The organism is Telluria sp. AZSoR62 (genome assembly GCF_058111565.1).
This window is the reverse complement of the sequence record NZ_JBYTST010000016.1, coordinates 57,672-98,097: the sequence shown is the minus strand read 5'-3', so window position 1 is coordinate 98,097 and position 40,426 is coordinate 57,672. Positions and strand designations below refer to the sequence as shown.

General features: G+C 60.1%; 37 protein-coding genes and 1 rRNA gene (1 of these 38 running past the window's edge). 21 read left to right on the top strand and 17 right to left on the bottom strand.

The genetic code is table 11. The features are described 5' to 3' along the window. Window positions 1–67 (bottom strand): 16S ribosomal RNA (locus AC3XQU_RS20805); the annotation flags it as partial. A 705-nt stretch (window positions 68–772) separates the two neighbouring features. On the opposite strand from AC3XQU_RS20805, the gene AC3XQU_RS20800 reads away from it, so the two are divergent. From AC3XQU_RS20800 to AC3XQU_RS20745, 12 genes are all read left to right on the top strand, one after another. After that, entirely contained in the window at window positions 773–1,936 is a 1,164-nt protein-coding gene (locus tag AC3XQU_RS20800; protein ID WP_489876068.1) for an OmpA family protein, read from the top strand. A 117-nt stretch (window positions 1,937–2,053) separates the two neighbouring features. Next, window positions 2,054–3,550: a B12-binding domain-containing radical SAM protein gene (locus AC3XQU_RS20795; protein ID WP_489876067.1), complete on the top strand. Its 1,497-nt coding sequence runs from the start codon at window positions 2,054–2,056 to the stop codon at window positions 3,548–3,550. A 51-nt stretch (window positions 3,551–3,601) separates the two neighbouring features. After that, window positions 3,602–4,735 carry an MlaE family ABC transporter permease gene (locus AC3XQU_RS20790; RefSeq protein WP_489876066.1) on the top strand — a complete coding sequence of 378 codons (1,134 nt, stop codon included), beginning with the start codon at window positions 3,602–3,604 and terminating at the stop codon, window positions 4,733–4,735. Beyond that, window positions 4,735–5,592 (top strand): ABC transporter ATP-binding protein, encoded by an 858-nt coding sequence (locus tag AC3XQU_RS20785; protein WP_489876065.1) that lies wholly within the window; start codon window positions 4,735–4,737, stop codon window positions 5,590–5,592. The genes AC3XQU_RS20790 and AC3XQU_RS20785 overlap by 1 nt, the downstream gene beginning before the upstream one ends. 2 nt (window positions 5,593–5,594) lie before the next feature. Further along, window positions 5,595–6,542, top strand: a complete 948-nt coding sequence (locus AC3XQU_RS20780) for an MlaD family protein (RefSeq protein WP_489876064.1) — start codon at window positions 5,595–5,597, stop codon at window positions 6,540–6,542. A gap of 8 nt (window positions 6,543–6,550) precedes the next feature. Beyond that, complete coding sequence (locus AC3XQU_RS20775; protein ID WP_489876063.1) at window positions 6,551–7,189, top strand: ABC-type transport auxiliary lipoprotein family protein; 639 nt, start codon at window positions 6,551–6,553, stop codon at window positions 7,187–7,189. Further along, window positions 7,186–8,358 carry a VanZ family protein gene (locus AC3XQU_RS20770; protein WP_489876062.1) on the top strand — a complete coding sequence of 391 codons (1,173 nt, stop codon included), beginning with the start codon at window positions 7,186–7,188 and terminating at the stop codon, window positions 8,356–8,358. Before AC3XQU_RS20775 ends, AC3XQU_RS20770 begins: the two co-directional genes overlap by 4 nt. A 66-nt stretch (window positions 8,359–8,424) precedes the next feature. After that, window positions 8,425–8,751, top strand: a complete 327-nt coding sequence (locus AC3XQU_RS20765) for a (2Fe-2S) ferredoxin domain-containing protein (protein WP_489876061.1) — start codon at window positions 8,425–8,427, stop codon at window positions 8,749–8,751. Between the two features lie 25 nt (window positions 8,752–8,776). After that, on the top strand, window positions 8,777–9,406 hold the full coding sequence (locus AC3XQU_RS20760; RefSeq protein ID WP_489876060.1) for an alpha/beta hydrolase: 630 nt from the start codon (window positions 8,777–8,779) through the stop codon (window positions 9,404–9,406). A 101-nt stretch (window positions 9,407–9,507) separates the two neighbouring features. Further along, window positions 9,508–10,653 (top strand): D-alanyl-D-alanine carboxypeptidase family protein, encoded by a 1,146-nt coding sequence (locus AC3XQU_RS20755; protein WP_489876059.1) that lies wholly within the window; start codon window positions 9,508–9,510, stop codon window positions 10,651–10,653. A gap of 103 nt (window positions 10,654–10,756) precedes the next feature. Beyond that, complete coding sequence (locus AC3XQU_RS20750) at window positions 10,757–11,683, top strand: aldo/keto reductase (RefSeq protein ID WP_489876058.1); 927 nt, start codon at window positions 10,757–10,759, stop codon at window positions 11,681–11,683. Between the two features lie 2 nt (window positions 11,684–11,685). After that, entirely contained in the window at window positions 11,686–11,997 is a 312-nt protein-coding gene (locus AC3XQU_RS20745; protein ID WP_489876069.1) for a metal-sensitive transcriptional regulator, read from the top strand. 14 nt (window positions 11,998–12,011) lie between these two features. Here the strand turns inward: AC3XQU_RS20745 and pssA are convergent, their stop codons facing one another. Further along, window positions 12,012–12,791 (bottom strand): CDP-diacylglycerol--serine O-phosphatidyltransferase, encoded by a 780-nt coding sequence (pssA, locus tag AC3XQU_RS20740; RefSeq protein ID WP_489876057.1) that lies wholly within the window; start codon window positions 12,789–12,791, stop codon window positions 12,012–12,014. Between the two features lie 141 nt (window positions 12,792–12,932). Here pssA and AC3XQU_RS20735 point away from each other — a divergent pair, with 141 nt between their 5' ends. After that, entirely contained in the window at window positions 12,933–13,925 is a 993-nt protein-coding gene (locus tag AC3XQU_RS20735) for a CAP domain-containing protein (protein WP_489876056.1), read from the top strand. Further along, on the top strand, window positions 13,922–14,554 hold the full coding sequence (locus AC3XQU_RS20730; protein ID WP_489876055.1) for an Hpt domain-containing protein: 633 nt from the start codon (window positions 13,922–13,924) through the stop codon (window positions 14,552–14,554). The genes AC3XQU_RS20735 and AC3XQU_RS20730 overlap by 4 nt, the downstream gene beginning before the upstream one ends. Before the next feature lie 15 nt (window positions 14,555–14,569). On the opposite strand, the gene AC3XQU_RS20725 is transcribed toward AC3XQU_RS20730, so the two are convergent. The 3 genes from AC3XQU_RS20725 to AC3XQU_RS20715 form a co-directional block, all read right to left on the bottom strand. Next, window positions 14,570–14,776, bottom strand: coding sequence for a hypothetical protein (locus AC3XQU_RS20725; protein WP_489876054.1), 207 nt, complete (start codon window positions 14,774–14,776; stop codon window positions 14,570–14,572). Window positions 14,777–15,058: 282 nt separating this feature from the next. Next, on the bottom strand, window positions 15,059–15,628 hold the full coding sequence (locus tag AC3XQU_RS20720) for a DUF1439 domain-containing protein (RefSeq protein WP_489876053.1): 570 nt from the start codon (window positions 15,626–15,628) through the stop codon (window positions 15,059–15,061). A gap of 88 nt (window positions 15,629–15,716) precedes the next feature. Further along, on the bottom strand, window positions 15,717–16,475 hold the full coding sequence (locus AC3XQU_RS20715) for an SDR family NAD(P)-dependent oxidoreductase (RefSeq protein WP_489876052.1): 759 nt from the start codon (window positions 16,473–16,475) through the stop codon (window positions 15,717–15,719). A 104-nt stretch (window positions 16,476–16,579) separates the two neighbouring features. Here AC3XQU_RS20715 and AC3XQU_RS20710 point away from each other — a divergent pair, with 104 nt between their 5' ends. Continuing rightward, on the top strand, window positions 16,580–17,476 hold the full coding sequence (locus AC3XQU_RS20710; protein WP_489876051.1) for a LysR family transcriptional regulator: 897 nt from the start codon (window positions 16,580–16,582) through the stop codon (window positions 17,474–17,476). Window positions 17,477–17,605: 129 nt separating this feature from the next. Here AC3XQU_RS20710 and AC3XQU_RS20705 read toward each other — a convergent pair whose 3' ends face one another. The 3 genes from AC3XQU_RS20705 to AC3XQU_RS20695 are packed head-to-tail and all read right to left on the bottom strand — an operon-like array spanning window position 17,606 to window position 22,910. Continuing rightward, entirely contained in the window at window positions 17,606–18,511 is a 906-nt protein-coding gene (locus AC3XQU_RS20705) for a restriction endonuclease (RefSeq protein WP_489876050.1), read from the bottom strand. A gap of 24 nt (window positions 18,512–18,535) precedes the next feature. Continuing rightward, on the bottom strand, window positions 18,536–20,908 hold the full coding sequence (locus tag AC3XQU_RS20700; RefSeq protein ID WP_489876049.1) for a DEAD/DEAH box helicase: 2,373 nt from the start codon (window positions 20,906–20,908) through the stop codon (window positions 18,536–18,538). Then, window positions 20,901–22,910 carry a site-specific DNA-methyltransferase gene (locus tag AC3XQU_RS20695; RefSeq protein ID WP_489876048.1) on the bottom strand — a complete coding sequence of 670 codons (2,010 nt, stop codon included), beginning with the start codon at window positions 22,908–22,910 and terminating at the stop codon, window positions 20,901–20,903. The genes AC3XQU_RS20700 and AC3XQU_RS20695 overlap by 8 nt, the downstream gene beginning before the upstream one ends. A gap of 539 nt (window positions 22,911–23,449) precedes the next feature. Between AC3XQU_RS20695 and AC3XQU_RS20690 the strand changes: the two genes are divergently transcribed. Both AC3XQU_RS20690 and AC3XQU_RS20685 read left to right on the top strand, forming a co-directional pair. Next, complete coding sequence (locus AC3XQU_RS20690; protein WP_489876047.1) at window positions 23,450–24,394, top strand: DUF932 domain-containing protein; 945 nt, start codon at window positions 23,450–23,452, stop codon at window positions 24,392–24,394. A gap of 561 nt (window positions 24,395–24,955) precedes the next feature. Next, window positions 24,956–25,561, top strand: a complete 606-nt coding sequence (locus AC3XQU_RS20685) for a recombinase family protein (RefSeq protein WP_489876046.1) — start codon at window positions 24,956–24,958, stop codon at window positions 25,559–25,561. Here the strand turns inward: AC3XQU_RS20685 and AC3XQU_RS20680 are convergent. Further along, window positions 25,519–25,764, bottom strand: a complete 246-nt coding sequence (locus AC3XQU_RS20680) for a helix-turn-helix domain-containing protein (protein ID WP_489876045.1) — start codon at window positions 25,762–25,764, stop codon at window positions 25,519–25,521. The genes AC3XQU_RS20685 and AC3XQU_RS20680 overlap by 43 nt on opposite strands. Before the next feature lie 182 nt (window positions 25,765–25,946). Here AC3XQU_RS20680 and AC3XQU_RS20675 point away from each other — a divergent pair, with 182 nt between their 5' ends. Continuing rightward, window positions 25,947–26,603 carry a hypothetical protein gene (locus AC3XQU_RS20675; protein WP_489876044.1) on the top strand — a complete coding sequence of 219 codons (657 nt, stop codon included), beginning with the start codon at window positions 25,947–25,949 and terminating at the stop codon, window positions 26,601–26,603. 465 nt (window positions 26,604–27,068) lie between these two features. Here AC3XQU_RS20675 and AC3XQU_RS20670 read toward each other — a convergent pair whose 3' ends face one another. The 8 genes from AC3XQU_RS20670 to rpmH form a co-directional block, all read right to left on the bottom strand. Then, window positions 27,069–28,523 (bottom strand): YfjI family protein, encoded by a 1,455-nt coding sequence (locus AC3XQU_RS20670; RefSeq protein ID WP_489876043.1) that lies wholly within the window; start codon window positions 28,521–28,523, stop codon window positions 27,069–27,071. A 1-nt stretch (window position 28,524) separates the two neighbouring features. Further along, window positions 28,525–28,749 carry an AlpA family phage regulatory protein gene (locus tag AC3XQU_RS20665; protein WP_489876042.1) on the bottom strand — a complete coding sequence of 75 codons (225 nt, stop codon included), beginning with the start codon at window positions 28,747–28,749 and terminating at the stop codon, window positions 28,525–28,527. Window positions 28,750–29,725: 976 nt separating this feature from the next. Next, the gene (locus tag AC3XQU_RS20660) at window positions 29,726–30,943 is read right to left on the bottom strand and encodes a tyrosine-type recombinase/integrase (RefSeq protein ID WP_489876041.1); all 1,218 of its coding nucleotides are present in this window, start codon (window positions 30,941–30,943) and stop codon (window positions 29,726–29,728) included. Between the two features lie 178 nt (window positions 30,944–31,121). Then, window positions 31,122–32,498, bottom strand: coding sequence for a tRNA uridine-5-carboxymethylaminomethyl(34) synthesis GTPase MnmE (mnmE, locus tag AC3XQU_RS20655; protein WP_489876040.1), 1,377 nt, complete (start codon window positions 32,496–32,498; stop codon window positions 31,122–31,124). Window positions 32,499–32,568: 70 nt separating this feature from the next. Next, the gene (yidC, locus tag AC3XQU_RS20650; protein WP_489876039.1) at window positions 32,569–34,248 is read right to left on the bottom strand and encodes a membrane protein insertase YidC; all 1,680 of its coding nucleotides are present in this window, start codon (window positions 34,246–34,248) and stop codon (window positions 32,569–32,571) included. A gap of 10 nt (window positions 34,249–34,258) precedes the next feature. Then, window positions 34,259–34,525: a membrane protein insertion efficiency factor YidD gene (yidD, locus tag AC3XQU_RS20645; RefSeq protein ID WP_489876038.1), complete on the bottom strand. Its 267-nt coding sequence runs from the start codon at window positions 34,523–34,525 to the stop codon at window positions 34,259–34,261. Further along, entirely contained in the window at window positions 34,522–34,932 is a 411-nt protein-coding gene (gene rnpA / locus AC3XQU_RS20640) for a ribonuclease P protein component (protein WP_489876037.1), read from the bottom strand. The genes yidD and rnpA overlap by 4 nt, the downstream gene beginning before the upstream one ends. A gap of 31 nt (window positions 34,933–34,963) precedes the next feature. After that, the gene (gene rpmH, locus AC3XQU_RS20635; protein WP_057289000.1) at window positions 34,964–35,098 is read right to left on the bottom strand and encodes a 50S ribosomal protein L34; all 135 of its coding nucleotides are present in this window, start codon (window positions 35,096–35,098) and stop codon (window positions 34,964–34,966) included. 367 nt (window positions 35,099–35,465) lie between these two features. On the opposite strand from rpmH, the gene dnaA reads away from it, so the two are divergent. The 3 genes from dnaA to gyrB form a co-directional block, all read left to right on the top strand. Next, window positions 35,466–36,884: a chromosomal replication initiator protein DnaA gene (gene dnaA / locus AC3XQU_RS20630; protein WP_489876036.1), complete on the top strand. Its 1,419-nt coding sequence runs from the start codon at window positions 35,466–35,468 to the stop codon at window positions 36,882–36,884. Between the two features lie 254 nt (window positions 36,885–37,138). After that, window positions 37,139–38,245, top strand: coding sequence for a DNA polymerase III subunit beta (gene dnaN, locus AC3XQU_RS20625; protein ID WP_489876035.1), 1,107 nt, complete (start codon window positions 37,139–37,141; stop codon window positions 38,243–38,245). 91 nt (window positions 38,246–38,336) lie between these two features. Beyond that, window positions 38,337–40,426, top strand: the 5' portion of a protein-coding gene (gyrB, locus tag AC3XQU_RS20620) for a DNA topoisomerase (ATP-hydrolyzing) subunit B (protein ID WP_489876034.1). 412 nt of this gene lie beyond the right edge of the window; 2,090 of the gene's 2,502 nt are visible here — the first part of the coding sequence; its start codon is at window positions 38,337–38,339; its stop codon lies off the right edge, out of view.

Below are 40,426 nucleotides of genomic sequence, written 5' to 3'. Positions count from 1 at the left end.
GTTCGACTTGCATGTGTAAAGCATGCCGCCAGCGTTCAATCTGAGCCAGGATCAAACTCTTCAGTTTAATCTCTGTTGCTGACATTTCTGTCACCCTTATTGCTAAGGGGTCGCTCACTCAAAATACTGACCGTTACTCATTGCTGAGCAACGTATTTCTTTTTTGTGAACATTTGAAAATTTAAGTATTCAATGACCGAAGTCACTGGCACCTTCATCAAACGCCCACACTTATCGACTGTTGATTGTTAAAGAACGGTATTCGGTACTGCCTTGCTGTATTCGACGAAGCGTTGTGTTCGTCAGCAGCAGAGAAGCGAGAGTATGCGGTGTTTCGTGCAACTCGTCAACCCCTTCGTTTCCTCCGCTGTCGCTGCCATCAAGGCTGCTTCTGCGTCGGAGGCGAGATCATAACAAAACGCTGCGCGAGCCACAAGTGGCTCCGAAAAATTCGACCGGTCTCTCGAATATCTCGCGTGCGCGCATCGCCCAAAAATCATGTGTTGCGAATTTGAGAATATTTCTCGTTATGAGCGGTAGCGAACAGTACGCCACATGCCGAAAGGTAATAATTCTTCCTGAGGTCGCCTGAACCAGAACCTCTTGGCCGAACAAGCAACATTGGCTTTTCGATTATCATGCTGGGTTCCGCGCCCCTGATGATCGATATCTGCCTCGGCTGCGGATGGTGTTGGAAACGGTTGGCTGCTGCTGTCGCCTTGAGCAACGAACAGACCACCATATAACTTATTTACCTACTGAAGATAGAACAATGAAAAACTCGAGCAAACTCGCCGCACTGATCGCACTGGCCTGCGCAACCATGATGAGCACCGCTTCGGCCCAGGACATGGCGCCTCAGGCACCGATGCAAACCCAGGCAACCGTGAACCCTGACTGGGCGAACACCGCCTGGTACATGGGTGCAGGCGTCGGCCGTACCCGCGCCGACATCTATAACAACGACCTGGCAAACCGCATGTCGGCCGCCGGCCTGCCGCTGACTTCGTTCAACGCGGACAACCGCGACACCGGCTACAAGCTCTTCGTCGGCAAGAAGTTCAACCGCTACATCGGCGTTGAACTGGGCTACTTCGATCTGGGCGATTTCTCGTTCGACGCTGGCAGCACCGCCGGCCGTACCCTGCGCAGCGAAACCGACTTCCGTGGCGTGAACCTGGATCTGGTCGGCACCCTGCCACTGACCGAGCGCCTGTCGCTGCTGGCCCGCGCCGGCGTCCAGTACGCTAAAGCACGCACCAGCTACAGCGGCAACTTCCTGAACGCGGTCAGCAACCCTAACCCGCCAAACGAAGGCCGTCGTCACGCCAAGATCGGCGTCGGCGCCGAGTTCAAGCTGAGCGAAGCCCTGGCACTGCGCGCTGAAGTCGAGCGTTACCGCGTGACCGACGCCGTCTACAACAACGGCGACGTCGACATGGCGTCGGTGAGCCTGGTCTACAAGTTCGGCCGTCCAGCCAAGGTCGCTTACGTCGCTCCGGCAGCAGCTCCGATCGTCGAAGCACCAGCACCAGTCGCCGCTCCAGTGGCGCCGGCAGCCGAGCCAGTCCCAACCTCGGAAAAAGTCTCGATCGCCGCTGAAGCGCTGTTCGACTTCGACAAGGCCATCGTCAAGCCAGAAGGCAAAGCCGCTCTGGACGAGTTCATGACCAAGCTGCAGGGCATGAACACCGAAGTCATGATCGCCGTCGGCCACACCGACTCGGTCGGCACCAACGCCTATAACGACAAGCTGTCGATGCGCCGCGCCGATGCAGTCAAGGCCTACATGGTCTCGAAAGGCCTGGACCCAGCGCGCCTGTACACCGAAGGCAAGGGCGAAACCCAGCCGGTGGCTGACAACGCAACCGCCGAAGGCCGCGCCAAGAACCGTCGCGTGACCATCGAAGTGGTCGGCACCCGCACCACCAAGTAATCGACTGCTTGTTGCGACAAAAAACCGCCCGGCGCAAGCCGCGGCGGTTTTTTGCTTTTATGCGACGCTACGTCCACGCCCCATGAACCTGCCGGCGCTTTCGGTACAATGCGCCGGATGACGATCCTGCTTTCCACGCTCAACGCGCGCTACACCCACGCTTCCCTCGGGCTGCGCTACCTGCTGGCCAACATGGGGGCGCTCGCTGCCCAGACCTCGATCCACGAATTCGTGATCGGCGCCAAGACCGCCGACCTGGTCGAGCGCCTGCTGGCGCAGCAGCCGCGCATCGTCGGTTTCGGCGTCTATATCTGGAACGTGGAAGAAACCACACGCGTCGTGGCCATGCTCAAGCGCGTGGCGCCCGGGGTCGTGGTGGTCCTGGGCGGCCCCGAGGTATCGCACGAGACCGGCGAGCAGGAAATCGTGAAACTGGCCGATTATGTGGTGACCGGCTGGGGCGACGTCACCTTTCCCAAGCTGTGCGGCGAGATCCTCGACGGCCCCAAGCCCCTGATGAGGGTACATGCGGGCGTGCAGCCGCCGATGGACCAGATCGCCCTGCCCTACGATTTATATAGCGAAGATGACATCGCCCACCGCACCTTGTACGTGGAAGCTTCGCGCGGCTGCCCGTTCAAGTGCGAGTTCTGCCTGTCCTCGCTCGACAAGACCGCCTGGCCGTTCCCGCTCGACGCCTTCCTGGAGCAGATGGAGTCGCTGCATGCGCGCGGCGCGCGCCTGTTCAAGTTCGTCGACCGCACCTTCAACCTGAACGTCAAGACCAGCCTGCGCATCATGCAGTTCTTCCTCGATAAGCTCGAGGCCGCGCCGAACGACCCGGTGTATGCCCACTTCGAGCTGGTGCCCGACCACCTGCCGGACGCGCTGAAGGAATCGATCGCGAAATTCCCGCCCGGTGCGCTGCAGTTCGAGATCGGCATCCAGAGCTTCAACCCCGAGGTGCAGGCCTTGGTGAGCCGCCGGCAGGACAATGCCAAGGCGGCCGACAACATCCGCTGGCTGTGCGAGCACTCGCAGACCCACCTGCACGTGGACCTGATCGCCGGCCTGCCGGGCGAGGACGTGGCCAGCTTCGCGCGCGGATTCGACCAGCTGGTGGGCCTGGGGGCGCAGGAGATCCAGTTCGGCATCCTCAAGCGCCTGCGCGGCACGCCCATCATCCGCCACACCGGGCCTTTCGGCATGGTCTACGATCCCTACCCGCCCTATACCGTGCTGGCCACCGACCGGATCGACTTCGCCACCATGCAGCGCCTGGTGCGTTTTGCCCGCTACTGGGACCTGGTGGCCAATTCGGGACGCTTTGCCCACACCACGCGCGTGCTGCTGGCGGACAGCCCCTTCGAGAACTTCATGGCTTTCTCGGACTGGATCTACACGAAGACGGATGCCACCCACCGCATCGCGCTCGAGAAACTGGCCAAGCTGGTGCAGGAATGGCTGGAGCTGCGCGGCATGCCGCGCCCTGATGCCGCAGCCCTGGTGGCGAGCGATTACGCCGGCAAAGTCGATACCCACGCACACAAGCCGGTGGCCGTGCAAGGCGTCCCGGCAGCCCCGGCACGACAGGTCCGCCACCTCGCAGCGTGAAGCGCTTGCTAACGTGTAGCAACGATAACGATTCTCTTTTACACTGGCGCAATGCAGATTGAAAATGCGCCAATATTAACCATCCAGCATTCCGAGCAAAGCGCGGCCCAATCTGTCGTGGCGAGCGGGGTATGGCAAGTCCATACGCTGTCGCGGCGCGGTGTCCTGAAGGGCATCACGCGCACACTGGCCGCGCTCAAGCACAAGGACAGCATCGCCTGGGACTTGTCGAACATCGATCGCCTGGATCACATCGGCGCCCAGATGTTCTGGAATGCCTGGGGCAAGCACCGCCCCGGACAGCTCACGCTCGATCCGCGCCAGGAAGAACTGTTCAACCGCATCGAGAAGGCCGGCGCCATCAAGCTGGCGCGCCATCGCGTCAGCCCGCTGAACTGGCTGATCGTGCTGGGCGCGGGCATCCTGTCCTTTTTCGAACACGTGAAGGCCTTCGTCACCCTGATCGGCCAGCTGACCCAGGACATCGGCCGTTTCATCCGCCGCCCGTCCACCGGGCCCTGGCGCGAAATCTCGGCCAATATCTACCATTCCGGGTTCCAGGCGCTGGGCATCACGGCGCTGGTCGGCTTCCTGATCGGCGTCGTGCTGTCCTTCCTGTCGGCCCAGCAGCTGCGCGCCTTTGGCGGCGACATCTACCTGGTCGACATCCTGGGCATGAGCGTGATCCGCGAGCTGGGGCCGCTGCTGGCGGCGATCCTGGTGGCCGGCCGCTCGGGATCGTCGATCACCGCGCAACTGGGCGTGATGCGCGTGACCGAGGAACTCGACGCGATGCTGGTCATGGGCATCTCGCATGGCTACCGCCTGATCATGCCGAAAGTGCTGGCACTGGCCATCTCGATGCCGCTGCTGGTGGTGTGGACCGACGCCATGGCCCTGATCGGCGGCATGGTCTCGGCCAAGATCGAGCTGGGCATGTCGTTCCGCTACTTCCTGCAGAAGCTGCCGGACGCGGTGCCGGTGGTGAACTACACGATCGGCCTGCTCAAGGGCTGCGTGTTCGGCATGCTGATCGCGCTGATCTCCTGCCACTTCGGCCTGCGCATCGAACCGAATACCGAAAGCCTGGGCCGCGGCACCACCACGGCGGTGGTCACCGCGATCACCCTCGTGATCCTGGCCGACGCGGTGTTCGCGATCGTCTTCAACGGCGTGGGGTTCTGATGGCCGACGATAAAAACCAGCGCCAGCCGCAGCGCCTGAACAAGCGGCCAGAGGAAGACGTCGGCCCGCCGGTGGTCGAGATCCGCAACCTGTGGACACGCTTCGGCCGCACGGTGGTGCACCAGGACCTGAACCTGGACATCTATGCCGGCGAAATCCTGACCATCGTCGGCGGTTCCGGCACCGGCAAGACCGTGCTGCTGCGCCAGATGCTGGGACTGGAGCAGCCCTCGGCCGGCTGCGTGAAGGTGTTCGGCGAGGACATCAGCGCGGCCGAGCCGGAACAGCTGCAGCACATGCGCAACCATTGGGGTATGCTGTTCCAGCAGGGCGCGCTGTATTCGGCGCTGACGGTGTTCGACAACATCGCCCTGCCGATGCGCGAGCTGCGCGCGCTGCCCGAGGACGTGATCCGCGACGCCGTGCTGCTCAAGATGGACATGGTGGGCCTGGGCCCGGAGCACGCCAACAAGATGCCGTCCGACCTGTCGGGCGGGATGGTCAAGCGGGCCGCCCTGGCGCGCGCGCTGGCGCTCGAACCCCAGCTGCTGTTCCTGGACGAGCCCACCGCGGGCCTGGATCCCGACCTGTCGGACGCGTTCGTCGCGCTGATCCAGACCCTGCACCGCGAACTCAAGCTCACGGTCGTCATGGTCACCCACGACCTGGACACGCTGTTCGCCCTGTCGTCGCGTATCGCGGTGCTGGCCGAGAAGCATGTGCTGGCCGTGGGCCCCTCGTGCGACGTGCTGCGGGTCGAGCATCCGTTCATCAAACACTTTTTCCTGGGCCCACGCGGCCAGCGGGCCCTGGAAGTGCTCGAAGAGCGCCAGGCCCAGAACGAATCGGAGGACTGAATATGGAAAACAGGTCGTATGCCCTGATGACGGGCGTCTTCACGATCGCCCTGCTGGTTGCCGCGATCCTCGCCGGCATGTGGTTCAACCGCGACCGCACCGAACTGCTGCCCTACGAGATCGTGACGACCCAGTCGATCCCGGGCCTGAACCCGCAGGCCACGGTGCGCTACCGGGGCCTGGAGGTCGGCCGCGTCGAAGAGATCGTGTTCGATCCGCGCGTGACCGGCCAGATCCTGATCCGCCTGGCCATCGAAAAGGACTCGCCGATCACCACCACCACCTTCGCGACGCTGGGCTACCAGGGCGTGACCGGCATCGCCTTCATCCAGCTCGACGACGACCGCACCGGCTCGCCGCGCCTGGCGCAGCGCGAAGACCAGGCCGTGCGCATCCCGCTGCGACCCGGCCTGCTCGACCAGCTGGAAAAACGCGGCCTGGCGATCCTGGAAAAAACCGAGCAGATCACCGACAGCCTGAGCAAGATGGTCACGCCGGAAAACCAGCAAACCATCATCGGCGCGTTCGACAGCATCGGCAAGGCGGCCGACGCCTATGCCGCGATTCCGCAAAAGCTCGAGCCGACCTTCGACCGCTTGCCGGCGCTGACCGCGAAACTGGACCGCAGCTTGACCTCGTTCGACTCGGCCGCCGCCAGCGTCGACAAGACGGCCGACAGCTACACCCAGCTGGCCGTCAGCCTGCAGGCCAAGGACGGCCCGATCGAACGCCTGAACGGCGCGATCGGCTCGCTGCAGGGTGCGACCAGCGAACTCGAACTCGAGACCCTGCCGCACGTCGTACAAATGACCGACGAGGCGCGCGGCGCCCTGCGGGCCGTCAAGCGCACCGCGACCTCGCTGTCCGACCGCCCGCAAAGCATCCTGTTCGGCGCCCCGAGCGCCCAGCCGGGCCCCGGCGAACCCGGCTTCGTGCCCCCGACCAAATGAGGACCACCGTGACCGCAACTTCGCTCCGCTCCTTGACTGCCCTCGCCGCCGCTGCCGTCCTGCTGGCAGGCTGCGCCAGCACCAGCAAGACCGAGGAAAGCACCACCTACGACTTCGGCCCCGCGTCGATCAACCAGCAAGCCCCAGGCGCGGCGCCGGCCAACATGCCGGCCCTGGTCGTGATGGACGCCACCGGCCCGGCCGCGCTGGAGAACGAGCGCATGTACTACCGCCTGAATTACGCCGATGCGCTGCAGGCCCGTACCTATGCCAACAGCCGCTGGAGCAGCAATCCACTGCAGATGGTGACCCAGCGCTTCAAGACGCGCCTGGCGCAATCGGGCCTGAAGGTGCTGTCGGCCACCGACGCCACCACCAACGTGCCGATCCTGCGCGTGGAAGTGGACGACTTCGTGCACGGCTTTTCCGGCGTGAGCCAGAGCGAAGGCCAGCTGGTGCTGCGCGCCTCGCTGTTCAACGACCACCGACTGGTCGACCAGCGCAGCTTCAGCCGCAGCACCCCGGCGCCGAGCGCCGACGCACCGGGCGGCGCGCGCGCCCTCGCCGCCAGCACCGATGCGGTGGCGGCGGACATCCTGGCCTGGCTGAAGACAGTCGAGACCCGGGTCGAACCTTCCAAGCGATGAGCAGGCCGGACGCCGCCACCGATCTACGCGAACGCCCGCGCGAAGGGCGCGGCTCGCCGATCGCACGCGCGGCGCTGCTGGCCTACCTGCTCCTGATCATCTACGCCAGCTGGTACCCGTTCACCGGCTGGCGCAACAGCGGCGTGCCGCTGCTGACCTTCCTGAACCTGGTGCGGCCGCGCTACTGGACCGGCTTCGATGTCTCGGTCAACATCATCGGCTACATCCCCTTCGGCGTGCTGCTGGTGCTGTCGGTCTACCCGCGCATCCGCGGCCTGTGGGCGGTGCTGCTGGCCAGCCTGGCCGGCATCCTGGTTTCGGGCTCGATGGAAGTGGTGCAGAACTTCCTGCCCAGCCGCGTGCCCTCGAACCTCGACCTCGTCACCAATGCGGGCGGCTGCATGGTAGGCGCGATCCTGGGCGCCTGGTGGGCGCGCAGCCTGCTCGACCAGAGCCGCCTGTTCCAGCTGCGCCGCCGCTGGTTCGCGTCGTATGCGAGCCAGGGCCTGGTGCTGGTGGCCCTATGGCCGCTGGCCCAGCTCTACCCGCAAAGCTACCTGTTCGGGCATGGCCAGGTGCTGCCGCTGGTGTCGAACTGGCTGTCGAAATGGTTCGATGCCGACATCGACCTGGTCGCCATGCTGCGCCCGGGCGTGACCATGACGGTCGAGCAGTACTGGCTGTCCGAGACCATCATCACGGCCTGCGGCATGACCGGCGCCGTGCTCACCCTGATGTGCCTGGTGCGCCGCAGCGCGCCGCGCTTCCTGCTGATGGTGGTGTTCCTGGCCACCGCGCTGCTGTTCAAGACCCTGTCGAGCTCCCTGCTGTTCCGGCCCGACAATGCCTTCGTGTGGGTCACGCCCGGCGCCGAGGGTGGCTTCATCATCGGCCTGATCATGCTCTCGGGCCTGGTGTTCGCGCCCCAGGTGGCGCAGCGCCGGCTGGCGGTGGTGACCCTGGTGCTGAGCCTGATCGTCGTGAACACGATTCCGGTGAACCCGTATTTCGTCTCCACCCTGCAGGGCTGGGTGCAGGGCAAGTTCCTGAACTTCAATGGCGCGGCCCAGTTCCTGGCCCTGCTGTGGCCCTTCTTTGCGCTGTGGTTCCTGCTGCTGCCTTCCCATAAGCTCAACCGGCAAGAGCCGCGCGCGCATCCTCCAGGCTGACGCCCAAGCCGATTGCCGTATCATTACGCCTGGCGCCTGGCCCGGCTTTCCATGGAAGGAACTGACATGAACGACGAGCAACCGTATTATAAGCACCACATTTTTTTCTGCATGAATGAGCGCGAGGGCAAAGATGCCCGTGAAAGCTGCGGCAAGTGCGGCGCCGAGAAGGCCCAGAAGCATGCCAAGAAACGCATCAAGGAACTGGGGCTGAAGGACACCGGACGCATCCGCGTGAACCAGGCCGGCTGCCTTGACCGCTGCGAGGAAGGTCCCGTGCTGGTGATCTACCCGGAAGGCACCTGGTACACCTACGTGGACACGACCGACATCGACGACATCATCGAGACCCACCTGGTGGGCGGCAAGGTCGTGGAACGCCTGAAAATCTGATTATCCAAGCACTCGACAACACGTAATGAACAAGTATTCGCATAAATTCACCCTCGACGGCCACGCCGGCAAGATGCAGTGCATCCTCGACCTGCCGGAAGCGGCGCCGCGCGGCATCGCGCTGGTCGCGCACCCGCACCCGCTGTATGGCGGCACCATGGAAAACAAGGTGGCCCAGACCCTGGCGCGCACCTTCATCACCCTGGGCTATGCCACCGCGCGCTTCAATTTCCGCGGCGTGGGCGAATCCGAAGGCGTGCATGACGACGGCCGCGGCGAAGTCGACGACATGGACATCATGTACCAGCACATGGTCGCGCAATACCCCGGCCTGCCGGTGGCGCTGAGCGGCTTCTCGTTCGGCACCTTCGTGCAGGCCCAGTTCCAGCAGCGCCTGATCGCCGAGGGCCGCCCCGCCGAGCGCATGGTGCTGGTCGGCACCGCGGCCGGCAAATGGCCGATGCCGCCCGTCCCCGCCGACACCATCCTGATCCACGGCGAACTGGACGATACGATCACGCTGCAGGAAGTCTTCGACTGGGCGCGCCCGCTCGACATCCCGGTGACGGTCATTCCCGGGGCCGACCACTTCTTCCACCGCAAGCTCGGCCACATTAAAAATCTTGTCGTAGAAATGTGGCGGCGTGACATTTGACGCGTTCCCTGTGCAATAATTAGCGTCTTCTTCCAAGGCAATACTATCAATTGCCTGCGCTTTAGCGCGCGTTACCATCTTTTTATTAACGAAACGATCCCATGAAAAAACTGTTCGCGGCCCTGGCCGCCAGCCTGTTGATGGCTTCGGCCAGCGCGCAGACCGTCCCGGCCCCGTCCATCGCAGCCAAATCGTGGCTGCTGCTCGATGCAACGAGCGGCCAGGTCATCGCGGCGCAGGACCAGAACGCCCGCATCGAACCGGCGTCGCTGACCAAGGTCATGACCGCCTATGTCACCTTCGCCGCGCTGCGCGACAAGAAGCTCACGCTGGACACGATGGTGAACGTCTCGACCCGCGCCTGGAAAGTCGATGCCAGCAGCTCGAAGATGTTCATCGACCCGGCTACCCCGGTGTCGGTCAACGACCTGCTGCACGGCCTGATGATCCAGTCGGGTAACGACGCCGCCGTGGCGCTGGCCGAAGCCGTGGCCGGCGACGAAGGCACCTTCGTCACCCTGATGAACCGCGAATCCGAGCGCCTGGGCATGAAGAACACCCGCTGGGCCAACCCGCACGGCCTGCCGGACGCGAACAACTACTCGACCGCCTACGATTTGTCGGTGATGGCCGCGAGCGTGATCCGCGACTTCCCGCAGTTCTACAAGATCGACTCGATCAAGCAGTTCACCTACAACAAGATCACCCAGCAGAACCGCAACCGCCTGCTGTGGCTGGACCCGACCGTGGACGGCATGAAGACCGGCCACACCGACACCTCGGGCTACAGCATGATCGCTTCGGCGCGCCGCCCGAACGGCAATTCGGGCCAGCGCCGCCTGATCTCGGTGGTGCTGGGCACCACCTCGGACGCGGTGCGCACCCAGGAAAGCCAGAAGCTGCTGAACTGGGGCTTCCAGAATTTCGACACCATCAAGCTCTACGCCAAGGGCCAGGCCGTGGCGACCCCGCCGGTGTGGAAGGGTTCGCAGTCGACCGTGAAGATCGGCTTCAACCGCGACGTGCTGATCACCGTGCCGAAGGGCGTGGCCGCGAGAATGAAGCCGGTCCTGGAACGCAAGGACCCGCTGATGGCGCCGCTGCCGCGTAACGGCCAGGTGGGTACCCTGAAGATGACCGTCGACGGCAAGCCGCTGGTCGCGCTGCCGGTGGTGGCGCTGGAAGAAGTGGCGGAAGCGAGCATCTTCGGCCGCGCCTGGGATTCGATGCGCCTCTGGATGCAGTAATCCGGTGCCGCTTGTTCGAAAGCCCGTCCGCGCGCAAGCCGGGCGGGCTTTTTGTTTGTCCCCGCACCGCTATAATCGACCCATCGAACCTACAGGACTGACCATGACCCAGCAACACTCCGCCGACCTGCAATGCCCGCGCATCAGCACGCGTGAAGGCGGCCCCGAACTGTCGCGCATCGTGGCCGGCATGTGGCGCATGAACGAATGGAGCATGACGCACGACGCCCACCTTGCCTTCATCGAACAGTGCCTGGCGCTGGGCGTGACCACCTTCGACCACGCCGACATCTATGGCGACTACGGCGTCGAGACCACCTTCGGCGACGTCCTGCGCGCCCAGCCTTCGCTGCGCGAGCGCATCGAACTGGTGAGCAAGTGCGGCATCAAGCTGGTGTCGTCCAAGCGCCCGGAGCACGGCATCCAGCACTACGACACCACGGCCAGCCACATCATCGCCTCGGCCGAGGAGTCGCTGCGCCAGCTGGGCACCGACTACCTCGACCTGCTCCTGATCCACCGCCCCGATCCGCTGATGGACTTCGACGAAGTCGCCGAAGCCTTCGTGCGCCTGCAGGAAGCCGGCAAGGTCAAGCACTTCGGCGTGTCGAACTTCACGCGCCACCAGTTCGAATGCCTGAACCGGCGCGTGCCGCTCGCCACCAACCAGGTCGAGTTCTCGCCGATGGCCACCACGCCGATGTTCGACGAGACCTTCGACGGCCTGCAGGACCTGCGCATCGCTCCGATGATCTGGTCGCCGCTGGGCGGCGGGCGCCTGTTCACCTCGGACGACGCCAACGCGGCCGAGGTGCGCAAGGTGATCGACGAGGTCTCGGCGCGCATGGGCTGGCCCTTCGCCAGCGTGCTGTTCGCCTGGATCATGGCGCTGCCGAGCCGCCCGGTCCCGCTCACGGGCACCGGCCGCATCGAAGCGATCCGCGAAGCGGTGCTGGGCACCACCTTCACCCTCGAGCGCGACGACTGGTTCCGCATCCTGCGCGCCGCACGCGGGCACGAAGTGGCTTGAGCATGGCCGAGGGCCAGCTCAAGATCGTCGAAGGCAGCGCCCTGACCGGGCAGCAGAAGAAGGATCTGCTCAACCGGCTGGCGCGCATCGAGGGCCAGCTGCGCGGGGTGCAGAAGCTCATTGCCCTGGCGGCCGACCCCTCGGACGTGGATGCCGTGGCCCAGCAGATGGCGGCGGCGCGCAAGGCGCTCGACCGCTCCTTCGTGCAGCTGCTGGCGGGGGCGATCCAGACGCAGACGGGCAATGCGGCCGATGTCGAAGAAGCCCGGGCCAGCGCCGCGCACCTGGCGGCGATGCTGGACCGGTTCGCGTAAGGTCCCGCCCGTTCTTAGTCTTCGTACACCTTCGGCGGCGCCACGCCGCGCCAGCCGGTGCGCCACGCGATATTGAGCAGCAGCGTCGCGCAGATATACAGCAGGAAGAAGAGCACGAAGAAGCGCGTCTGCAGCAGCGCCAGCAACACCAGGCACACGGCCAGCAGCACCAGCATGACCTTGCCGCGCGGGTGCTTCGAGCTCGGGAAGCGGATGGTCGACACCATCAGGGTGCCGACGCCGACCATCAGCGCCATCAGCGCGAAGCACTGGCCCATGGTGGTCAGCGGATCGGGCCAGGCCACCACCACCGAAGCCACGCAGGCCGCACCCGCGGTGATCGGCATGCCGACGAAATAGCGCGGGTCGGTGCGGCCGGCGCTGATGTTGAAGCGCGCCAGGCGCAGCGCGCCGCAGGTCACGAAGATGAAGCAGGCCAGGCCGCCCATGCGCACCAGGGTCGGATGCGCCATGTTCATCTGCGCAAAGCCGTAGCAATACAGCAGCAGGCCCGGGGCGCAGCCGAAGTTCATGACGTCGGCGATCGAGTCGAGCTGCATGCCGAAGCTGGACTGGGTATTGGTGGCGCGCGCGACAAAGCCATCGAGTGCATCGAACACGCCGGCCAGCACCAAGAGGATCGCCGCCAAGCGGTAATCGTCGGGGGCGCCCACGTGCGCGTTGTCCACCGAGATGACGATGCTGCCGAAGCCGCAGGCAATCGAGAGCAGCGTCACGAAACTGGGCAGGGCGAACTTGGCACGCGCAAGGCGCTGCTGGTTGGATGGCTTCAATTGACTGCTCGGCAAGGGGTTGGATGTCACATTCTACAGGCAGCGAAATAAGCTGGCGTCGCACAACAACGCGCACGGGCAGGGCCCGGTTTTTTACTCTAGAATGTCGCTTGCTTTCACCGTATTGACAGGAGTTGCAAGATGAGCTATATGCCCCAGTGGCGTTCTTCCGTCGCCACGCTGGCGGCCGCAGTCATGGCTGCGGGCCTGGCCGCTTGCGGAGGCGGAGGCGGCGACAGCACCGGCCCTGCCAGCGTCACGCCATCCGCCAACACGCCTCCTGCCAGCGCCACGGGCACGGGCGGCGGCAGCGGCGGCCTCGCGCTCGATCCCGCAGCCCCGGTGCAGACCAACGACATCGCCGTCGATGGCCGCAACTGGATCAACTACCGCCGCACCCAGGCCGGCGTGCCGGTCGTGACGGTGAATGCGCAAATCAACAATGCGGCGCTGGGCCACTCCGAATACCTGCGCACCAATAACGTGATGAGCCACGACCAGGTCGCTGGCCGGCCGGGCTTCACCGGCGCCACGCTGCGCGACCGCCTGAACGCGGCCGGCTACACCATTCCGCAAAACGGCTACGCCTACGGCGAAGTCATCTCGGGCACCACCAACGGCAACGGCTTCTTCATGGCCGAAGAACTGATCACCGCGATCTACCACCGCTTCGTGATGTTCGAGCCGAAGTTCCGCGAGATCGGCACCGGCGCGGGCACCTCGTCGACCCGCTACAGTTATTTCACCGCCGATTTCGCCACCCGCGGCGGCTTCGGTCCCGGCATCGGCGCCAACGCCCTGGTCACCTGGCCGTTCAGCGGCCAGACCGCCGTCACGCCGAATTTCATGAGCGACAGCGAGGAGCCCGATCCGGTCGCCAACCTCAATGAAGTCGGCTACCCGGTCAGCGTGCACGCCAATATCGATGCGCGCGTAGCGATGCAGGCCTTCACGCTGCGTCCGCGCGGCGGCGCCAACCTGCAGGTGCAGGTGGTCTACCCGTCGGGCGAGCGCACCGCGGCGGCGATCGTGCCGCTGGCGCCGCTCAAGGCCAATACCACCTACGAGGCCAGCTTCAGCGGCACGGTGAATGGCGCCCCGGTGACGCGGGACTGGTCGTTCACCACACGGTGAGCGACGCTTCCCCTTCCGGCGACAGCAGCGCCCCCGGATTTCCCGATCCGGCGCGCGCTGCCGCCCCGGCGCTGGACTACCGCGCCGGGCTCGAACGCCTGATGGGCGACCAGGGGATGTACGAGCGCGTGCTGACCCGCTTCCATATCGACTACCGCGGCATTGCGGCGCGCCTGCGTGCGGCGCTTGCCGGCGGCGACCTGCCGCTCGCGCAGCGCATCGCCCATACGCTCAAGGGTGCGGCGGCGATGATCGAGGCGCGCCCATTGCGCCAGTTGGCCGCGGACGTCGAACACGCACTGCGCGCGGGCGCCGGCGCAGATCCACGGCTGCTTGCCTGCCTGGAGCGGGAACTGACGCGCGTGATGGCGCAACTCGATGCGCTGCTGCCCTGCCCTGCGCAGGAGGTACCTGAAGCGGATGCGGTGCAGGCAGACGACCCGGACATGGCGCGCCTTTGCGCGCTGCTCGACCTTGGGGACAGCACCGCGCAGGACTTTATCGGGGAATACCAGGCGGATCTCGCCGCCCGGCTGGGCGAGGCGCGCATGGGGCAGTTGCAGGCGGCGATGGCCGCCTTCGATTTCGAGGGGGCGCTGCAGGTGCTGCGCCCCGGGGCCGGGCACTAGCCCGCCCGGCTTCGTTCAGCGGGTGAACTCGGCTTCTTCGTCGAACGCATCGGCGCAGGATTTACCGCAGAAGCGGCGTACGCTGTCGAGCGGTTTCTCGCAATACCAGCACGATCCCTTGGCAGGCAAGCTCAGTCTTGCCGGCATGGCCGTCGCTACCGAGGCAAGCACTGGCTCGGTCGCCAGCCCGTTGTCCGGAAAACTTTCCTGTGTCGTTTCCACGATCCACCCCCTGCAACAGACTGAAGTTCAACCCAGATTACTTCAGCGGAACATCATGCCAATGAGAAACCTCAACCCCGGACTGCGGGGCACACGCGCCGCGGCAGTCCAAGCCGTATCAGTGTGCGCCGAACGGGTTGGCTCTGCAATCGTGGGATGGTGGGCGCCAGCCGATGCGGCATGGGTGCAACATTTCTCCAACGCCTCGCGTCGCAGTACGCGAAAATAATATCGCATTGCTAATCGGCTTGTAGATGCACAAAGGTGGGCGTGGCGAATCCGCTACTTCGCCGGCTCCAGCGTCACCAACAGACCACTGCGTGTGGTTTGGATGCGGGTCGGGATGAACTGCACGCCGGCATAGCGCAGGTCCTGCATGTCGAAGCTGTACACGGGCAGGTCGCGCACCACCGTGTCGATCAGGGTGTTGGCCACGCGCGTGAGCTGGCGCTCCGCCTCCGGGTTGGCGCCCAGCACCAGCCGGTCCACGCGCGGCTCGGCCATCATGATGGCGGAGCGGCCCGGATCGACGTACAGGCGCCCCGAGAACGACACGCTGCCGCTCCAGGCGTTGCTGGCGAAGGGCGGCGACACCGCCGCTTCCAGCGCCAGCGCCACCCGGTCGGCTTCCGGCTGCAGCGAGAGCAGCGGACGCGACAGGCGGATGTCGAAGATCTGCATCAGCCGGTTATTCACCGGGAAGCGGCGCTCCAGGCCTGCCTGCAGCTTGTGCAGCGGGATCTCGACCTGGCGCGGGCCGGACAGGCTGGCGCAGGACGACAGCAGGCCGGCCAGCAGCATCAGGCCGCAGAACCTGGCCAGGGAAGATAAGGAAAACTGTGGCAGGCGCATCGTGGCAATCCCGTGATGGATGAAGCGTCAGCCTAGCACGACTGTGCCGGAGGGCCCGGGACGATAAGCGGCCACGCCCCTAACCGCCTCACAGCCACATGCCGCCCGAGACCTCGATGCGCTGCCCCGTCATCCAGCCGTTGCCTTCGTCGAGCAGGGCCGCCGCCGCCGCGCCGATATCGTCCGGCAGGCCGACGCGCCCCAGCGCCGTCTGGCTGGTGACAAACGCATTGAGCTGGGCATTGTCGCGCACCATGCCGCCATTGAAATCGGTCTCGATGGCGCCGGGCGCCAGCACGTTGACCGCGATGCCGCGCGGCGCCAGCTCGCGCGCCTGGTAGCGGGTCAGCACCTCGACCCCGCCCTTGGCCAGGGCATAGGCCGCGGCGCCGGCGATCGAAAAGCGCGCCAGGCCGCTCGAGACATTCAGGATGCGGCCGCCATCGGCAAGCAGGGGCAGCAGCGCCTGGGTCAGGAAGAAGGCCGATTTCAGGTGGATCGCGATCATGCTGTCGAACTGCTCCTCGGTGGTGTCGAGGTAGGGCGCATGCAGGCCACTGCCGGCATTGTTGACCAGGATGTCGAACTGGCCGCGCTGCCAGGCGCCGGCCAGGGTCTCGCGTACTTGGGCGGCAAATGCGGGAAAGGCGCGGCTGTCGGCCACGTCGAGCGGCAGGGCGACCGCGCGGCGGCCCAGGGCATGAAGTTCTTGCACGGCTTCATTCGCCGCCGCGGCATTGTGCTGGTAAGTGAGGATGGCGTCCGTGCCGCGCGCGGCCAGGTGGGTGGCGATGTTGCGACCGAGGCCGCGGCTGGCGCCGGTGATGAGGGCGATACGGTTGGTCATGCTGGGCTCCTGAATAACGAATGAGAAAACCCAGTATATTTTTCATCCCGACTGAAATAAACTAGCCATTCCTGCCTGAACTTTGCAGAAAAGACTAATAATCCATGAACGATATCGACGCCATCGCCGTTTTCCTCAAGGTGGCCGAACTGGGCAGCTTCAGCGGCGCCGCGCGCCAGCTCGGCATGCCCAACGCCACCGTCTCGGCTGCGGTGAGCGAGCTGGAACAAGAATTGGGCACCCGCCTGCTGCAGCGGACCACGCGCCGGGTGCAGATGACGCAGGAGGGCGAGGCGTTTTTCGGCCGCAGCCGCGAGGTGCTGGAACAGGTCGAATCCCTGCGCGGCATGTTCCGCTCGGGCGGCGCCAGCGTGAGCGGGCGCCTGCGGGTGGACATGTCGGTCGGGCTGGCCACCGACCTGGTGCTGCCGCGCCTGGGCGAATTCATGGCGCGCCACCCGCAGCTGCTGATCGACCTGGGCAGCGCCGACCGCCGCGTGGACGTGGTGCGCGACGGCTATGACTGCGTGCTGCGGGTCGGCACCCTCGTGGATTCCAACCTGGTGGCGCGTCCCCTCGGCAGCTTCCGGCTGGTGAATTGCGCCAGCCCCGCCTACCTCGCGCAGCACGGCCTGCCGCAAAGCCTCGACGACCTGCCCGGGCACCGGCTGGTGCACTACGACAGCAGCTTATCCGGCAGCGCGCCTTGCTGGGAATGGCTGGATGGCGAAGAGACCCGGCGCATTCCCATGCCCGGCGCCCTCACCGTCAACAGCACGGCCGCCTACCGGGCCGCCTGCCTGGCCGGGCTCGGAATGATCCAGGCGCCGGAAGCCGGCCTGCGTCCCCTGCTGGCGGACGGCCGCCTGGTCGAGGTGCTGCCGCAATGGCGCGCGGCGCCGATGCCGCTGTCCTTCCTGTATCCGTCGCGCCGGCACGTGCCGGCCCGCACGCGGCTGTTCATGGACTGGGTGGCGGAGCTGCTGGCGCCCTGGCTGTGAGCCCTGCGCTTATTTCGATACAGAAAGTAGAATAGGGGGAACCAACCCCGTAGCTAAGGGACTGAAGTCGGGAATCCGCACAAGCGTGTACCAAAACGTGTACCTACCGCTCAAATCGTTGTTAACGATCTAACCGCCTGGAGAAAGGAACTGTATAGGCCTTAGAGGCAACCTTCGTCGTGCGGAGTCGGTCAATTTGTCGTAGTGCTCAACCCAAAGGTCAAACAACCTATCCAATCCGATCAATGTGACTCGGCGTTTTTCCTGTGTTCGCGCTTCAGTTTCCGCATCCTTGGTAAAGCCGGCAGTGCACACAAACAGTCCAACGTCCTCATCGCCTAGGACGGCCATGAACGACCGAAGCCCTTCGACGCTAACAGCGTGCTGCTGTCGTTTTACCTGAACCTTAATTCTAGGGGGCCTCGTTCCCAAAACGTCTGGCCACGCGAGGATATCAACTCCCCCATCTTTCCCTGGCGGCGACACCCAACTCACGTGGTAAGACATGGCGGCGAGTAAATCTGCCACTAAATCTTGAAAGTCGTAAGGATTCATCGCTCGAAGATACTGCGAAATCTCTTCCCAGGCATGCTCTTCAGCCTCTTCAAAGGTAATGGTAACTGCCTTCTCGGCGGTAACCGTGTTCCCCTCATGGCTGGGCTCAACCACAGTAGGCGTAGTCGAGTCTGGCTGTGAGGCCCTCCATTCTGCGAACAACTTGCAAGCACGCTGGTAGAAGGCTTCAGGATCCACGAGGTTATCGTAGGCGAGGCGCCCCTCCTCCGTAACGGTCCAGATGCCTTTGTCCTTCTTCAGCCATCCCGCCTTGACACAGTCGACGGTCGCAAATCGCACAATCTTTTCGAAACGTCGCCCTCCAGATGAATAGCTTCCAGATTCATAAGGCGTGAGGGTGACTCGCTCAACCAGCCGACGAAGCGCTACGCTTGCGCGTAGCCCCTCTGGTTCACCTGCCAAAATATCGAAGAGCTCTCGCAAGAACTCGCCTGTCCGTCGACGCGTAATCTCAGCCATGTGCAGCCCTTATCATGCATTCCCTTATTTGAGGCATTCCGTCACTGCCTTTGCTAAGTCAGGAACGTGTACAGGCGTTGGTGAACCAGACTTCATCTTCCAGACGGTGAATCCACCTTTAATAGCTTTACCCTGCAACGAGCTCTGCTTCCCTTCCGTAATGAATCGAACGTGTAGTTTGACTTTGCCGTCCTCGCTGACATCAAACAGCTTTCGAGCTACAGCATCAGTTAACAAATGGCGTCCTTTCGTGTCGAGACAGAACACGAGGTCATTTTTCCAGACGACAAAGTCAGGGTAGAAAGAGGCCGACTCTCCTTCACTCAACAGAGGGATATGGTATCCACCAGTCGAGGGATTTCTATGCCAAGTATTGCCAGATGCATCAAGCTCTGCCGCAAATGCGAGTTCGAATTTATTCAAACCCGAGTATTTCGGATACAGTGAATGGGTAAACGCTGGAGCCTTCTTGGGGACTCGCAGAACGCCGAACTTGAAGGGCACCGAAGACTCATAAACGAGTTCAGCATGTTGGTAGAACGCCGTAACCACCTCTGCAGCTAATTTGTCAGCATACTTGTTTGCGATACTCTGCAGCTGGACTCTAACGTCAAACTTGGTTCCCTGAAGATCAAGAAGCGCCAAGGCACGTGACGACCGCGCCTTTACCGCCATGTTGATCAGCCATCGCAATCGAACGGGGTTTGTGTGTCCTTCCGGGGTCCAGAGCGGTGGAGCCAGGTCTTCGGCTGGATTCGTCAAGTCTATAACGTGCGACGTAGTGTGAGCGGCAGCGGTCGTGTCGTTCGAGCCCTCAACGAAGGTCAAGAAATCTCCCGTTAGCTCAGCAGTTCGGGCTCTCGCAGCCTCCGAATCCACATACACCTGATGCAATGCCACATCAATATTATCGCGAGGATAAATCTCGTCTACACCGCCACTGCTGACGCTGAAGTTATCAACAATTTCAATCGGTGACCCTTCAGCTGAGAGCTTAGCTTTGATGCTACGGATAGCATCCGAGAAAACACTCTGGTCATCCACGCGAAGGAAAAAGTGAGCGCTGTTGAGCAACGGATTTCCGTAATGGGTCGCTCCGTACTGGCGAAGAACCCTACCAATTACCTGCTCCACCTGCACGGACGATCCCATACTCTTGTCAATATAGGCCAGGTAGCAAGCAGGGTCATCCCAACCCTCTTGCAAGGACAGGTTAAAAATGATGTGTTTAAAGTCTCCGGCTTGGAAGTCATCAAAATCCGTCTCTTTTTTTGAAAACAGATTTACTTCGTTTGGCTTCGTGCCTTCTGCGAAATTAAGGTTGGCGTAGATCGCGATGTCCTTTGGATCGACACCCTTGTTCTCGACCAAATAGCGCCAAATCAAGATTGGCGGAGCTCTGCGGAGCTCGAACGGAGCAGTATGGTCGTCTTTTTCCCCGTCTGACGTAACGTTGGTTTTGCAGACGTAAATCGCCTTAGGCCGCACGGCCAAGCCTTCGGTAGCGATCTCTTGCTGAATCAGAACGAGCCTTTTGTGCAGCTCATCCAACGAATATTCCATCGGCGCAGTGGTGCCATCAAACTGAATCGCCTTCTTCACTAGCTGGGCAGTCACAACCTGTTCGCTGCTGACGGTCGTGGTGATGAAGCGCTCCGCGTCGGGGGAGCCGTTCTCGTCCAAGGCCAAAAGCTTCTCAAGCGCGGATGCATCGTTGACGTCATCCTCTACCCACTGCTTGATGTAGCGGACTACCGAGCGATTGAACGTCTCCGGTAGCGTTAGCGTGGCGCTCGCGAGTAAATATGCGTCAGGCTCAAGTTCTCCGAGGATTTCAGCCTGCTGTGGCGATAGGTTGTGCCCTTCGTCGTATACGACAATGAGCGGCCTGCGGACGCCGTCATTATTCTTTCGTTCGATTAATCGTTCCCAGGGCGAACGATCCCCGAACTGATCATTGTCTTGCTTGTAGATGTTGAGCGCACCTTCAGACTGATCTTTGTTGTTAAAGAGACCAACCGTTGCAAGAACCAAAAGCGGCGCGCTTGAGTCCGATATTAGAGCCGGCGTCAGGGAGCCGATTCCAATGACACGGAACCCATCCAAAATCTCGCAGTACTTTCCGCCCCCGGAGAAATTGGCGTAAGTCTGGGCAACCACGGACTTAGCGCGCGAAATCCAGAACACCATTGGCTCTGCGGAGAAGTGCCCCCGCATGGTAGAAACAGCCTCAGCCAAAATGGGAGTCTTACCAGCACCGGTAAGCGCAGAAAGCGCCTGAAAAAAAGGACGCGGCGTCGCCCCCTTCCTTGGACGATTGGGATGGTTTGCGAAGAAGGCGTATCGGTTCGCGATGAGGGCCGCGCTTTCCGTTTGAAAAACTTTCAGCTCAAGCATTGTCGGCCTCGTTATTGAACGCATCGGACCGAGCATTGAACCCGATATGCTCTAGAACTCGATCTGGAATCTTGTAGAACTCGATTCCGGGACCGGTGTAAGGAGCCGTTGCAGCGTATACATGGAACTTTGAAGCGAGCCCGCTTGAGGCCGCCTCATTAGCGATCTCCTTGAACACTGTGCGGTTCAGGACGGAATTTGCATGGACGCCGTCCCAAACCAAGAAGAAGCCTTCATTCCGAGCATTGACACCGAAGAGATACCGATTAGCCTTGTCGGGAGGTATGCGCTTGAGGTAGCTGCGTGCCTTCTCCGCTCGCTCCCAATAACTGGTCAGCAAGAGATCAATCATCTCTTCTCGTTCGAGAGCTTTCACAGCTTCGGCATCAATTTTTTCGCGCTTGAGCTCATGGAAGCAAAAGCCCCCAGACATTGGACGTCGCTTACCGCTCGCCCAGTTACCCGTGAGGACACGCCTCACCCGCTCAGCCGTAAGAGACCTTGCGTAGTGATCGCCCTTGTCTGTGTTGCCCTGCTCGATTAAGACAAATCTACGATTCGCGCCCGTCTCCTCATTGAGCTCGATCAGCGCATGAGCAGTTGTCCCCGACCCTGCGAATGGGTCAAGAACCAAACCGCCCGGTCGGCACCAAAGCTGAATAATTTTCTTGATGAGCCTCAAGGGCTTCACGGTCTTGAAGCCATGCCCTTTTCCTACTACGCTGTCCAGTTCATTCAGTCCAGTTTGGCTATGTCCCGACTCTTCATGATCCCAAGATTGAGTGTCAATGACAACTGGGCTGTCATAATCGTCGTCTGCCCAATAGGTCATCGCTACTTTGCCTTTGCGAATATCCTTCAGATAGCGCTTCAAGCGAGGCCCGCCCTTGCCTTTCGATGTAAAGATCAGGCGCGGCCACTTGCCTCTTGCGTACACTTCCTCAGCCGCGTTCTGGGCGGAGTGAAGCGTGGTCTTAGGGCCGATAGGTTCGCCATCGGCGAATTTCGCCCCCTTCAGTACCAGTGCCTTTACACGTACGGTCTTCTCAGTTTTTTCGTCAACGAACTCGTTACCATCGTCGATCCACTTCTCTTCGTACGGCGTGCCCCAGCCCTCCAGCCAAGCTCTCATGTCTTTCTTATCGCTGCGCCAGCATGCACCTTCGGGAGGGTAGAACAATTGACCGGTAAACGGACTTTGAATTGCGTAGACCATCTTTCGGTGGGATTCGGCACCAGGGCCTGACGGATTATCAGACGCCCAATCTCCATCGTCGTCGTCATCCTCGTTGCTGTACCGTGCATTCATCTCGTCGGTGCGATCAAGCAAACTCGTCCGGGCGCGGTCGGTGTCCTTGGCATACACGAGTACATACTCGGTTGCGGTCGACACGCCCCCTTTTTTACCCCCGGTATCGCTCTTAGGTGAGTAAGACTTCTGCCAGTTGATAATCCCGATCCTATTCTCTTCCTTGAAGATCTCGTCCATCAACATGCCAAGGCGGTACAGTTCGCGGTGGTCAATGCAAACTGCGATGACACCCCCCGGCTTCAGCATCTCTTTCATCATCCACAACCGAGGAGTCATGAATTTAAGCCACTTGCTGTGCCGCGAGCCGTCATCCTTGGCCACAAGATCGCCTAGGTCTGGATCGTTTGGGTCCTTGTCCCACTTATCGTTGTATCGGAAGTCCTCTCCGGTGTTGTAGGGCGGGTCCGTGAGGACGAGGTCAACTTGGCCAAGATACTTATACATCGTGACCATGGTCGAGAGGTTCTCTCCGTCCCAAATCTCGTTTGCGGCCTGTGACTCTGCATCCCCAACCGATGCCTTAGCAATTGTCTTGCTGAGCTTTGGCTTAACCTGCCTGATGATCTGCCAGGGAGCTGCGCGCCCTGTGTAGTTCATGATGATCCCATCCTTACCGGCTTCGGCAAGCGCCGCATCGTGCTCTTGGAGCAACTTGATCAAGGCAGCTCTAGGGAGTTGATCGTATTCCATCGTGGTTTTCTATAAGCGTAGTGTGAGGACGGACGTCCCCCAACTTCACATTTTACAACGCCGCTGGCTGCTGGCGAGCAACGAAAACGTTTCGATTCAACAAATTCTCAAGCGTATATCACCTTAGTGCGCACACCGATGTGATGCGCAACAAACCATTTTTGGAGGGTATATGTATTCGTTGACAACAAAAGTAGCTAAGTGCCCATATTGTTCGTCGCCGGCCTTGGAAAGTACTGGGCAGAGTGAGGAGATAGGGGCGACGATTGGCGCGACCGCTGGGGGAGTTACTGCCGTGTCGCTGGCATTGTCTGGCGCGGAAGTTGGGGGAACTATTGGACTAGTAGCGGGACCCGCTGGCGCCCTACTTGGTGCTGTTGGCGGGGCTTTCACTGCCCTTGTGTTTGGCGCAACCATGGGGCGCTCTGCTGGCCGCGTAGTCGGCCGTGCTGTCGATCAGATGACTGGAACTCCCATCGTTTGCCGCTCATGCGGTTTTCGGTTTGAAGTGTCCGGCGTATCAAATTTCGGAGGCACCGATGGCTCACGAGGTTGAAACCATGGCCTACACTGGGGCACCGCCGTGGCATGGGCTAGGCCGCCAGCTCAGCGAAAACGAACCCATTGAAGTGTGGGCGAAAGAAGCTGCGCTGGACTGGAAAATTTTGGAGGCGCCGGTACTTTACTCCCATGGTCACTTAGACACGACTACGCGCATTTTTGAACAGGAAAAGGTACTCTTCAGGTCCGACAGCCTAGCAGCCCTATCTGTCGTTGGCCGAGGGTATAAAGTGGTTCAACCCCGAGAAATTTTGGAGTTTTACCGCGATCTTACCCAGTTCTCGGGGTTTCAGCTTGAAACTGCCGGCGTGCTCCGCGGAGGCCGTAAGATTTGGGCGCTAGCTAGAACCGGACACACTTTAGATCTCCCAGGAGGAGATCGTTCAAATGGCTTCGTCCTTCTTGCTACTGCTTGCGATGGCACCCTTGCCACAACGGCCCAGTTCACATCCATCAGGGTCGTTTGTAATAACACACTTGCAGTGGCAGTTAATGGAACCGAGAAAAGTATCCGAGTACCCCACCGAACCAAGTTCGACCCCCAAGCAGTTAAAGCTCAGTTGGGTTTGACGATCTCATCTTGGGACCGCTTCTCCTACGAGATGCGGTTGCTCTGCCAAAGGAAAGTATCTACATCCGAGGCGTCTCGGTATTTAAGGACCGTATTCACCGTAGCGGGCAACACAGCAACAGCAGAGAGAGCAGTCAAACAGACCTTAACGCTCTTCAATGGACACGGGCGCGGAGCCGAGCTGGGGGCAGCGAGAGGCACCGCGTTCGGCCTTTTGAACTCGGTCACTGAGTACGTGGATCACCTGCGACGAGCGATGGGGCCAGCGTATCGCCTTGAGTCGGCTTGGTTCGGCACGGGCGCTGCAGCGAAATCCAAAGCCCGTGACTTAGCCATTGAGTTGATTCGTTAACGCTCTAGGGGGAGCTAGTCGAGCTCCGCCTAGAGCGGCAAAATTAATGAGAGTATGCAAATGACAAGAGCCACCTAATCTTCGCTGAACAGTTTCCATTAACGAGGGATCTGTCGGCCGTGTGAAGTTCGAGGGTGCAAAATTCTTGCCGTCGCAAGGTGGAAGCGTTCGGTTGAGCTGATCAGCATCTTAGATGTCTATTTGCCTACATCTCGAACCGTCAACGTAATTTGAATCTCTGTGTTCAGCACGGCTTTGCGTATCGGGATGGCACAGTTTACCTGAGCGGGGAACTTCAACCAAAGGTTTGGCCACACAGGGCACACTCTTGTGCTCCCAACAATTCCAAAAATCGATTGGTCGCCTGGATGTTAAGGCGGAAACTTCTGTCCCGCTCAGTTTGCGTGGCTCAACCAATTTTTTGTTCGGTAAGGATAGATCACTGGGGCAGGCCCATGTGATAACGGCATTTGTCCTCCACCAAACCTATCAAAATTAGCTGCCTCTTGACCCTCGTGATAATTCTCAGTGGGTTTAGAGTTATGTGAGAAAGGATCCACTATGACCGTCTACGGATATGCCCGTACATCGACTGTTGATCAAGTTGCAGGCCTGGCTGATCAGATCACTAAATTGAAGGGCGCGGGTTGCTGTAGCGAGACAATCTATCAGGAACAGATCAGCAGCGTGCGAATGGAGGACCGCGTGGAGTTCGCAAAAGTGTTGACGGCATTGAGATCTGGCGACGTGCTTGTGTTCAGCAGTCTTTCACGAGCAGCTCGCTCAATGGTTCATATGGTCGAAATCGAAGCGAAAGTAGCCCGGTCAGGTGCATCGATTCGTATTCTGGACCTAGCTATCGACACGGCCACGCCATCCGGTCGGCTAACATTCAACCTCTTTGCGTCGATCGCTCAGTTCGAGCGAGAGAACATGCTTGAGCGACAGCGCGTTGGCATCGCAGCTGCCAAGAAGAGCGGCAAGTACAAAGGCCGTGCCCCTACAGCTCGTGCAAAGAGTGCTCGGGTCCGAACGCTTCATGCTAAGGGGCTGACAAAGCAGGAAATCGCCGACGCGTGTTCAATCGGGATAGCTTCGGTTTACAGAATTCTGCGAGTGGATGATCAGAGCCCTACATCCACAAAGAGATCTGACGGCGCACATTGAACTGCACGGGCGATCCGAAGGATGTTTAGAAACGTTAGGTTCCTCTCCCCGCGCTCTAGTTTTCCCATATGCGAACGGTCGATGCCAGCGTAGTCGGCAAGCGTCTCTTGAGATAGCCCCAAAGCCTGACGCCGCACGCGTATCGCGGCTCCGAACCGGATCAAGTCCTCATTTCTATCTACTTTTGCAGACAATCTTGCCATGCATCAATGGTCAGGCTATGATGCATTTAATGCCACGGCATTTAAGACCCTTTTTGTAACCGGCTTTAATATTCCGATGGTGTAACAGTCAATATTGCTACCTACTCTTGTAGACGACTACATTATCGACGCAAAGCAGTAAATCTCATCTCGAACCGTACTTTTTACCTCGTTAAATTAACATGAATAAATTCAGCCAATCCCCTTTAAAGCTCTTCGTTCTTTTCAGCGCCATGGTGCTTTCTGGATGTTCGAACGGCCCGTCTGAAAGTGACGCAAAATCGGCTGTTCAAACATCTCTCGGAAATTGTGAATTCCTCTCCATTAGTCAATTTGATCGGATCAACGGCACCCCGCGAGGTGAGGGTCGCCATTTGGTAGATATCGCATATTCTATCAAGATGAAGCCAACTCCCGATATTGAGGCATACGCTAGTGAGAAATACTCAAAGGAAGTCGAAAGCTTGAAGCAACAGTTAGCACATGCGCAAGGAATACAAAGCTCTTGGAAATCTAACATGGAGGCTTGGTTAAAAGCTAACCCTAATTCAACTGTGGGGGATTACGAAGTCGCGAATAAAGAGCAGTATTACGAGTACCAAAAAATCGCTCCCGTGCTTCTCAACGGTAATCGCCTTGTAAACGATGCACCTCGAACGGCTAAGCTTGCGATGCAGAATGCAATGCAACAGAATTGTCCTAATGTTTCCCGAGAATTGCTGAATAGCTTCTTTGAAGGCAGTGAGCCTGTCGAGCAATATGCTGATGTAATTGAAAGGAACTTTACTGGCAAGGTTTTCATGGTAAAGACGGATAACGGTTGGCAAGAGGACCGCTAACGATATCTCAAATAGGCGGAATCTTGGTAGACTCCCTCTACTTCAGTAGACGGGCATACTGCCAGGCTTTTCTGCCTGGCATTGCGAGTTGATTCCTTTATAGCCAGGCTATTCTGCCTGACTGGTCTTCTGTCTTCTCTTCTCTCGCTTTGCTCTCCATGGCTTTCTTAAGCTGCGCTTCAAACCCTGAAGTGAGGTAGGTACCTTAGGGTACCTACCTGAGTATAAGAGTAATAACACACACAGGGCTCCGCCCCCATTTCCCGAGCTTTTAGGCTGGATGGCCAGTGCGCATCCCTGCCACTGACACAAAATAGGGGATCGCAGTATTTTTTTATTTTTTCAATCTTAAGCCTCTTGGATATCGAACTTCTGAAGAAACCTTCTGTCTCCAACTCTGAACTGGCAATCCTACTGCTATTGTCGCTATTAGTAGCGATAATAGCAACTATAGCGCGATAATTGTTAGATATCAACGCCGCGCCATCTGGGGATATTAAAGTAGTTGGGGTTCAGCTCAACAATTCTCGTTCTTCTCGAATCCATGCAGATCCTTATCACATCTTTGGCGATCAAGGTTCTAACTGCTCCGTCCAGCCTTGCCTTATTACGAAGTCGATTTGGGCCGTATTGGCGAATGAAGTTCTTTTGGATAGAATGATGGCCGACCGTCCAAACCGAATCACACAACCATTCCTCTAGAACCTCCGCATCATTCTGCTCAATTGGAATCTGCACCTTGCCAAAGCACTGCAAAAATTCAGAGGTGTGCCAATAAACAACTCTTTGCGCGTTGACGACATCGTGCTCTTGGATTTGATTCCCTTCCCGCCCTTCAAAGAAGTGGAATATCGCAGCCACACGAGAAACGTTTTCACATATCTTAGACGCATATCCAGAAAATGAAGCAAGAGGTCCACCAAGCTGCATCTGTGACTCCACTTGGTTAAACACCTTAATCCAGGCAAGCTTTGCTTCAGTGGAGAATTGCAGAGTGACACGTTCGATTCCTTCGCCACAACGATCAGAGTATTGCTTGTAAAGAATCTCCTTAACTCTTTCGTGAAATTTAGTTAAACCTGCCCACTCGTTGACTGCATCGTTTTCCTGGATAATTCTAGTACCTAGACTGCTTGGAGGACGGGCGATGAGAAAGCGAGCCAAGAATCCTATATTCATAGCCTCGATACCTCGACTCTCGCAAAATTTCTCGAATGGCCGTTCCTGAACAGCCAAAACCAGACTGCCGCGTGCTGCGCGGTTAAATACTGCACCGCGACCAATACGTTCAACACCGATACCTGCGCCATCCCAGATTCTGTTCCAGAGAGGGAGATCGTGCGATGCTCTTCCATTTAGAAAAGTTGCTGCTTCAGAAGACACGACTGCTGACGAAGGCCATCTTTGCCACAGACCGTCAAACATCGCTTCTGACGTAGGGTCTTCGTAAACAAATTTGGGGGCCGCCGGCCGCGTTGGACGTGCAGCAAAATGTGCCGTTAGCTCCATCTGCAGCGCGCTCGATACTTCATTTTTTTTCGCTTCCTGTTCAGCTTGGTTTACAAGTGCCTTTTTGCGCAATTCCCACGTCAAGCACGCTGCTTCGTATTCGGGCATAGCAACCGCGTTCTGATCAGTTACTGCAGCTTCGATTTCATAGAACGGCGCAAAGAGCTTCTTGATAACCGTTGATTTCCTGGTCCCAGAACCGGCTACAAGCAAAGTGTAGAGCGAGCAAGGGGATGGCTCGCAATTCGGGCGTCCTACGTCTACCGAGCCTTGACAAGCAAGGGATGCTGCGCTGAGTACAAGAGGCGCAGCAAGTTCAATCGGCACACTACAGTTTCGTTGCAGATCGAGCGTTACGTTCTTCAGCAACGGAGGAAACGAGTCGGGGTAGAAATTCGAGTCATAATTCATGTCAGATCATCCTCGCTTTGATCTTAGACCTGATCCATTGCTCAACCTCTTCTTCAACCCATGCGACCGAACGTGCCCCCATCTGTACGCGCTTTGGAAACGAGGCATCATAGGCTGGCGACTTAGGGTTCAGCCGATCATAGATCGTGGAACGCTTCAATCCAAGACGAACTTCAAGATCTCGAAGACGCAGCATCGTGGTCTCGCTGCGGATGTGGGTGGACATATCTGGCTCCTTTCGGTGTTGTTTGGAGAAGCAATTTTCTCGGAAAGAGCGCATGAAAAAAACGCAAAGGGTTTCACTCTTTAACAGTGAAACCCTTTGCGTTGAGGTGGGTTGAACAAGCTATTCCTTCGTCGGCCTTCCTGTTCCGGCAAATTTGGGCCGGATTAGCGAAGCTGCCGCTCTTGCCTGATGCGCTGACAAGTCACGTCCGTCGGCCATTAGCCAGGCTTGAACGTCTTCGTTCCTAGGAAACTTCCCTTTATCTGCTTCGCTTAAATTCCCCCAAAACTTCGTGGAGGCCTGTAAGACGTACGTCAACGAGTCAGTCCAATAGTGCTGCTTACGTGCGAGATGCGCATCTTGGTCAACGGACTCGTCGGGAGATGCTCCTCGAAGGAAGTCGTTGAGGTCAGACGTTGTTACGAACAAAAGCTGCGGCACAATGTCCAAGGGATATGGCTGGCCGTGCTTATAAATCTTCCACTTGCACCAACGCCCGGAAAACTGAGGGTTTGCGTAACTAGGAAGAATCTGGGTCAGTGGGCCTAGAAGCTCGAAGATGTATCCACGGCTGAACTCGCCTTGGGTAGCCTGTCCGTTACATTCGAGACGGCGGCATGTCGAGGAACTCAGAACAACCATTTCAGGTACGAAGGAAGGTACCCCTTTCAAGCTTGTATCACTGTCAAAAGGAAATGCCTCAATCCCGTCCGGAAGCATCATCACAATGCGAAGTTTAGATAGGCCTCCGAAATGGAGGAGGTCCGCCTCTCGGACTTTTGCGATCTTAGCTGCGTCGCTAAGTGAGACATACAGCCTGTCTGGTAGCTTGGGGACGTTCACCTTCTTTTTGTTTTCGGACTGCGACTGCACTTCTCGCCCTGTATGGACGTTTGGTTCTAGTGCTGGCTTCGGAGGCATTAGCAATCGCCTTTCCGTGCGTACTTTCTTTTGATCTGTCATGTGGAAGTAAAGATCATGCCGATTTAAAAAGCGGGATCACGGTGGCTCCTGCGATCTGCGCGTCAACGAAGTCTGCCCATGCCTGCAGAATGAGGCGTCGCTGCTCAGTGTATTCCGCACGATTGTAAACACCTTTAATGCCGGCGATCTTGTGGGCGAGTGCACGTTCAATCGCATCCGACGGATGCCCGAGTTCATGCAAGTGCGTCGATGCAGTTCTTCGGAAGTCGTGTAGTACGAAGTGCTGTACATCCATGTTCAATGCTCGTACGGCTTGGTTCAACGTGCTTTTGCTGATTGGCCGATCCGTCATGCCTCTTGAACTTGGAAATACAAACTCAGACCTCCCTGACAAGTTTTTGAGTTCACTCAGCAGTGAAATTGCGTGGCTCGACAGATGCACCCGATGCGGCTTATCTTTCTTCATTCGTTCGGCAGGGATATCCCATGTGCATGTATCGATATCGAACTCGCTCCACCGAGCTTCTGTGAGTTCAGTTTTTCTGACCATCGTAATTAGGAGCAGGTGAACGGCTAGCTTCAGCGGCCTCCGGATGTCAGATGCATAGACTCCGCGCATCACTTGTCCGATTTCTTTTGGCGAGAGGACTCTAGTGCGACTGTCCTCGGTTGCGATGAATCTAGCTACTAGTGCTGCAGCCGGATTCGACTCTGCAAGCTGCCGGGCTATCGCAAAGTCGTACATCCGTCGCAACGCATTGCGAGTCAGCAGTGCCATCTTTGGCGAACCACGCGACTTGATCCGATCACAGAGGTTCATGATGTCGGCCGGCTTAACGTCTGACAGAGGCATTCGACCTAACAAGGGGAAAACGTCCTTCTGCATAAGCCTGCGCATGGTTTTGGTGTAGCTCTCCGACTTGCCCGCGACCTGCTCATCAAGCCACTCCTGTGCGAAGGCAGCAACAGTGTTTTGCTTTTCTAGCCGGGCTGCCTCAACCACTCGCTTGGGAGACTCGCCACGGGCTACAAAAACGGCCCACTCATCTCTCTGTCGACGCGCGTCTGCCAGTCCAATTTGCGGATAGTTCCCAATGGTCAAAGGAGGATGACGAACTCCATGCAACTGAAACCGATACCGCCAAACTTTCGAGCCACTGGGCATGACTTCTAAGAGAAGTCCGTTAGTATCGGTCACCCGGTATCTAGTGTCCTTTGGCTTTAACCCTTTAATTTTTGTATCGCTTAGTGGGGTGGCCTGACGTGGCATTTTCCAGCTCCATTTTGGTACACATGAGGTTGCATTGTAGCAAACGTGTACCAAACCGTGTACCGAAAACTACCGGAAGAGCACGGTAGACAATGTATCTACTCAGATGCAATTCTCCAGGCATCCCTCTATGTAAGAGAGCACTCCCGGACCTCTCCGGAATCGTTCGGAAAACAAGTTACTTACCGATACAGAAGCGGCTGAAGATCACCCCCAGCAAATCGTCCGGCGTGAACTGGCCGGTGATGCTCGACAACTGCTCCTGCGCCAGGCGCAGTTCTTCGGCGAACAGGTCGAGCGACTGGTCGTCCTGCGCGGCGTGCTGGCTCGCCATGTCGAGGTGCTCGCGCGCGGCGCGCAGCGCGATCAGGTGGCGTTCACGCGCCAGGTAGAGCGACTCGCCCGTCTGCTGCCAGCCGGCGATGCGCAGCAGCTCGGCGCGCAGCAGGTCGATGCCCAGGTGCGCGTTGGCCGACAGGTAGAGGTGCACCGCATCCTGCGCCACCTCGACCGAAGGCTGGTGGCCGGACAGGTCGATCTTGTTCCAGATGCGCAGCACCGGCACGCCTTCGGGGAAGGCCGCCAGGATGGCTTCATCCTCGGCGCTCGGGCCGCGGCTGGCGTCGAGCAGGTGCAGGATCACGTCGGCCTTGCCGACTTCGCCCCAGGTGCGCTCGATGCCGATGCGCTCGACCACGTCGATGTCGTCGATGGTGCGGATGCCGGCGGTGTCGATGATGTTGAGCGGGATGCCCTCGATCTGGATGGTCTCGGTCACCTTGTCGCGCGTGGTGCCCGCGATCGGCGTGACGATCGCCACGTCCGACCCGGCCAGCGCGTTAAGCAGCGAAGATTTACCGACGTTGGGCTGGCCCACCAGCACCACGTTCAGGCCTTCGCGCAGCAGCGCGCCTTGCGCGGCCTGGCGGAACACGGCTTCGAGCGACTCGACGATGCCGGCCAGCTGGCCGCGCGCGTTCGACTTTTCGAGGAAGTCGATTTCTTCTTCCGGGAAGTCGAGGGTCGCCTCCACCAGCATGCGCAGATTCGTGGTCTGGTCGACCAGCTTGTGCACCACCTGCGAGAACACGCCCGACAACGATTGCGATGCCGACTTTGCCGCGGCCTCGGTGGAGGCGTCGATCAGGTCGGCCACCGCCTCGGCCTGGGCCAGGTCGAGCTTATCGTTCAAGAAAGCGCGGCGGGTGAATTCGCCCGGCTCGGCCAGGCGCAGGCCCAGCGCGCTGCCGGCTTCGAGCACGCGCGCGAGCAGCATCTGCAGCACCACCGGGCCGCCGTGGCCCTGCAGCTCGAGCACGTCCTCGCCGGTGTACGAATGCGGGCCGGGGAAATACAGGGCCAGCCCTTCGTCGATCACGTCGCCGTTGGCGGCCTCGAACGGAATGTAGGTGGCGTGGCGGGGAGCGAGTTTCACGCCGGGGAACAGGGCGTCGATCAGCGCATGGAGCTGCTTGCCGGAGGCGCGCACGACGCCGATGCCGCCGCGGCCCGGGGCGGTGGCGATGGCGGCGATGGGGGAGGTGTCGAGTTTCATGGGTGCGATTGTAATGGAATGAAAAAAGCCCGCGCATCGGGCGCGGGCTTTCTTGAAAAGCGCGAGCGGCTTACTTGGCTGCCGGCGCGTTCTCGAACTTCTTGGTAATCACCCACTGCTGCGCGATCGACAGGATGTTGTTGACCACCCAGTACAGCACCAGTCCCGATGGGAAGAAGAAGAAGATCACCGAGAATGCCAGCGGCATGAACAGCATCATCTTGGCCTGCACCGGATCGGTCGGCTGCGGGTTCAGCTTGGTGGTGATGAACATCGACACCGCATAGATCACCGGCAGGATGTACAGCGGGTCGGGCTGGGTCAGGTCGGTGATCCACAGGATCCACGGCGCGCCGCGCATCTCGACCGACGACTGCAGCACCCAGTACAGGGCGAAGAACACCGGCATCTGCACCAGGATCGGCAGGCAGCCGCCCAGCGGGTTGATCTTCTCGTTCTTGTACAGCTCCATGGTGGCCTGCTGCATCTTCTGCGGGTCGCTCTTGTAGCGCTCGCGGATCGCCTGCATCTTCGGGGTCACCACGCGCATCTTCGCCATGCTGCGGTAGCCTGCGGCCGACAGCGGGAAGAAGGCCAGCTTGATCAGCACCGTCAGGGCGACGATGGTCCAGCCCCAGTTACCCAGCAGCGAGTACAGGTGGTCCATCACCCAGAAGATCGGCTTGGCGATGATGGTCAGCACGCCGTAGTCCTTGACCAGTTCCAGGCCCGGGGCGATGGTTTCCAGGGTCTTCTCGTCCTGCGGGCCCGAATACAGGCGGCTGTCGGTCGAGACGGTGGCGCCCGGCGCCACGCTGCCCAGCGGCTGGACGGTGCCGATCGCGTACAGGTTGGTGGCGATCTTCTTGGTGAAGATGTCGCGCTGCGCCTTGTCGGCCGGGATGAAGGCCGAGACGAAGAAGTGCTGCGAGATCGCGACCCAGCCGTTGTTGGCCTTGGTCGCGTGCTGCACGCTGCCGTCTTCGATGTCTTCGAACAGCAGCTTCTGGTACTTCTCGCCTTCGGTGTACATGGTCGGGCCGGTGTAGCTGGACATGAACCACGAGTCGTTGGCCGGCTTGTTGCCGTCGTGCTGCAGCTGCAGGTAGAGCGACGGCTGCACCGGCGCCGTGGACAGGTTGGTCACGTCATGGCGCAGGCCGATAGTGTAGTCGCCCTTGCGGAAGGTGAAGGTCTTGGTCAGGCGCACGCCGCCCTGCTCCGCATCGAGCACCAGCTGCACGTTGCCGTTGGCGTCGCGGGTCGGAGCGCCGCCGCGGACCGTGAACGGGGTCTGGTGGTTCGGCAGCACGCCGGCCGCCGTGGTGCCGATCAGGCCGGTCTGGCCCAGGTAGGTGTTGTTGCCGCCCACGTTGAACAGGACCTTGTTCTTCGTCTTGTCGGTGTCGTCGGCAAACTTGAGCAGCTCGAGGCGCTTGATCACGCCTCCGAGGGTGTCGATGTCGACCTTCACCACGTCGGTGGTGATGGTGACGCGCTGGCTCGATGGCGCCACCGGCGCGGCCGGAATCGCGCCTGGGGTGCCCGGTACGCCAGGAACGGCGGCGGCGCCCGTAGCGGCGGCTGCCGGCACGTCGTTCGGCTTGGCTTGCTGCTGCGCGACCTGTGCGGCCGGGGGGACCGGCGAGAACAGCGACTGCTTGCCGTTTGCCACCATCCAGTTGTTCCACAGAACAATCAGGGAGATGGCGAACACGATCCACAGGACGGTACGTTTATTAAGTTCCATTTGGGTCTAGTCAGGAGTGGTTACAACCGCGAGCGGCTGGTGGGGAATGCTTGTGCTTGTCCTGCGCCGGCGGCACCAGGTCGACGCCGCCTTCATGCCACGGGTGGCAGCGGCAGACGCGGCGCGCGGCCAGGAGCGAACCGCGTGCGGCGCCATGGACGCGCAGCGCTTCGATCGCATAATTGGAGCAGGTCGGGTAGAAACGGCATTTCTGCCCGAGCATCGGGGACAGCAGCAGCTGGTAGCCGCGCAGGAACCAGACCAGCAGCGTCTTCATGATGGTGTCGGGCTTGCACGGCCAGTATCGGCGCGGCGCGGGCGCTGCGAAGCGAACAGGCGTGCGAGTTCGACCCGCAGCTCCGCCTTGAGGGCGCCGGTCGTCGCCGGCCCGGCCTTGGTATTGACCGGGCGCGCCAGGCGCACGATGCAATCGACGGCCTGCAGTTCGCTGGTGCGGAACAGTTCGCGCGTGATGCGCTTGATCGTATTGCGGGTGACGGCGCGCGGTGCGAAACGCTTGGCCGCCACGACGCCCAGCCGCGCATGCGGCAAGGTGTTCGGACGGGTGTACAGCACGAAATGCGCGGATTTTTGCGCCGGCCGCAAACGAAAAACGGATGAAAACTCATCCGTTTTAACGATACGCCGAACGCGCGCGAAGTCGTGCGAACCTTCGCCTGTCATGTCGACCGCGTCGATCTGTCAGCCAGGAGGCTTAGACAGCCAGGCGCTTGCGGCCCTTGGCGCGGCGAGCGTTCAGGACTGCACGGCCACCACGGGTAGCCATACGTGCGCGGAAGCCGTGCGTGCGCTTGCGACGGACGACGGAAGGTTGGTAAGTACGTTTCATGGTGGTCTCGCTTAAAGCAAAAGAAAGTGCAAAATCGGGTCTGACGTCGTGTCAGGATTCGTCGCCAATGACAGTTCGCAGTTGTTAAGCCAGCGTCACGCCACAGCAAATACTCATATCGCCCGGACTGCGTTCACGCTGACAATGTCAGTTTAATGGGGTACACGGACGGGGAACCCTGAATTAGACTCGATTTCCAGTCCAACTGTCAAGGAAGCTGTTGTTTCTGATGAGTTTTTGCTCTTCCCTGCTGCGCAGCCGGCGCTGCCCGTAAAACAGCAGCTCCGGTTGAAAATAGTGGGCGCAACCTGTGGATAACTTCGGCCGAGACAGGTAAAATAGCGTGTTACGTATCAATAAGCGAAGTATGGAAAATTTTTGGCAGTCCTGTTCGACGCAACTGGAACTCGAGCTGACGCCGCAGCAATACAGTGCGTGGATCAAATCACTGGTCGTCATCGATTACGAGGACGGCAAGCTGCGCATTGGCGCGCCGAACCGCTTCAAGCTGGACTGGGTCAAGACCCAGTTCGCCAAGCGCATCACCGAGCTCGCCTGCCAGTACTGGGAAGCGCCGGTGGAGGTGCAGTTCGTGCTCGACCCGAAGACCAACCCGCCGCGCAAACCGGTCGCTCCCGGCTCGGCGGAAGTCCCGACCGGCAATGGCGGCGGCAACGGCGGCGGCATGGTGCGCTCGATCGATGCCCCGAGCATGGGCAACAGCAGCCAGGGCAACGTCAACATCGCCAACTCGCCCAAGCGCGAGCAGAGCCGGATCAACACCGACCTGACCTTCGACAGCTTCGTGACCGGTAAGGCCAACCAGCTGGCGCGCGCCGCCGCGATCCAGGTGGCGAACAACCCGGGCGTGTCGTACAACCCACTGTTCTTCTACGGCGGCGTGGGCCTGGGTAAGACCCACCTGATCCATGCGATCGGCAACCAGGTCATGGCCGACAACCCGAACGCGCGCATCCGCTACATCCACGCCGAGCAGTACGTGCGCGACGTCGTCACCGCCTACCAGCGAAAAGGCTTCGACGACTTCAAGCACTACTACCATTCGCTCGACATGCTCTTGATCGACGATATCCAGTTCTTCGGCGGGAAGAGCCGCACGCAGGAAGAATTCTTCTATGCGTTCGAGGCCCTCATCGCCGCCAAGAAGCAGATCATCATCACTTCGGATACCTATCCGAAGGAGATCACCGGCATGGACGACCGCCTGATCTCGCGCTTCGATTCCGGCCTGACGGTGGCGATCGAGCCGCCGGAGCTGGAAATGCGCGTGGCGATCCTGCTGAAAAAAGCGCAGTCCGAAGACGTGACGCTGTCGGACGACGTGGCCTTCTTCGTGGCGAAACACCTGCGCTCGAACGTGCGCGAGCTGGAAGGCGCGCTGCGCAAGATCCTGGCGTATTCGCGCTTCCACGGCAAGGACATCACCATCGACGTGGTGAAGGAAGCGTTAAAGGACCTGCTGTCGGTGCAGAACCGCCAGATCTCGGTGGAGAACATCCAGAAGACGGTCGCGGACTTCTTCAACATCAAGGTCGCGGACATGTATTCCAAGCGGCGCCCGGCGAACATCGCCCGGCCGCGCCAGATCGCGATGTACCTGGCCAAGGAACTGACCCAGAAGAGCCTGCCGGAGATCGGCGAGCTGTTCGGCGGTCGGGACCACACCACCGTGCTGCATGCGGTGCGCAAGATCGCGGCGGACCGCCAGAAGAATGCCGAGTGCAACCACGAGCTGCACGTGCTGGAACAGACCCTGAAGGGGTAATGAAAAGATGGAAGGCGGCTGTTGATAAGCCGCCTTCCCGTAGGGTGGGCAGATTCTGCCCACGCGTTCAAATCAAGGTAGCGCACCAACTACATATCGGTGGCGCATACGCTTGTTGAACGCGTGGGCAAGAAACTTGCCCACCCTACGGGAAACAGGCCAATCAGGCTATGCGGAGAAGTTTGTGTTCTTTCCGGGCAATTGGCAAAATAGTGTTTGAGCAATACATCTAAATAAACAAACAGAGGATAGCTATGCAACTGGTCAAAACCACCCGAGACACGCTTCTCCGGCCACTGCAGATCGTGAGCGGTATTGTCGAGCGTCGGCACACTATGCCGATTCTGGCCAATATCCTCATTCGCAAGGACGGCGAGAGCGTCTCGTTCCTCTCCACCGACACCGAAGTGCAGATCACCACGCTGGCCAACATCGGCTCGGGCGACGACGTGACCGGCACCACCGTGGCCGCGCGCAAGCTGCTGGACATCCTGCGCGCGCTGCCGGAGTCGGGCGACGTGACGATGACGCTGCAGAACAAGCGCCTGGCTGTGTCGAGCGGCAAGTCGCGCTTCGCGCTGCAAACCCTGGCCGCGGAAGAATTCCCGACCGTGTCGGTCGCCGACAGCTACAACGCCTCGGTCACCCTGCCGCAGAAGACGCTCAAGCACCTGTTCAACATGGTGCACTTCTCGATGGCCCAGCAGGACATCCGCTACTACCTGAACGGCCTGCTCCTGGTGCTGGACGGCCAGAACATCATCGCGGTCGCCACCGACGGCCACCGCCTGGCCTTCTGCCAGGTGGCCACCGAGCAGAGCTTCGAGCGCCAGGAAGTGATCATCCCGCGCAAGACCATCATCGAACTGCAGCGCCTGCTGGAAGAAAGCGACGAAACCGTGCGCCTGGACATCGCGGCCTCGCAGGTGAAACTGACCTTCGCCGACATCGAACTGGTCTCGAAGCTGGTCGAAGGCAAGTTCCCTGACTACACCCGCGTGATCCCGAAGGGCTACAAGAACGACTTCACGATCAGCCGCGACGAACTGCTGCGTTCCCTGCAGCGCGCCGCGATTATGACCAGCGACAAGTTCAAGGGCGTGCGCTGCATCATCGAGCCGGGCGTCATGAAGATCAGCTCGACCAACGCCGACCAGGAAGAAGCGGTCGAAGAACTCGAGATCGACTACGGCGGCGACGCCATCGACATCGGCTTCAACGTCACCTACCTGCTCGACGTGCTGAACAACCTGAAGTGCGACCAGGTGAACATCGCCCTGGGCGACTCGAACTCCTCGGCGCTGATCTCGATTCCCGAGAATGGCGACTTCAAGTATGTCGTCATGCCGATGCGCATTTAAGGAAATGATCTAGCCTGACCGCCCTTCCGGCGACGCTGGAAGGGCCGTGCTGCACGCAGCTGAATCACCAGATTGATAGAGAAAGTAGTCCATGTCCGAGAACACCCAAGCACAAACGTCCCCCGCTCCCCAGGCGGATGAATACGGCGCCTCCTCGATCCAGATCCTGGAAGGCCTGGAAGCGGTTCGCAAGCGTCCGGGCATGTACATTGGCGACACCTCGGACGGCACCGGCCTGCACCACCTGGTGTTCGAGGTGCTGGACAACTCGATCGACGAGTCGCTGGCCGGCCACTGTACCGAAATCCACGTGACCATCCACGCGGACAACTCGATCTCGATCACCGACAACGGCCGCGGCATCCCGACCGGCGTCAAGATGGACGACAAGCACAAGCCGAAGCGCTCGGCGACCGAGATCGCCCTGACGGAACTGCACGCCGGCGGCAAGTTCAACCAGAACTCCTATAAAGTCTCGGGCGGCCTGCACGGCGTGGGCGTGTCGTGCGTGAACGCGCTGTCCAAGCTCCTGCGCGTGACCGTGCGCCAAAAAGGCAAAGTGCACCAGATGGAATTCGTGCGCGGCGTCCCGCAGGACCGCATCATCGAAGTCGTCGACGGCTTCGAAGTCTCGCCAATGAAAGTCATCGGCGACACCGACAAGCGCGGCACCGAAGTGCACTTCTGGGCCGACGAGGAAATCTTCACCCACGTCGAGTTCCACTACGAGATCCTGAGCAAGCGCATTCGCGAGCTGTCGTTCCTGAACAATGGCGTGAACATCCGCCTGTCCGACCACCGCAACGGCAAGGAAGAAATCTTTGCTTTCGAGGGCGGCACCCGCGGCTTCGTGGAATACATCAACAAGACCAAGAGCGTGCTGCACCCGACCGTGTTCCAGGCCACGGGCGACCGCCTGTCGGACCAGAACACCAACATCTCGGTGGACGTGTCGATGCAGTGGAACGACGCCTACAACGAGCAGGTGCTGTGCTTCACGAACAACATCCCGCAGCGCGACGGCGGCACCCACCTGACCGGCCTGCGCGCGGCGATGACCCGCGTGATCAACAAGTACATCGACGAACACGATTTCGCCAAGAAGGCGAAAGTGGAAATATCGGGCGACGACATGCGCGAAGGCCTGACCTGCGTGCTGTCGGTGAAGGTGCCGGAGCCGAAGTTCTCGTCGCAGACCAAGGACAAACTGGTGTCGTCGGAAGTGCGCGGCCCGGTGGAAGAAATCGTCGCCAAGACCCTGACCGACTTCCTGGCCGAGAAGCCGAACGACGCGAAAATCATCTGCGGCAAGATCGTGGAAGCCGCGCGTGCGCGCGAAGCGGCACGCAAGGCGCGCGACCTGACCCGCCGCAAGGGCATCATGGACGGCCTGGGCCTGTCGTCGAAACTGGCCGACTGCCAGGAACGCGACCCCGCGCTGGCCGAACTGTACATCGTCGAGGGTGACTCGGCAGGCGGCTCGGCCAAGCAGGGCCGCGACCGCAAGTTCCAGGCCATTTTGCCGCTGCGCGGCAAGGTGCTGAACGTGGAAAAGGCGCGCTTCGAAAAGATGCTGTCGTCGGAGCAGATCACGACCCTGATCGCCACACTCGGCACCAGCATCGGCCCGGACGAATTCAACGTCGACAAGCTGCGCTACCACCGCATCATCATCATGACCGATGCGGACGTCGACGGCGCCCACATCCGCACCCTGCTGCTGACGCTGTTCTACCGCCAGATGCCGCAGCTGGTGGAACGCGGCCACATCTACATCGCCCAGCCGCCGCTGTACAAAGTGAAGGCTGGCCGCGACGAGCGCTACCTGAAGGACGACGTCGAGGAAGCCAGCTACATGATGACGGTGGCGCTGAACGCCGCCTCGCTGATCCCGCGCGAAGGCGCCGACCCGATCACCGGCGACGCCCTGGGCGAACTGGTCAAGCAGTACAACCTGGCCAACGCCATCATGATGCGCCTGACCCGCGTGATCGACCGCGCGGCGCTGACCGCCATCATGAGCGGCGTGACGCTGCAGATGGACACGCTGGAAAATTCCGTCGCTTCGGCCCAGGCCATGGAAGCGGCGATCAACGATCCGGCCGTGAAAGTGGTCGTGCGTTCGGACGAACTGAACGACAAGCACTCGCTGCGCATCGAGCGCATGCGCCACGGTAACGT

Excerpts from the sequence above, each read along its gene's own strand:
- AC3XQU_RS20800 (WP_489876068.1), top strand. The coding sequence starts at position 773 with ATGAAAAACTCGAGCAAACTCGCCGCACTGATCGCACTGGCCTGCGCA.
- AC3XQU_RS20795 (WP_489876067.1), top strand. The coding sequence starts at position 2,054 with ATGACGATCCTGCTTTCCACGCTCAACGCGCGCTACACCCACGCTTCC.
- AC3XQU_RS20790 (WP_489876066.1), top strand. The coding sequence starts at position 3,602 with ATGCAGATTGAAAATGCGCCAATATTAACCATCCAGCATTCCGAGCAA.
- AC3XQU_RS20785 (WP_489876065.1), top strand. The coding sequence starts at position 4,735 with ATGGCCGACGATAAAAACCAGCGCCAGCCGCAGCGCCTGAACAAGCGG.
- AC3XQU_RS20780 (WP_489876064.1), top strand. The coding sequence starts at position 5,595 with ATGGAAAACAGGTCGTATGCCCTGATGACGGGCGTCTTCACGATCGCC.
- AC3XQU_RS20770 (WP_489876062.1), top strand. The coding sequence starts at position 7,186 with ATGAGCAGGCCGGACGCCGCCACCGATCTACGCGAACGCCCGCGCGAA.
- AC3XQU_RS20765 (WP_489876061.1), top strand. The coding sequence starts at position 8,425 with ATGAACGACGAGCAACCGTATTATAAGCACCACATTTTTTTCTGCATG.
- AC3XQU_RS20760 (WP_489876060.1), top strand. The coding sequence starts at position 8,777 with ATGAACAAGTATTCGCATAAATTCACCCTCGACGGCCACGCCGGCAAG.
- AC3XQU_RS20755 (WP_489876059.1), top strand. The coding sequence starts at position 9,508 with ATGAAAAAACTGTTCGCGGCCCTGGCCGCCAGCCTGTTGATGGCTTCG.
- AC3XQU_RS20750 (WP_489876058.1), top strand. The coding sequence starts at position 10,757 with ATGACCCAGCAACACTCCGCCGACCTGCAATGCCCGCGCATCAGCACG.
- AC3XQU_RS20745 (WP_489876069.1), top strand. The coding sequence starts at position 11,686 with ATGGCCGAGGGCCAGCTCAAGATCGTCGAAGGCAGCGCCCTGACCGGG.
- AC3XQU_RS20735 (WP_489876056.1), top strand. The coding sequence starts at position 12,933 with ATGAGCTATATGCCCCAGTGGCGTTCTTCCGTCGCCACGCTGGCGGCC.
- AC3XQU_RS20720 (WP_489876053.1), bottom strand. The coding sequence starts at position 15,628 with ATGCGCCTGCCACAGTTTTCCTTATCTTCCCTGGCCAGGTTCTGCGGC.
- AC3XQU_RS20715 (WP_489876052.1), bottom strand. The coding sequence starts at position 16,475 with ATGACCAACCGTATCGCCCTCATCACCGGCGCCAGCCGCGGCCTCGGT.
- AC3XQU_RS20710 (WP_489876051.1), top strand. The coding sequence starts at position 16,580 with ATGAACGATATCGACGCCATCGCCGTTTTCCTCAAGGTGGCCGAACTG.
- AC3XQU_RS20705 (WP_489876050.1), bottom strand. The coding sequence starts at position 18,511 with ATGGCTGAGATTACGCGTCGACGGACAGGCGAGTTCTTGCGAGAGCTC.
- AC3XQU_RS20700 (WP_489876049.1), bottom strand. The coding sequence starts at position 20,908 with ATGCTTGAGCTGAAAGTTTTTCAAACGGAAAGCGCGGCCCTCATCGCG.
- AC3XQU_RS20695 (WP_489876048.1), bottom strand. The coding sequence starts at position 22,910 with ATGGAATACGATCAACTCCCTAGAGCTGCCTTGATCAAGTTGCTCCAA.
- AC3XQU_RS20690 (WP_489876047.1), top strand. The coding sequence starts at position 23,450 with ATGGCTCACGAGGTTGAAACCATGGCCTACACTGGGGCACCGCCGTGG.
- AC3XQU_RS20685 (WP_489876046.1), top strand. The coding sequence starts at position 24,956 with ATGACCGTCTACGGATATGCCCGTACATCGACTGTTGATCAAGTTGCA.
- AC3XQU_RS20680 (WP_489876045.1), bottom strand. The coding sequence starts at position 25,764 with ATGGCAAGATTGTCTGCAAAAGTAGATAGAAATGAGGACTTGATCCGG.
- AC3XQU_RS20675 (WP_489876044.1), top strand. The coding sequence starts at position 25,947 with ATGAATAAATTCAGCCAATCCCCTTTAAAGCTCTTCGTTCTTTTCAGC.
- AC3XQU_RS20670 (WP_489876043.1), bottom strand. The coding sequence starts at position 28,523 with ATGAATTATGACTCGAATTTCTACCCCGACTCGTTTCCTCCGTTGCTG.
- AC3XQU_RS20665 (WP_489876042.1), bottom strand. The coding sequence starts at position 28,749 with ATGTCCACCCACATCCGCAGCGAGACCACGATGCTGCGTCTTCGAGAT.
- AC3XQU_RS20660 (WP_489876041.1), bottom strand. The coding sequence starts at position 30,943 with ATGCCACGTCAGGCCACCCCACTAAGCGATACAAAAATTAAAGGGTTA.
- mnmE (WP_489876040.1), bottom strand. The coding sequence starts at position 32,498 with ATGAAACTCGACACCTCCCCCATCGCCGCCATCGCCACCGCCCCGGGC.
- yidC (WP_489876039.1), bottom strand. The coding sequence starts at position 34,248 with ATGGAACTTAATAAACGTACCGTCCTGTGGATCGTGTTCGCCATCTCC.
- yidD (WP_489876038.1), bottom strand. The coding sequence starts at position 34,525 with ATGAAGACGCTGCTGGTCTGGTTCCTGCGCGGCTACCAGCTGCTGCTG.
- rnpA (WP_489876037.1), bottom strand. The coding sequence starts at position 34,932 with ATGACAGGCGAAGGTTCGCACGACTTCGCGCGCGTTCGGCGTATCGTT.
- rpmH (WP_057289000.1), bottom strand. The coding sequence starts at position 35,098 with ATGAAACGTACTTACCAACCTTCCGTCGTCCGTCGCAAGCGCACGCAC.
- dnaA (WP_489876036.1), top strand. The coding sequence starts at position 35,466 with ATGGAAAATTTTTGGCAGTCCTGTTCGACGCAACTGGAACTCGAGCTG.
- dnaN (WP_489876035.1), top strand. The coding sequence starts at position 37,139 with ATGCAACTGGTCAAAACCACCCGAGACACGCTTCTCCGGCCACTGCAG.